Annotated in this window: 46 protein-coding genes, 2 tRNA genes, 3 rRNA genes and 1 pseudogene; 24 read left to right on the top strand and 28 right to left on the bottom strand. The window is 39.4% G+C overall.

The window, feature by feature from the left end:
* Window positions 1-239 precede the first annotated feature (239 nt).
* The gene (tyrS, locus tag F928_RS04315; RefSeq protein ID WP_025469658.1) at window positions 240-1,472 is read right to left on the bottom strand and encodes a tyrosine--tRNA ligase; all 1,233 of its coding nucleotides are present in this window, start codon (window positions 1,470-1,472) and stop codon (window positions 240-242) included.
* 61 nt (window positions 1,473-1,533) lie between these two features.
* On the opposite strand from tyrS, the gene anmK reads away from it, so the two are divergent.
* The gene (gene anmK, locus F928_RS04310; RefSeq protein ID WP_002115501.1) at window positions 1,534-2,661 is read left to right on the top strand and encodes an anhydro-N-acetylmuramic acid kinase; all 1,128 of its coding nucleotides are present in this window, start codon (window positions 1,534-1,536) and stop codon (window positions 2,659-2,661) included.
* A gap of 127 nt (window positions 2,662-2,788) precedes the next feature.
* On the top strand, window positions 2,789-3,631 hold the full coding sequence (locus F928_RS04305) for an alpha/beta fold hydrolase (protein ID WP_002115492.1): 843 nt from the start codon (window positions 2,789-2,791) through the stop codon (window positions 3,629-3,631).
* Window positions 3,632-3,691: 60 nt separating this feature from the next.
* Here the strand turns inward: F928_RS04305 and erpA are convergent, their stop codons facing one another.
* The 4 genes from erpA to F928_RS04285 all read right to left on the bottom strand — a co-directional run bounded on the left by erpA (window position 3,692) and on the right by F928_RS04285 (window position 7,775).
* The gene (gene erpA / locus F928_RS04300; RefSeq protein ID WP_002115421.1) at window positions 3,692-4,027 is read right to left on the bottom strand and encodes an iron-sulfur cluster insertion protein ErpA; all 336 of its coding nucleotides are present in this window, start codon (window positions 4,025-4,027) and stop codon (window positions 3,692-3,694) included.
* A gap of 124 nt (window positions 4,028-4,151) precedes the next feature.
* Window positions 4,152-5,156, bottom strand: coding sequence for a putative solute-binding protein (locus F928_RS04295; RefSeq protein WP_002115460.1), 1,005 nt, complete (start codon window positions 5,154-5,156; stop codon window positions 4,152-4,154).
* 351 nt (window positions 5,157-5,507) lie between these two features.
* Window positions 5,508-6,515, bottom strand: a complete 1,008-nt coding sequence (locus tag F928_RS22310; protein WP_002115480.1) for a putative solute-binding protein — start codon at window positions 6,513-6,515, stop codon at window positions 5,508-5,510.
* Between the two features lie 255 nt (window positions 6,516-6,770).
* On the bottom strand, window positions 6,771-7,775 hold the full coding sequence (locus F928_RS04285) for a putative solute-binding protein (RefSeq protein WP_002115488.1): 1,005 nt from the start codon (window positions 7,773-7,775) through the stop codon (window positions 6,771-6,773).
* A gap of 253 nt (window positions 7,776-8,028) precedes the next feature.
* Between F928_RS04285 and yheS the strand changes: the two genes are divergently transcribed.
* Window positions 8,029-9,957, top strand: coding sequence for an ATP-binding cassette domain-containing protein (gene yheS, locus F928_RS04280; protein ID WP_002115412.1), 1,929 nt, complete (start codon window positions 8,029-8,031; stop codon window positions 9,955-9,957).
* Window positions 9,958-10,007: 50 nt separating this feature from the next.
* Here the strand turns inward: yheS and F928_RS04275 are convergent, their stop codons facing one another.
* From F928_RS04275 to dnaA, 6 genes are all read right to left on the bottom strand, one after another.
* A complete protein-coding gene (locus F928_RS04275; RefSeq protein ID WP_002115447.1) occupies window positions 10,008-10,934 on the bottom strand; it encodes a TolB-like translocation protein in 927 nt (308 codons plus the stop codon).
* A 135-nt stretch (window positions 10,935-11,069) separates the two neighbouring features.
* Entirely contained in the window at window positions 11,070-11,462 is a 393-nt protein-coding gene (gene cybC, locus F928_RS04270; RefSeq protein WP_023187717.1) for a cytochrome b562, read from the bottom strand.
* A gap of 35 nt (window positions 11,463-11,497) precedes the next feature.
* The gene (gene gyrB / locus F928_RS04265; protein WP_002115497.1) at window positions 11,498-13,966 is read right to left on the bottom strand and encodes a DNA topoisomerase (ATP-hydrolyzing) subunit B; all 2,469 of its coding nucleotides are present in this window, start codon (window positions 13,964-13,966) and stop codon (window positions 11,498-11,500) included.
* A gap of 52 nt (window positions 13,967-14,018) precedes the next feature.
* Window positions 14,019-15,101, bottom strand: a complete 1,083-nt coding sequence (recF, locus tag F928_RS04260) for a DNA replication/repair protein RecF (protein WP_002115479.1) — start codon at window positions 15,099-15,101, stop codon at window positions 14,019-14,021.
* A gap of 14 nt (window positions 15,102-15,115) precedes the next feature.
* On the bottom strand, window positions 15,116-16,264 hold the full coding sequence (gene dnaN / locus F928_RS04255) for a DNA polymerase III subunit beta (RefSeq protein WP_002115478.1): 1,149 nt from the start codon (window positions 16,262-16,264) through the stop codon (window positions 15,116-15,118).
* Between the two features lie 97 nt (window positions 16,265-16,361).
* Window positions 16,362-17,771 carry a chromosomal replication initiator protein DnaA gene (dnaA, locus tag F928_RS04250; RefSeq protein WP_002115442.1) on the bottom strand — a complete coding sequence of 470 codons (1,410 nt, stop codon included), beginning with the start codon at window positions 17,769-17,771 and terminating at the stop codon, window positions 16,362-16,364.
* 681 nt (window positions 17,772-18,452) lie between these two features.
* Between dnaA and rpmH the strand changes: the two genes are divergently transcribed.
* From rpmH to mnmE, 5 genes are all read left to right on the top strand, one after another.
* Window positions 18,453-18,587: a 50S ribosomal protein L34 gene (gene rpmH / locus F928_RS04245; RefSeq protein ID WP_000831329.1), complete on the top strand. Its 135-nt coding sequence runs from the start codon at window positions 18,453-18,455 to the stop codon at window positions 18,585-18,587.
* 29 nt (window positions 18,588-18,616) lie between these two features.
* Window positions 18,617-19,009, top strand: coding sequence for a ribonuclease P protein component (rnpA, locus tag F928_RS04240; RefSeq protein ID WP_005063921.1), 393 nt, complete (start codon window positions 18,617-18,619; stop codon window positions 19,007-19,009).
* 10 nt (window positions 19,010-19,019) lie between these two features.
* Window positions 19,020-19,340, top strand: a complete 321-nt coding sequence (gene yidD / locus F928_RS04235; RefSeq protein WP_003656027.1) for a membrane protein insertion efficiency factor YidD — start codon at window positions 19,020-19,022, stop codon at window positions 19,338-19,340.
* Window positions 19,341-19,345: 5 nt separating this feature from the next.
* Window positions 19,346-21,106, top strand: coding sequence for a membrane protein insertase YidC (yidC, locus tag F928_RS04230; RefSeq protein ID WP_002115440.1), 1,761 nt, complete (start codon window positions 19,346-19,348; stop codon window positions 21,104-21,106).
* A 90-nt stretch (window positions 21,107-21,196) separates the two neighbouring features.
* Complete coding sequence (gene mnmE, locus F928_RS04225; protein WP_002115495.1) at window positions 21,197-22,552, top strand: tRNA uridine-5-carboxymethylaminomethyl(34) synthesis GTPase MnmE; 1,356 nt, start codon at window positions 21,197-21,199, stop codon at window positions 22,550-22,552.
* A gap of 48 nt (window positions 22,553-22,600) precedes the next feature.
* Here the strand turns inward: mnmE and F928_RS04220 are convergent, their stop codons facing one another.
* Complete coding sequence (locus tag F928_RS04220; RefSeq protein ID WP_002115414.1) at window positions 22,601-22,864, bottom strand: metal/formaldehyde-sensitive transcriptional repressor; 264 nt, start codon at window positions 22,862-22,864, stop codon at window positions 22,601-22,603.
* Between the two features lie 42 nt (window positions 22,865-22,906).
* On the opposite strand from F928_RS04220, the gene dmeF reads away from it, so the two are divergent.
* Both dmeF and F928_RS04210 read left to right on the top strand, forming a co-directional pair.
* Window positions 22,907-23,896 (top strand): CDF family Co(II)/Ni(II) efflux transporter DmeF, encoded by a 990-nt coding sequence (gene dmeF / locus F928_RS04215; RefSeq protein ID WP_016805950.1) that lies wholly within the window; start codon window positions 22,907-22,909, stop codon window positions 23,894-23,896.
* Between the two features lie 95 nt (window positions 23,897-23,991).
* Window positions 23,992-24,690, top strand: coding sequence for a DsbC family protein (locus F928_RS04210; protein ID WP_002115455.1), 699 nt, complete (start codon window positions 23,992-23,994; stop codon window positions 24,688-24,690).
* A 52-nt stretch (window positions 24,691-24,742) separates the two neighbouring features.
* Here F928_RS04210 and F928_RS04205 read toward each other — a convergent pair whose 3' ends face one another.
* From F928_RS04205 to F928_RS04165, 8 genes are all read right to left on the bottom strand, one after another.
* Window positions 24,743-24,994: a GlsB/YeaQ/YmgE family stress response membrane protein gene (locus F928_RS04205; protein WP_002115476.1), complete on the bottom strand. Its 252-nt coding sequence runs from the start codon at window positions 24,992-24,994 to the stop codon at window positions 24,743-24,745.
* 172 nt (window positions 24,995-25,166) lie between these two features.
* Entirely contained in the window at window positions 25,167-25,694 is a 528-nt protein-coding gene (gene hpt / locus F928_RS04200) for a hypoxanthine phosphoribosyltransferase (RefSeq protein WP_002115408.1), read from the bottom strand.
* 214 nt (window positions 25,695-25,908) lie between these two features.
* Complete coding sequence (guaD, locus tag F928_RS04190) at window positions 25,909-27,234, bottom strand: guanine deaminase (RefSeq protein ID WP_002115505.1); 1,326 nt, start codon at window positions 27,232-27,234, stop codon at window positions 25,909-25,911.
* A gap of 56 nt (window positions 27,235-27,290) precedes the next feature.
* The gene (locus tag F928_RS04185) at window positions 27,291-28,346 is read right to left on the bottom strand and encodes an aromatic ring-hydroxylating oxygenase subunit alpha (RefSeq protein WP_002115438.1); all 1,056 of its coding nucleotides are present in this window, start codon (window positions 28,344-28,346) and stop codon (window positions 27,291-27,293) included.
* A gap of 292 nt (window positions 28,347-28,638) precedes the next feature.
* Window positions 28,639-29,799, bottom strand: a complete 1,161-nt coding sequence (locus tag F928_RS04180; RefSeq protein WP_002115486.1) for a glutathionylspermidine synthase family protein — start codon at window positions 29,797-29,799, stop codon at window positions 28,639-28,641.
* Between the two features lie 21 nt (window positions 29,800-29,820).
* Complete coding sequence (locus F928_RS04175) at window positions 29,821-30,186, bottom strand: hypothetical protein (protein WP_002115435.1); 366 nt, start codon at window positions 30,184-30,186, stop codon at window positions 29,821-29,823.
* A 188-nt stretch (window positions 30,187-30,374) separates the two neighbouring features.
* Window positions 30,375-31,331, bottom strand: coding sequence for a TerC family protein (gene terC / locus F928_RS04170; RefSeq protein WP_002115411.1), 957 nt, complete (start codon window positions 31,329-31,331; stop codon window positions 30,375-30,377).
* 319 nt (window positions 31,332-31,650) lie between these two features.
* Window positions 31,651-32,247: an undecaprenyl-diphosphatase gene (locus F928_RS04165; RefSeq protein ID WP_002115468.1), complete on the bottom strand. Its 597-nt coding sequence runs from the start codon at window positions 32,245-32,247 to the stop codon at window positions 31,651-31,653.
* Between the two features lie 136 nt (window positions 32,248-32,383).
* Here F928_RS04165 and F928_RS04160 point away from each other — a divergent pair, with 136 nt between their 5' ends.
* Entirely contained in the window at window positions 32,384-33,634 is a 1,251-nt protein-coding gene (locus tag F928_RS04160; protein WP_005063918.1) for a low temperature requirement protein A, read from the top strand.
* A gap of 66 nt (window positions 33,635-33,700) precedes the next feature.
* Here F928_RS04160 and mpl read toward each other — a convergent pair whose 3' ends face one another.
* A complete protein-coding gene (mpl, locus tag F928_RS04155) occupies window positions 33,701-35,074 on the bottom strand; it encodes a UDP-N-acetylmuramate:L-alanyl-gamma-D-glutamyl-meso-diaminopimelate ligase (protein WP_002115499.1) in 1,374 nt (457 codons plus the stop codon).
* A 240-nt stretch (window positions 35,075-35,314) separates the two neighbouring features.
* Between mpl and F928_RS04150 the strand changes: the two genes are divergently transcribed.
* The 4 genes from F928_RS04150 to F928_RS04135 all read left to right on the top strand — a co-directional run bounded on the left by F928_RS04150 (window position 35,315) and on the right by F928_RS04135 (window position 39,586).
* A complete protein-coding gene (locus tag F928_RS04150) occupies window positions 35,315-35,677 on the top strand; it encodes a DMT family protein (protein WP_075384089.1) in 363 nt (120 codons plus the stop codon).
* A gap of 283 nt (window positions 35,678-35,960) precedes the next feature.
* Window positions 35,961-36,476, top strand: coding sequence for a 5-(carboxyamino)imidazole ribonucleotide mutase (gene purE, locus F928_RS04145; protein WP_002115451.1), 516 nt, complete (start codon window positions 35,961-35,963; stop codon window positions 36,474-36,476).
* 9 nt (window positions 36,477-36,485) lie between these two features.
* Window positions 36,486-37,607: a 5-(carboxyamino)imidazole ribonucleotide synthase gene (gene purK, locus F928_RS04140; protein ID WP_002115409.1), complete on the top strand. Its 1,122-nt coding sequence runs from the start codon at window positions 36,486-36,488 to the stop codon at window positions 37,605-37,607.
* 686 nt (window positions 37,608-38,293) lie between these two features.
* Entirely contained in the window at window positions 38,294-39,586 is a 1,293-nt protein-coding gene (locus F928_RS04135; RefSeq protein ID WP_005063915.1) for a lytic murein transglycosylase, read from the top strand.
* Window positions 39,587-39,648: 62 nt separating this feature from the next.
* On the opposite strand, the gene F928_RS04130 is transcribed toward F928_RS04135, so the two are convergent.
* The 6 genes and pseudogenes from F928_RS04130 to F928_RS04105 all read right to left on the bottom strand — a co-directional run bounded on the left by F928_RS04130 (window position 39,649) and on the right by F928_RS04105 (window position 46,135).
* On the bottom strand, window positions 39,649-40,023 hold the full coding sequence (locus tag F928_RS04130; protein WP_014207668.1) for a hypothetical protein: 375 nt from the start codon (window positions 40,021-40,023) through the stop codon (window positions 39,649-39,651).
* A 101-nt stretch (window positions 40,024-40,124) separates the two neighbouring features.
* A pseudogene (locus tag F928_RS04125) lies at window positions 40,125-41,135 on the bottom strand (M57 family metalloprotease).
* Window positions 41,136-41,231: 96 nt separating this feature from the next.
* The gene (locus F928_RS04120; RefSeq protein WP_005072548.1) at window positions 41,232-42,137 is read right to left on the bottom strand and encodes a matrixin family metalloprotease; all 906 of its coding nucleotides are present in this window, start codon (window positions 42,135-42,137) and stop codon (window positions 41,232-41,234) included.
* A 328-nt stretch (window positions 42,138-42,465) separates the two neighbouring features.
* A complete protein-coding gene (gene dnaK, locus F928_RS04115) occupies window positions 42,466-44,406 on the bottom strand; it encodes a molecular chaperone DnaK (protein WP_002115449.1) in 1,941 nt (646 codons plus the stop codon).
* A gap of 118 nt (window positions 44,407-44,524) precedes the next feature.
* Window positions 44,525-45,079, bottom strand: coding sequence for a nucleotide exchange factor GrpE (grpE, locus tag F928_RS04110; RefSeq protein WP_002115470.1), 555 nt, complete (start codon window positions 45,077-45,079; stop codon window positions 44,525-44,527).
* A gap of 162 nt (window positions 45,080-45,241) precedes the next feature.
* Window positions 45,242-46,135, bottom strand: a complete 894-nt coding sequence (locus F928_RS04105; protein WP_002115418.1) for a LysR family transcriptional regulator — start codon at window positions 46,133-46,135, stop codon at window positions 45,242-45,244.
* Between the two features lie 107 nt (window positions 46,136-46,242).
* Between F928_RS04105 and F928_RS04100 the strand changes: the two genes are divergently transcribed.
* Both F928_RS04100 and F928_RS04095 read left to right on the top strand, forming a co-directional pair.
* Window positions 46,243-47,109 carry an MBL fold metallo-hydrolase gene (locus tag F928_RS04100; RefSeq protein WP_002115431.1) on the top strand — a complete coding sequence of 289 codons (867 nt, stop codon included), beginning with the start codon at window positions 46,243-46,245 and terminating at the stop codon, window positions 47,107-47,109.
* 392 nt (window positions 47,110-47,501) lie between these two features.
* On the top strand, window positions 47,502-47,732 hold the full coding sequence (locus F928_RS04095; RefSeq protein ID WP_000733015.1) for a hypothetical protein: 231 nt from the start codon (window positions 47,502-47,504) through the stop codon (window positions 47,730-47,732).
* 166 nt (window positions 47,733-47,898) lie between these two features.
* Here the strand turns inward: F928_RS04095 and F928_RS04090 are convergent, their stop codons facing one another.
* Window positions 47,899-48,213 (bottom strand): hypothetical protein, encoded by a 315-nt coding sequence (locus F928_RS04090; RefSeq protein WP_002115473.1) that lies wholly within the window; start codon window positions 48,211-48,213, stop codon window positions 47,899-47,901.
* Between the two features lie 210 nt (window positions 48,214-48,423).
* Here F928_RS04090 and estA point away from each other — a divergent pair, with 210 nt between their 5' ends.
* The 7 genes from estA to rrf all read left to right on the top strand — a co-directional run bounded on the left by estA (window position 48,424) and on the right by rrf (window position 55,951).
* Window positions 48,424-49,494, top strand: a complete 1,071-nt coding sequence (gene estA / locus F928_RS04085; protein WP_002115445.1) for an alpha/beta hydrolase — start codon at window positions 48,424-48,426, stop codon at window positions 49,492-49,494.
* A 160-nt stretch (window positions 49,495-49,654) separates the two neighbouring features.
* Window positions 49,655-50,212, top strand: a complete 558-nt coding sequence (locus tag F928_RS04080; protein ID WP_002115463.1) for a peptidylprolyl isomerase — start codon at window positions 49,655-49,657, stop codon at window positions 50,210-50,212.
* A 389-nt stretch (window positions 50,213-50,601) separates the two neighbouring features.
* A 16S ribosomal RNA gene (locus tag F928_RS04075) occupies window positions 50,602-52,139 on the top strand.
* A 59-nt stretch (window positions 52,140-52,198) separates the two neighbouring features.
* Window positions 52,199-52,275, top strand: a tRNA-Ile gene (locus tag F928_RS04070).
* A gap of 55 nt (window positions 52,276-52,330) precedes the next feature.
* Window positions 52,331-52,406, top strand: a tRNA-Ala gene (locus F928_RS04065).
* 352 nt (window positions 52,407-52,758) lie between these two features.
* Window positions 52,759-55,649: ribosomal RNA gene (locus F928_RS04060) — 23S ribosomal RNA — on the top strand.
* A gap of 187 nt (window positions 55,650-55,836) precedes the next feature.
* Window positions 55,837-55,951 (top strand): 5S ribosomal RNA (rrf, locus tag F928_RS04055).
* Together the 16S, 23S and 5S rRNA genes with 2 tRNA genes alongside form the textbook arrangement of a ribosomal RNA operon.
* Window positions 55,952-55,986: the final 35 nt, after the last annotated feature.

Below are 55,986 nucleotides of genomic sequence, written 5' to 3'. Positions count from 1 at the left end.
TCCAAAGATTCCAAAGATTCCAAAGATTCCAAAGATTCCAAAGATTCCAAAGATTCCAAAGACAGACTAGAGCAAATACTCTATTTATTGATTAATACTTTCTATTCTTTACTTATTCTATTTTTCTACTTATTAAGTTAATTACAAATTGTTCCACGTGGAACGCTTTAATTGATTTTGTGATCCAGAAATAAAAAAAAGCAGGATTACTCCTGCTTTTTTAATCTATAAATTTTTTATTAGTCAGTGAAAATTACACGTGCAATTGCTTTTTTACCTGATTGAATAATAAAGCTTCCGTTTTCTTTTACAGAGAAGCTTGCATCAACAGCATTCCAGTCAACTTTTACCGCACCACGAGCAACCGCATCTTTTGCCGCAGCTGCATTTGGGTTTAGCCCCGCTACACGTAAAATCGTGGCAATAAAGATTTCTCCTCCAAACTCACCAAGTGAAATAGTCACTTCTGGTGTGTCTTCAGGTACTTCACCTTCTGTAATACGGTTACCAGCACTCTTATGGGCATTAGCAGCAGCTTCTGCATCATGGAAGCGTTCAACTAACTCAAGCGCAAGGATACGTTTTACTTCTTGCGGATTACGACCAGCAGCAATTTCATCTAATAGAGCTTTGATCTCATCAAGAGATTTGAAGCTTAATAAATCGAAATAGCGTTCAATTAAAGAGTCTGGCATTGATAAAACTTTTTGGTACATTGCACCTGGTGTATCAAATACACCAATATAGTTACCTAAAGATTTAGACATTTTATTTACGCCATCTAGACCTTCTAGAATCGGCACGGTGATACACACTTGAGATTCTTGGCCATAACGGCTTTGTAAAGTACGACCCATAAGTAAGTTAAAGATCTGGTCTGTACCGCCTAACTCAACGTCAGCTTCAAGCGCAATTGAGTCATAACCTTGAACTAAAGGATATAAAAACTCATGAATTGCAATCGGCTGATGATTGCTATAACGCTTAGTAAAGTCATCACGCTCTAACATACGTGATACGGTTTGCTGACTTGCTAATTGGATAAGGTCAGCAGCAGACTTTTGATTAAACCATTCTGAGTTAAAACGTACTTTTGTTTTATTTGGGTCTAAGATTTTAAAAACTTGTTCTTGATAAGTTTTAGCGTTAGCTTCTACTTGTTCACGTGACAACGGCGGACGAGTTGCGCTTTTGCCAGTTGGGTCACCGATCATCGCTGTATAGTCACCGATCAAGAAGGTAACTTCATGGCCCAAGTCTTGGAAAGTTTTTAGTTTATTAATAAGAACCGTATGTCCTAAATGTAAATCTGGTGCTGTAGGGTCAAAACCAGCTTTAATTTTAAGAGGGCGATTCTCTTTAAGCTTTTTCAGTAAATCTTCTTCTGAAATAATTTCGTGCGTGCCTCGTTGGATGAGAGCAAGCTGTTCTTCGGCGGGCAAGAAATTTGACATCACAAAACCTAAACACATCAGTTATTCAATTTGTGCGATATACTAACATTTTTTCAGCGTCTTGCAGGGGAAGTTGCATATGAGCGCAATCTATATCGGCGTAATGACTGGCACTAGTATGGATGGTGTGGATATTGTAGCGGCTTCATTTGAGCCACTACAGCTTCATGCCACTCTTACAGTTCCATTCGAACCCGAATTACGTGATGAGCTTATGGCATTAACTTTACCTGATGACAATGAAATTGACCGCATGGGTAAAGCTGATGTTGCTCTAGCCAAAATGATTGGTCATGGGATTAATACTCTCATTGAAAAGCACCAATTAGACCGTAGCCAAATAAAAGTAATTGGTTCGCATGGACAAACTATTCGTCATCGTCCAGAACATGGCTTTACGCTACAAATTGGTGATCCAAACATTATTACTGAAATTACTCAAATTCCTGTCGTTTCAGATTTTCGTCGTAGAGATATGGCAGCTGGTGGCCAAGGCGCACCATTAGTTCCGGCTTTCCATCAAGCATTATTTCAACATCCAAGTATTCATCGTGTAATTTTGAATTTGGGTGGTATTGCTAATGTGAGTATGCTGCCCGCCAATAACAGTGACGGCGTATTTGGTTTTGATACAGGTCCTGCAAATATTTTGATGGATGCGTGGTGCCATCGCCATACAGGTCATCCATATGATGAAAATGGTGATTGGGCTGCCTATGGTCACCCTATTCGTTCGTTACTTGACCGTCTTCATGCCCATGAATATTTTTCTAAAGAACCACCTAAGAGCACAGGGCGTGAAGACTTTAATATTGACTGGTTAGATGATCAGTTAATCGATTGGCGAAATGATTTAACTTACGATGAGTTAGAAGATACACCTGAAAACATTCAAGCAACCCTATTAAAACTTACTGTGCGTGCTATTCAAAAAGCAATTTATCGCTCTGAGATGGAAACAGGTGAAATATATGTTTGTGGTGGTGGAGCTTATAACTCTTATTTATTAGAACAGTTACGTTGGCGTTTACGTAAACATAATTGGTCTGTTCAACCTACCGATGTGTTAGGGCTTTCCCCTACTTGGGTCGAGGCTACAGCATTTGCATGGTTAGCAATGCGCTTTGTAGATGGTTTAAGTGGAAATTTGCCAGCAGTAACAGGTGCTTCGGATTTCAGAATCCTAGGTACGATCACGGCGGTATAAAGCTACCTGTGCAATTTAATTGGACAGATTAGACCTCATAGCACATTTACTGACCCGAAATGCTGTTATTAAATTGGACATAAAAATTCATGATAAATGCCAACAAAAATAAGTAAGGCATGTTGTTATGGATCTGACCAAACGTATTCATCAATACACACGTGGGACCTGGACATTCGATGTAATTGATTCAGGCCCTATAGATGGTCCTCTCGTTGTTTTATTGCATGGTTTTCCAGAAACTGCTCATTGTTGGGAGCAGACTTCGGAATTATTGCATGAGCATCAATTTAGAACACTTGCGATTCATCAACGTGGTTATAGTTTAAATGCTAGGCCTCAAAGCCGATTTAAATATTCATTGAGTGAACTTGTAGAAGATGTGACCAGTTTAATTGAACAGCTTGGCCAGCCAGTTTATTTAATTGGGCATGACTGGGGCTCGGCAATTGCTTCAGGCGTTGCTATGAAGTATCCACAATATATTCAACATCTCACTTTAGTTTCTGTACCTCATCAAGCTGCATTTTTAAAAGCTTGTTTAAGCAGTAGACAACTTTTTAAATCTTATTATTTTGCAATTTTTCAGTTACCGATTCTGCCCGAGCTTTTATTTAAAAAACTACCGAAATTAGGCCGTAAGTTTCTAAAGTCATCAGGCATGACTGAACAGCAAATTGAAATATTCGAGAATGAGTTTATAAAAGAAAATAGGCTAACTACGGCGTTGAATTGGTATCGTGGCTTTTTTTGGGACAAACCTCAAAATCCGTTTAAAGCAATAGATGTTCCTACTCTTTTTATTTGGGGTAAACATGATATTGCCGTTACAGAAAAAAGCGCCAAGCTAAACTCACATTATTTTAAAAATAGTTATGAATCAGTTTTTATGGATGCATCGCATTGGATTCCATATCAGAATGCACCTGAACTCGTGCAATATTTTTTAGAATCTGTCCGTAAAAGATAATAATCTGATCAATAAAAAAACCTCTCAAAATAGAGAGGTTTTTTAAATTTTAAAATTCTGTTAAATCGAGAATGAAGAACCACAACCACATGTTGTTGTTGCATTCGGGTTTTGTACGATAAAACGCGAACCTTCAAGACCTTCTACATAGTCAACTACTGAACCAATGAGGTATTGGTAGCTAAGTGAGTCAACCAGCATTTTTACATCGCCATTTACGAATTCTGCATCATCTTCATTTACGCTTTCAGCAAAATTAAAGCCATACGAAAACCCTGAACACCCGCCTCCTGTTACATACACACGTAACATGAGATCGTCATTCCCTTCACTATCACGGAGTTGGCGTACCTTATTGGCAGCATTATCTGTCAAAACTAGAGCTTGGGCATTCATGATGATTGTTCCTCGGATTTTGCTGTGCCTTTCAAAATAAAAAAGACCCTATATTGAGTATAGCATAATCAATATAGGGTCTGTCTTCGAAGTTTAAAGCGAATCTTGAGTATTTTTATCAAGATTATTTGTAATTCTCATCCTGTAAGCTACATTCGAAGTTTTTAGCATCTTGCTTGCAACGGAATTGCCATAGTAGTTTCATCATGCGTTTATCATACACACCGCGTTGTGTAAGGTTAATTCGTGATTCACGCATAAGCTTTTGGTAACCTGGTTTATCGGCTGCTGGGACATCCATCCAGTATTTTTGTGGAATATCAGCTTTCATCTTACCCAAGATGGTAAAAGCACGTGGTAACTGACCCGAAACCCACTCTCTAGATTTCTGTCCAAAACCAGCTGGGAACTTATCAGGGCGGATAATAATATTTCCTGTGACCTGTAAGATTGGGTAATTCACGATCGCACCTTTTGTACCTAAACCTTTTTGTAGTTCTAAAGGCTTAAATGCTGCTGCTGGCGCACCAATAATATCAACTTGATGGTTATTAAATTTCGCACCGAAATTTGTTACGTCAGCACTCACAGCCTGTGCCCCGACCTGCTGAACCATAATTTTTTGTGCTTCATCATAATCAAGCACAGCAATTTTCTTACCTGCAGCTTTCGCTACTGTATTGATGCTGCGATCATTTACTAAAAGGTAAGCATCACCAACCGGAATAACACCTACGACCTCATAGCGACCATTAACCATATATTTACTAAAAGTCGGACTCGCTAAGCCTTGCATCACTTTTACAGCAAGCTTGAGATCAGGAATCGCTCCAATTGCGTCTAATGACCCAGTAAATGAGTTAAATTGGCGACCACGCATCCCTGACACGCTAATACCATCACATTTACCCGCTTTAAAATCTTCAGCAATCACGGCTTCATTCTGGTTTACTTTAAGCTCGATATCAGCTCCCCAGTTTTTTGCGGCAAGTTGATAATCCTTCATCAGCGCATAAACATCGCCATTTTTTCCAACGAAGTCAAAAACACATACTGTTTGTTTAGCCTCGGCTGCAAAAGAAACTGTGGTAAGTCCCATCGCAAGTAATAGCGTTTTGGAAAATTGCATATTCTTTTTCCTTTCCTTGTGGAGTTTTTGTTTTTCGATACCAAGAAATTTCACACCATCAGGTATGAATCGGATAGGCTTCATATAAAAATCATGATGGAATATTTGTATAGACCGTTTTTGCTTTTATGATTTTATTTCCCTGAAAAATAGATAGCGAATGACCTATCTATTAGCAATTATTTTAATCACTCAAGTCCTTGATCCATTATTATACCTTCATGTTTCCTTATGAAGTTTTTATCTAAATTTAGCTTAACGTCTTTCTATTTATCCACAATGGCAGAACTGACAGCGCATATAAAACAAAAAGCCTAGAACTCAGTCTAGGCTTTCTGAAAGAAATTAGGATTATTCACCAGGCATTGAACATTCAAAGTTAGCCTTGTCTACAGAACAACGCGCTTTTTTGAGTACAGACATCATTCCAGCATCGTAAACACCGCGTTTAGTTAAGTCCATACGGCCATCACGCAACATTTTTTGATACTTAAGTTTGTCTTCTGCACTTAAGTTCATTTTGTATTTGCCAGGAATTTGCGCTTCTAAACGGTTGATCATTGCAAAACTCTTAGGTAACTGTTTAACAAACCAGTCACGAGATTTTTGACCAAAACCAGCTGGGAATTTATCAGAACGTAATACTAGATCTGCTGTAACGTGTAATACAGGGAAGTTCCACATTACACCGTTTGCGCCTAAACCTTTATTTAACTCTAATGGTTTGTAAGCATAAGCAGGCGCACCTACCATATCTACCTGACCATTGTTAAATTTAGCAGCAAAGTTTGAGATATCAGAAAGAACTGCTTGAGCACCTACACGTTGCACCATAATTTTTTGTGCATCGTCATAGCCAAGTACAGCGAATTTTTTACCCGCAGCTTTTTCAACAGAGTTGATGTTTTTGTCGCGTACGAAAATGAATGCTGAACCTAGCGGAGAAATACCAGCAACTTCGTATTTTTTACCACCCATATTCGTGGTCATTTTTGCTGCATTACGCGCATCTAATACATAAGTAATTGCACGTTGAGCGATTTGGTTATTTGGAACACCACCGAGTGAGTCGATAGATCCTGCAAATTTATTATATTGGCGTGCACGCATTGCTGTCATTGCTACAGCATCACATTTACCCGCTTTAAAATCATTATCGGCAACAGCCTCGTCCTGACGAGGAACTAAGTTAATTTCAGTACCCCAGCCTTTTGCAGCAAGAGCCCATTCTTCCATCATTTTATATGAGTCGCCTGCTTTTCCTAAGAGGTCGAATACACATACGGTACTCGCTGCTTGCGCTGAAGCAGAAAAACCAACAACAGAAGCGGCAGCCATAGCAAGTACGATTTTTTTCATTTTCTTCATCCTTCCACGGAACAGATTTTTTGTTTGAAGTTTCCTTTCAAACACAGATATTAATCATGTTTTTTAGAAAAAAATAGAGCTTTTACTCAAATATTTTTATCTCATTGAACCATTGTTTGTTGGTTTTAAATTATTTATTAAAAGGAAAAATCGCTAATTTTCCGTAAGTTATTTTTTATATTCACAATTTTCATACCCATATTCAGCTTTGAAATATATGTAGCGTTTTTGTGTTTAAAAAATAAACTACTCTCCATTAAGCGTACATTCAAAATTTGTCCGTTCAACTGTACAGCGGGCACGCTTTAGCACACTCATCATTGTTGCATCGTATACACCTTGTTTTGTTAAGCTGAGGCGACCTTCACGTAAAATTTTTTGATATTTAGTTTTGTCTTCTGCTGAAAAATTAATTTTAATTTTTGAGGGTACACCCATTTCTAGCCGCTTTATCATGGCAAAATTCTGAGGTAATTTTTGTATAAACCAAGTACGTGACTTTATACCGAAATCTGTAGGGAACTTATCACTTCGGGCAATTAAATCACCTGTGACGTTAACTACGGGGAAAGTAAACATTGCCCCTTTTACTCCCACCCCTTTACCAATCTCTAAAGGTTTATAAGCATAGGCTGGTGCCGCAATTGCATCGACTTGGCCACTATTAAACTTTTTCACAAAATCGGTAATTTCTGAAGGAATGGGCTGAGCGCCAACGCTTTCCACCATAATTTTTTGTGCTGCGTCATATTGCAAAATAGCAAACTTAGTCCCACGTACTTTTTCAATTGAATTAAGGTTTTTATCTCTCACAAATAAATAAGCTAATCCAATCTGGACAATACCAACGACCTCGTAATTGGTTCCATTTTGTGCAGCCACCATGCGATGTTTATTACGCTTATCTAAAACATAACTAATAGCTTTTTGAGCAATTGCATTACTGGTTACCCCTCCAATCGCATCAATTGAACCTGCAAATTTATTATAATTTCGCGCCCGCATGGAGGTCATATAAGCGGCGTCACATTTTCCTTCACGCAGTCTACGGTCAACTAAGCCTTCATCTTGAAATGGAATTAAAGTGATATCTGCTTGCCATTCTTTCGCTGCAAGCGCCCACTCTTCCATCATTTTATAGGATTCACCTGACTTTCCTAATAAATCAAACACACAGACACTTTGCCCAGCATGTACTGTCCCCACAGCACAGCAAAATACTGCACCAATTATCCCCAATCTTTTTTTCATTTGACTTTCCTTAGTCTAGTTTTATTAGTAGCTCATTAATCAACCAAATTTCAAACTGTTTTTATTTTAGCCATATTTTTTTAAAAGTATTCTATCTTGTTCAATATTTTGAAAATTTCGGATGAATAGCGAAATTTAGAATGTCTGGATATATCTAATTATTAATACCTGCTCACTAAAATCCGGAAAGTTTTGTTTTCATCGGCAGTTCTCTTTAAAATACAGCATCCTTAATTCACCTCGATACAATAAGATGATTCAATTTGACCAAGTTTCTTTACGCCGCGGTGGACGTGTTTTATTTCAAAAAGCGTCTATGCAATTACACCCAGGTTGGAAGATTGGTCTAACTGGTGTAAATGGCGCGGGTAAATCGACCTTATTTGCTGCACTACTTGGAAGTTTAGGTGCAGATGAAGGTTCACTTACTCGTCCTACAGGCTGGACCGTGGCGCATATGGCCCAAGAAGTGAAAGCCCTAGATATGCCTGCAATTGATTTTGTTCTTTCAGGTGATGAAGAGTTTTGGGATATACAAAATAAGCTTGCTCAACCCGATCAACTGACTGATTTTGAACTGGCTAAATTGCATGGCCGTTTTGATGAAATCCATGGTTATTCAGCGCCCTCTAAAGCTGCGCAGCTCATGGCAGGCCTTGGTTTTCTAGAAAATCAATTACGTTTGAATGTTGAGAGCTTCTCAGGTGGATGGCGTATGCGTTTAAATTTAGCGCGTACACTCATGAGTCGTTCTGATCTACTCTTACTGGATGAACCAACAAACCACTTAGATTTGGATGCAATTCTGTGGTTAGAAGATTGGCTTAAAGCCTATGAAGGCACACTCATTCTAATTTCGCATGACCGCGACTTTTTAGATGCGATTACAGATCATATTCTTCACATTGAAAATCAAGAACTCACACTTTACACCGGAAACTACTCTACATTTGAAACCACACGTAGTGAACGTCTTGCTCAACAACAACAAGCTTTTGAAAAGCAGCAAGAAACACGTGCTCACTTACAAAAGTTTATTGATCGTTTTAAAGCAAAAGCGACTAAAGCTCGTCAAGCACAAAGTCGTATTAAACAACTTGAGCGCATGCAGCAACTTGCACCAGCCCATGTAGATACGCCGTTTACATTTAGTTTTCGTGAACCGACTAAAATGAGTTCACCTTTGCTGACTTTAGATAATGCCAGCATTGGTTATGGTGATAAACAGATAGCCGAAAAAATCAGATTACAAATTACACCAAACTCACGTATTGGTTTACTGGGTATGAACGGCGCAGGTAAGTCAACATTGATTAAGAGCTTGGTTGGTGATTTACCGCTCTTGGCAGGTGAACGTAAAGCTTCCGAGCTTCTTAATATTGGTTACTTTGCCCAGCACCAGATGGATGCTTTAGATGGTCACGCTAGCCCAATGCTACAGCTTGCCCGTATAGCAGATAAACAAATCAGTGAAGCCACCCTACGTTCTTTCTTAGGTAGTTTTGGATTTAGTGGTGAACGCATGGATACACCATGCGAAAGCTTTTCTGGTGGAGAACGCGCTCGTTTAGCCCTAGCACTCATTGTATGGCAGCGTCCAAATGTTTTAATTCTCGATGAACCAACAAACCATTTAGATCTTGATATGCGTCATGCACTGAGCATGGCATTACAAGATTTTGAAGGTGCTGTTGTTCTGGTTTCCCACGAACGTCAACTTATTGCAAGTGTATGTGATGAGCTTCTTTTAGTACACGGCGGTAAATGTACTGAGTTCGAGGGTGATTTACAGGACTATGCTAAATGGCTACGTGAAGCCCGTCAGCAACAAATCAATGCTCAGACTGCTGTCGCACAGAACAACTCTCCCTCTGCCGCTCCAGCGCCTGCTAAAGTTGATAAAGAAGCACAGCGTAAAGAAGCAGCTCGCCGTCGTGAACAGACTCGACCTATTCGTAAAAATATTGAAAAAGTTGAGTCTCAAATTGAAAAGCTACAACCGCAGCTTGCCAAAATTGAAGAATCCTTAGCAGACACATCTTTATATGAGGCTGCACGTAAGGATGATCTACTCAAACTTATGAATGAGCAGACAGAGCTGAAAGCTAAACTTGAGCAACACGAAGAGCAGCTTTTGGAACTCATGATGGAATTAGAAGAAATGGAAGCTTCTTTTGATTAATCCATTTTCTAAAATAAAAAAGCCGATTTCTTAATCGGCTTTTTTATTGATTAGTAAGGCGTATAAAAAGCCCCTAATTCATTTAAATTGGTATTGATCGGTAAAGGCCAAACACTGCTTGATAAGCTGTCAGCAATATATAAATCGTATCCGCCTCGACTCCCTGTTTGTCCTGCAAGAGATACCACCATGTAACGCTGATCTAAAGGAGCTGGATCGGAAGTATCATAATTAGTGTTGTTAAATGGCAAACGTGTAGTTTGTTTATTAGCCATATCATAAATATAGATCTGGTCATGAGGATTTGTTGGGCTATACCAGCGCACATATAAGAACCGACTTCCTTGCCACCATACTGGATAATATGAAGCGATATTGGTCAGTTGTGTATCATAAGCACCCGACTGATCAATACTAAAAATTCTAGAATTATTTCCAGCACCTTTTGCATACAAAATTTGAGTGGTATTCACCATCGGATAAGGCATCGATTCTTCTATATCCCAACCATTTTGAGTCACAGAAGTCATCGTCCGATCCGTCATTTTAATAATTTTTAGATCGCCATTTTGTTTAAAAATAATACGCTGGTTATCTATAAATTTAGGGTCTTCATCGCGCTTATTATTGCCCTGAGTTAGGTTAATGGGTAACTCAGTGCTTCCGACTTTCCAAACATACACATCCCATGCATCGCCATAATGCTGTCCAGAATTCACTCCCATAAACGTTAACCATTTTCCATCTGGAGAGAAATGGCCATTCATCATATGGTCAATTTTCCAATTTGCGCCGAGTAATGTGGTCTGCTGTGTTGTGAAGTTATAAAGATAAAGCTTACTGTCCCATGCCTCATAATCACTATAACGATGAAATACTAATTTTCCATAAAAGGTGGGGGCTATGGCAGCATGCAGTTGAAATAAACAATTAAAAAATATGATTCCAATACATAAGAGTTTTTGTATTTTTTTCATAATTATATTTCCTATTGTTATTAGTAAGTACCGCATAGAGAATATAACTTCGAATAGTTTACTTGTTAAACAAAATACTTTTTTCGGATACAAAAAAGGGCTAATGATGATTAGCCCTTTACCATAAAAAATCAATTACCTAAATTTTTTATGATTTTCATTTCGTATTTTGACTAAATTAATTGCTTCAGTTTTGGCTTGATCTAATTGTCCTTGCTCAACTAAAACAGTTACTTTATCAATTTCGGCAACAAGCTGATCTAAACCAGCTTGGTACTCTTTTACCTTTACATTTTCTGATGGCAAACCTTCGAGTTTATGCGGCAAATATTGCTTAGAAGAAACTGCTGCTTCACGCATTACAACAAGCTGTTTTTTCGCGTTATCAGCATCTTTCGCTTCAGCAAATGCTTTAGTACTCTTCGCTAAAGTTTTCATATTCGTTTCTAGGTCTGCCGCCCAAACAGCAGAACTTCCTAAAAACACACATGAAATTAATAGGCTAGCTAATAATTTCTGACTCATCATTCTCTCCCTAGACTGATTTAGAATCATGTTATGAATTAAGCATCAATATCCGCATTTAAAGCATTCTCTTCGATGAATGCACGACGTGGTTCAACATCATCACCCATTAAGCAAGAGAACATACGATCGGCTTCAATCGCATCATCAATTGTCACCTGCAACATATTACGGTTTTCAGGGTCCATTGTTGTTTCCCACAGCTGTTCAGCATTCATCTCTCCAAGACCTTTATAGCGTTGGATCATCATACCGCGGCGTGAATCTTGCAAAATATGTTGCCAAACTTGATGGAAGTTAGCCACTTGAATACGGCGATCACCTTTTTGTAAAAAAGCACCGTCTTCAAGTAAAGTGAACCAACTCTTCGAGTTTTTGAGTAAACGTGCATATTCAGCTGAATTCAATAAAGCTGCATCAAGCAAATACGCATGCGGCAGATTATGAACATAGACAGTAATACGCGGCCAATAATGCGCAGATTTTTCACCTTGAGCATTTTCACGCTCAAATGCCTCTAAAGAGATTTCTGGACGTAAACTTGGCTGTAATCTGGTAATGATATCGCGTACCTGATCTGCCCATTGTTGTACATAAGCTTCATCATGGTTTTGATCACTCTTGAATGCTTCTACTTCAAGTAAAGCATCCAATAAGCTAGCTGGATAACGTAAAGTTAAGCGCTGTAAGCTCTTTTGTGAAACTTGATAGTCTTGAATCACTTTCGCCAGTGCTTCACCAGTAATTGCAGGTGCTTCAGCATTGGTATGTAGAGATAGCTCATCAATTGCATTTGAGATGAGATAAGTTTCCAATGCATCATTATCTTTGATGTATTGTTCTTGCTTACCTTTCTTCAATTTATACAAAGGTGGCTGAGCAATATAAATATGCCCACGCTCAACCAATTCTGGCATTTGACGGAAGAAGAACGTTAACAACAAGGTACGGATGTGCGAACCATCGACGTCGGCATCGGTCATGATAATGATTTTATGATAGCGAAGCTTATCAGGGTTATATTCTTCACGACCAATACCACAGCCAAGTGCAGTGATTAAAGTACCCACTTCCTGACTAGAAATCATTTTGTCAAAGCGTGCACGTTCAACGTTCAGGATTTTACCTTTCAACGGTAAAATAGCCTGCATTTTACGATTACGACCTTGTTTAGCACTACCACCAGCAGAGTCACCCTCGACTAGATATAATTCAGAAAGTGCTGGGTCTTTTTCCTGACAGTCAGCCAATTTACCTGGTAAACCTGCAATATCAAGTGCACTCTTACGACGTGTCATTTCACGCGCCTTACGTGCAGCATCACGTGCACGCGCAGCATCAATAATTTTACCGGCAATCGATTTTGCAGCTTGCGGATTTTCAAGTAAGTAAGCAGAGAACTCTTTGTTCATTGCTTGCTCAACCGCTGGTTTTACTTCACTCGATACTAGTTTTTCTTTAGTTTGAGAAGAGAATTTCGGATCAGGTACTTTTACCGAAATAATCGCGGTTAAACCTTCACGTGCATCATCGCCTGTCACATTGACTTTTTCTTTCTTGAGAATATTTTCATTTTCAAGATATTGGTTAAGACCACGCGTTAAAGCTGCACGGAAACCTGCTAAATGAGTACCGCCATCCTTTTGAGGAATATTGTTGGTAAAACAACGCACGTTTTCTTGATAACTTTCATTCCACTGTAATGCAACTTCTACACCAATACCGTTTTCTGTATCAGCAGTGAAATGGAAAATCTCGTTTAGATGAGTTTTACCTTCGTTAATGTATTTTACAAACTCAGATAAACCACCTTCGTAGTCATATACGTGCTCAAGGTTAATACGTTCATCACGTAAAACAATACGCACGCCCGCGTTTAAAAATGAAAGCTCTCGTAAACGACGCGCTAAAATTTCAACGTTAAAAATGGTTTGACTAAAAGTTAATTCACTTGGCCAAAAACGTACAGTTGTACCACTGCTATCCGTTTCACCAATCACACGTAATGGATATTGCGGATCACCGTGGTGATACTCTTGTTCGTGCACTTGGCCAGCGCGATTAATAATTAAATGCAATTTACTTGAAAGCGCATTTACAACTGAAACGCCTACGCCGTGCAAACCACCTGAAACTTTATAGCTGTTATCGTCAAACTTACCGCCTGCGTGCAAGATCGTAAGAATTACTTCCGCTGCAGACACCCCTTCTTCAGGGTGGATATCTGTTGGAATACCACGGCCATTATCAGAAACACTTACCGATTCATCTTCGTGAATCGTGACAATAATTTCGTCACAATGCCCAGCTAAAGCTTCATCGATTGCGTTATCGACAACCTCGAATACCATATGGTGTAAACCGGTACCGTCGTCTGTATCCCCAATATACATACCCGGACGTTTACGAACTGCATCTAATCCACGTAATACTTTAATACTAGAGGAATCATAAGCCTTTTCATTGGTTTGTTCTGTTTGAGAGGCTGATTGAGACTCTGAACTCATGGTTTCTCCCTAGCAAATATAGGTTTATTCAAAGATGGGTAACATCAAAAAATTATGGTGAAGCAAGACTAACTTGACCGGATTCAACATTGAATAATTGATATGAAATAGACAGATCATGTAAGTGTTTTTTTACCGATGCATGATCTAAAGTTGTCATAAAAACCTGGCTACCAAGTTGGCTTAATCGTTCAATTAAACGTTGTTGTGCGGTTAAGTCTAATTCTGCTGTCAGATCATCTAATAATACCACAGTTTCCTTATTACTCGCATGTAACATTGCAATTTGTGACAGTTTTAAGGCAATAATCAAGAGTTTTTTCTGACCTCTTGATAAAACTACATCAGCATGTCCAAACGGGGTTTTTAAGCGCAAATCTGCACGATGTGGGCCATATTCGGTATAGCGTCGTTCGATGTCTTTTTGGTGTTGATTCAGCAAGTCTTGCATGAGTCCCTGCTCTGTATGAAAACCGGGACTATATTCCAGTTCAATCTCTAGATCAGGTAGCAATTGACTTAAATCATTTTGAAAAAAGACATTCCATTGTTCCACAATACTTAAACGCTGAGAGTGTAAAATTTCACCATAATCACTCAACATTTTATTCCACGGCTCTAAATCCGCTAGAGAAATATTCCGTCTGGTTTTAAGTAAAGTATTACGCTGCTTTAATGCACGAGAATAATATTGCCAAGCAAAATAAAACTCAGGTTCCACGTGGAACATCAGCCAATCTAAAAGCTGGCGCCGAGGTTTCGCCCCATGGTCAATAATATCGGTACTTTGTGGATCAATATGCTGCAAAGGAAGCAGTTTAGCGAGTTGTCCTTGTGTAGCCACTGTATCGCCATTGACCTTCATCAACTGCTCACCAGAGGCCAACTTTTGCATGCCAATTTTTTCAGTTGCAGATTGCGCAAAAACAATCGCATCTTCAGCAGAGTATTGAATATAATTTTTAGGTATGTGGGTGCGGAACGACCGCCCTGTTGCAAGCAAATGGATTGCTTCCAGTATTGAAGTTTTTCCTGAACCGTTAGCGCCATAAAATACATTAAACGGTTGCAACCCTTGGAGTGCAACCGTTTTTAAATTACGCACACGTTCAATATTTAAACGCGTAAGATGCATATTAGATAGCCAGATTATACACGCATCGGCATAACGACATAGGTTTGATCAGGATGTGCCGGATCTTGAACCAATACAGATTGGTTTGCCTCAGTCATGCTCATATTTACATCATCACCATCAAGCACACCTAAAACATCCAGCAAATATTGCGCATTAAATGACATTTCAAGCGGTATGTTTTGATATTGAATCGCTAAATCTTCAATCGCTTCGTCTTGTTCAGGGTTATTTGCACGTAGCTGTAAAGAATCTTGATTAAAATTCAAGAAAACACCACGTAATTTCTCATTACTCAAAATTGCGACACGTTGTAATGATTGTTTGAACACATCATGGCTAATTAACACATGTTTATCGCCACCACGTGGAATTACACGACGATAATCAGGGAATTTTCCATCAATCAACTTTGTAGTAAAGCGAACAGTGATATCGCCCTGCTCTTTGTCACGGCTTGGCGTATTAATTGTGACATTTAACAATTCGCGACCAATCAGCAACGTTAATTGTTCATCTTCAATGCTAAGTAAACGCTGTAATTCACCAACAGCTTTACGAGGCACAATTGCTTGGACCAATTGAGATGATGTAGAAGAAGCAGTAATTTCACAAAGTGCTAAACGGTGACCATCTGTTGTTACTGCACGTAATTGATTTTCATCAATTTCTAATAAAGTACCCGTTAAATAGAAACGTACATCTTGTACGGCCATAGCAAAAGCCGTTTTTTCAAATAAACGCTTTAACTCACGTTGAGTGACCTGTACTTGTGTACCTTGACTATTTTCAGTGGTCAATAATGGATAATCTTCTGCCGGTAAAGTACCTAATACAAAACGGCTATTACCAGATTTTAAAATACATCTTTGATCTTCTGTAATTTGTAAGTCAATCAATGCAGCTGTAGGCAATGATTTACAAATTTCCATCAACTTACGAGCAGGAACAGTTGTTTCACCTGCTTCAATGCATGCCCCTTCTGTTAAAACAGTACTGGCAACCAGCTCGACTTCTAAATCAGAACCGGTAATGGTGAGTGCCTGAGCATTAGTCTGAATTTTGACGTTTGAAAGGATATTCAATGTATGACGACGTTCTACCGCACCGACAACATGCGATAAAACATTGAGTAAGCTTTCTTTAGCGATTTTCAAACGCACGATTCATTCCTCTAGCAACTTGGAGCAAATATTTCATTTTTTAGCTGTGTACTATGCTGCACTTACGTAGACTTTGCAACAACGTCTTATCATTTCATTAACTCTGGAGTAGACGTAATAGATTTTTATAATCTTCGTCAAAAATCGGATCTTCTTCACGTAGACTTACTACTTTTTCGCAAGCATGCATGACTGTACTGTGGTCACGTCCACCAAAAGCCATTCCAATTTCGGGAAAACTATCACCAGTCAACTCACGAGCAAGTCCCATTGCTAACTGACGTGGTCGCGCATAGATTCGAGTCCGCTTTGGTCCTACCAATTCTTTTAAAGGAATACGGAAATATTCACTAACCACACGTTGGATATTTTCTACACTAATTGTACGTGCACGGATTGCCAACACATCTTTTAAAGACTCGCGGACAACATCAAGGTCAATTGGTGCACCTTTAAAACGAGAAATTGCGACGACTTTATTGAGTGCGCCTTCAAGTTCACGTACGTTGGCAACTACTTGTTGTGCAATAAATAATGCACAATTTCGAGGTAAATCAACGCCGCTATTTTCGGCTTTTTTCAATAGAATTTCGATACGAGTTTCAATATCTGGCGGTTCAACGCCTACAGAAAGTCCCCAAGAAAAGCGTGAAACCAAACGTGGATCCAACTCGGTCAATTCTTTTGGATAACGATCTGAAGTTAAAATAATCTGTTTAGATTCATCAAGTAATGCATTGAATGTATAGAAAAATTCAACCAAGCTTGCTTCTTTACCAGCTAAAAGATGAATATCATCGACCAACAATAAATCTAAAGAACGGCAATTTTTCTTAAATTCTTCAACTTTGCCTTTTTGCAAAGAACTTACAAAATCCTGAACGAAGCTCTCAGAGGTCATATACATCACCCGTGCATTAGGCTTGGCTTGCAATAAAGCATTACCAACTGCCTGCATCAAGTGAGTCTTACCCAATCCTGTCGGACCATATAAGAATAAAGGGTTATGCTGTGAAGCACCTAATTGTGTTAATACCTTTCTACATGTTTCAGCAGCCATCTGGTTCGAACGGCCTTCAACAAATAAAGAAAAAGTAAATTGGGGGTTTAATAGTTTCTTTTTCGGTGTTTTTGGGTTCACTACACTATTAGTAGTAGGTGAACTGGAAATAGAATCTGGTTCTTTTTTTACTTTAATACTTTGTTGGGGCGCAGTTTGCAAAGCAGCAGTTGTAGTTGCTGGCTGCTCACCTGATGACAAAATACTACCAGGACGAGAATCAACTAAAATCTCAACCTGACGTACTCGTCCTTCTGATAACTGTTCGGCCAATATAGAAATTAATTCTAGATGGTTCTCTTGAATGTAACGCGTCCAATAAGGATTAGGTGCATAAAGACGCAGTGTCCCTTCTACTTCTTCAGCAACTAATGGGCGAATCCACATCGCAAAGACGTTATCAGAGAGCTCTTGTCGCAAGCGAGTTAAGCAGTCTGTCCAAAGCATGTGTATCCCCTATTTCTGCGTTTTTAAATTCAAATAATCTAAAGATTAACCCTTCCTGATGAGAAGGGGTCGCCATTCTAACCAAGTTATCCACATCTGTCATGGCGATTTCAGTTGATTTTGTCTAAAAAGAAATCTCTTGTGAATAAATTTAAATTCAAAATGGTTTGTGTATAACTTTTTGCACAAGCTGTGGATAAATTAACACATAAACTTATCCACAATCCATAAATATAGTAAAAACAGAGTTATCAACAACTCAAATATATGTTTTTTAAATTTAAAAGTGCAAAATCCACAGAAAAAGTTACCCCTAATAAGAATAAATTTAAATTTCTAAATTTGAATTTATTTAATAGGGTGGTGATCTTTTGTGGATAACTGCAAAATATGAATTTAAATTCAAATACAGCAAATCCAAACCAAGATGGTATCTTGTTTTGTTGATAAATATGTATATAAGGTGTGTATATATTAAAAGTTCTAATAAAAATAGACAATTACTTTGTGTATAACTTTTAAAGCTATATATTGCACTGAATTATGACTGTGATAAAAAGAAGAGAAGAGATTAAAAATTTGGGTTAAATACAAAACTTTCTTGGTTTTTCATTGACAGCGTAAACATTGCACAATAAAATCGCGGACCTTTATAGAAAGATCATTTTTGGGAGTTTCAATATGAAACGTACTTTCCAACCATCTGAATTAAAGCGTAAACGCGTTCATGGTTTCCGTGCTCGTATGGCAACTAAAGCTGGTCGTCAAGTATTAGCTCGTCGTCGTGCAAAAGGTCGTCATAGCTTAACTGTTTAATACTGTTACGCTGACCAGACTTGGGTGTGATGACACTTTACAGTTTTAGCACAGACGTGCGAATACGCTGTGCTGCAGATTATAAAAGTGTATTTGATGGTGCGCTTTTTAAAGTGCATCAACCCCATTTTTTATTTCTTGCAAAATTAACCGAACAGCCTAAAAGCCGTTTGGGTATTGTTGTTGCTAAGAAAAAAGTGCGCCGAGCGCATGAAAGAAATCGAATAAAACGTCTTGCTCGTGAGAGCTTTCGTCTACATCAGCCGAATTTTGGATCAGACATAGATGTTGTGGTGATGCCGAAAGTTGGTATAGAAACGATTACGAATGCTGAGCTATATCAACAATTAGACTTTGCTTGGCAAAAATTACAGCGCTTAGCAAAAAAACATTCTAAAGTTGGCACAACCTCGCAGAATTAAGAGATAGCCAATGGTCCGTTTTCTACGTTGGTTGATTCGACTGTATCAAATTGCGATTAGTCCGCTTCTTGGACCCCGTTGTCGTTATATCCCGACTTGTTCCCAATATGCGATAGAAGCATTGCAAACTCATGGTGCGATAAAAGGCGTTTGGTTATCTTCTAAACGGATTTGTCGTTGTCATCCGTGGGGAGGATCTGGATATGATCCGGTACCGCCAAAAGCAATTCGTTTTATTTCGTTTCATCAAATAGATTCTCAAACGCATCATGTTGCTGTACCCTTTCGTGATCGTTTACTGAAGCAAAATCTCTCTAACCATTTGGGGTAATAGATATGCAACAATGGGCCAGGTTTGCAATTCTCGGGGCCATGTTTGTCACCGCATATTTGCTCATTTTGGCTTGGCAAAAAGATTATGGAAATGCTGCAACTGCTCCGCAACAACAAGCGGCAGCTGTAAGTTCGCATGAAGTATCTGCTGATTTGCCAAATGCTAAAAATGCAACAGTGGCTTCCGATGTGCCACAAGCAAATATTGCGCAGTCACAAACCACAGATGCAACTGCACCTGTGAATCAACAGCTTATTTCAGTACAAACTGACCTTTACCATATTTGGATTAATCCAAAAGGTGGTGATATTGTTCGTATTGAATTACTCTCACACGACAAAAGCAAAGACAGCGATCAACCTTTTGTTATGCTTGAAAATGATGCCAAGCGTACATATGTTGCTCAATCTGGCTTAATTGGTTTGAATGGACCAGATAGTAGTCGTGGTGGTCGTCCATTATATGCTGTTGAAAAGACATCATATACTTTGGCTGATGCTAAAGGTGTACAGGACCAAAAGGGTCAATCTGAAAAAGTTTTAAACGTTCCGATGGTATTTAAAACACCTGAAGGCGTTGAAATTATTAAAACTTTTACCTTTACTCAAGGTCAATATCCAATTGTTGTAAAACATCAAGTAATTAACCGTAGCCAACAAAGCTGGCAAGGTCAGATGTTTGGACAATTAAAGCGCGATAATTCTGAAGATCCAGGTAAATCTTCTCAAGGTATTTTCACTCTAGGAACTTTCTTAGGTGGAGCTTGGGGAACGCCTGATGCACATTACAACAAGCTTAAATTTGCTAATTTCTCAGAAGAAAAAGTAAATACTGAAGCGAAAGGTGGATGGGTTGCGATTGTTCAGCATTATTTTGTAAGTGCTTGGATTCCTGGAAACCTTAAGCTGACTCAAGCTAATGGTCAGCCTTATGTAGCTAAGCTTGAATCTCGTCAATCTGCTGATCACATGAATATCATTGGTTTTACCTCACCAGTGATTAATGTTCCAGCAGGCACTTCAATGGAAGTGGATGCAAAACTTTATTCAGGTCCGAAAGTACAATCTGAATTAAAAGATTTAGCTGTTGGTTTAAATCAGACTGTTGATTATGGTTGGTTATGGCCGATTGCTAAACTCTTGTTCTTAGGTCTTCAATTCTTCCATAGCATTGTGGGCAACTGGGGATGGTCAATCATCTTGCTTACCATTATGGTGAAGATGATCTTGTGGCCTTTATCTTCAAAAAGTTATCGTTCTATGGCGAAAATGCGTGTGATTGCACCAGAAATGCAACGCATGAAAGAAGAGTTCGGTGAAGACCGTATGCGCTTCTCGCAAGAAATGATGGCTTTATACAAGCGTGAACAAGTAAATCCACTTTCAGGTTGTTTACCATTGTTGCTACAAATGCCAATTTTCCTTGCTTTGTACTGGGTACTCATGGAAAGTGTGGAATTACGTCACGCACCATGGTTAGGTTGGATTCAAGACTTGTCAGCAATGGATCCTTGGTTCATCTTGCCGTTAATCATGGGTGCTACCATGTTTGCACAGCAAATGTTGAACCCGCAACCGGCTGATCCAATGCAGGCAAAAGTGTTCCGCATTATGCCGATTATGTTCACGGTATTTATGTTGTTCTTCCCTGCCGGTCTCGTACTGTACTGGATTGTGAACAACAGTATTACTATTTTACAGCAGTCGTTTATTAATAAGAGCGTTGAGAAAAGTCGTATCAATAAGACTGAATCAGCTTCTTAATCGTTGAACTTTTGCTGAATAAATCCGCTTAAGATGGTAATCTTAGGCGGATTTTTCTTTGGCTGGATTTTAGGTTTTTAGGTGAATAATATGCAAAGTCAAACCACGATTGCCGCAATTGCAACGCCACCTGGGCGTGGTGGTGTGGGCGTGATTCGCCTATCTGGACCTAAGGCTTATGAAATTGCTCAAAACCTGACACAAAAAAACTTGCCTGAAGCGCGTATGGCGGGTTTCCGTAAATTTTATGATGCTGATGGCAGCATTATGGATGAAGGGATTGTTCTATGCTTTCCCAATCCTCACTCGTTTACAGGTGAAGATGTTGTAGAGCTACAAGGCCACGGCGGTCCAGTCATCCAAAATGCCTTGCTTGGGCGTCTATTTGAGCTTGGTGCAATTGCTGCAAAAGCCGGCGAATTTTCCATGCGTGCTTTTGAAAATGGCAAGATGGACTTGGTACAAGCGGAAGCGATTGCCGACTTGATTGATGCGACTTCGCAAGCTGCGGCACGCTCTGCGGTTCGCTCTTTACAAGGCGCTTTTTCAACAAAAATTAATACTGTTTTAGAAAAACTGATTCATTTACGCTTGCATGTTGAAGCAGCAATTGATTTTCCTGAAGAAGAAATCGATTTCTTGGCAGATGGCAAAATTTTAGCTTTACTTGAAGATGTTCAGCAGTCGGTACATGCTGTTCAAACCTCTGCACGACAAGGGCAATTACTCCGTGAAGGTTTGCAAGTCGTTATTGCGGGTAAACCAAATGCGGGTAAGTCGAGCTTGTTAAATGCACTTGCTGGTGTTGAGCGTGCAATTGTGACAGATATTGCTGGTACAACTCGTGATGTTTTACATGAAAAAATTAGCTTAAATGGTCTACCAATCACCTTAACAGATACTGCGGGTCTTCGTGAAACAGGTGACATCGTTGAAAAAGAAGGGATTCGTCGTGCAATCAAAGAAATTGAACAAGCTGATTTGTTATTGCTGGTTTATGATTTAAACCAAGGTGATGACCCATTAAAACTCGCTCAAGAGTATTTTGCGGAACATATTGAACCGCGTCGTTTAATGTTAATTGGTAATAAATGCGATTTAACTGGTCAATTAGCTGAAATAAGTGATTTTCAAGGTTTCCGTCATATAACTGTTTCTGCAAAACAAGAGATGGGCGTACAAGGCCTCGTAGACGCGATTACAGCGCATGCAGGCTTCCACCCTGAGGAAGACACCTTTATTGCAAGAACACGTCATTTAGACGCAATGAAGCGCACGCAGCTCTATCTTTCAGAAGCACGTGAGCAACTTGTTGAGTTTAACGCAGGTGAACTGGTTGCTGAGTCACTACGTCTTGCCCAAAATGCTTTAGGTGAAATTACTGGTGACTTTAGTGCCGATGACTTATTAGGCAAGATTTTTGGTTCATTCTGTATTGGAAAATAATTACAAAATTCTGAATGATGCACATCGCTGTGTCATTCAGTCACCTCGTTAACCGTATCTTTTTAGAACCTTTAAAAACTCATCTAGCTCATTTTGATCAACTTGTGCGTCTTTGAGCACGTGATGATGTAAATGCTGTTCCATTAATTCACTCATCAAACCGTTTATTGCCCCTTTAATTGCAGCAACTTGTTGTAGTATTTCTATGCATGAAATATCTGGCTGTTCAACAGCATGCTCAATGCTGTTGATTTGTCCTTTTAGTCGTTTTACACGATTAAGTATTTTTTTATCCTGACCAATGTGACTCATCTGTGTTCTCTTGTATAATTCAATATACTGGTAGGGAGTATATTGGGTTTAAATATTATGCAGGATCATAGTGTATCACGTCATCATCAACATCAGTTTGATGAAGGAAATCCACTTGCACAAAAACGTATTTTGATTGCAACGATTTTAACGGCATCAATGATGGTGTTAGAAATATTCGGTGGATGGTTTTTCAATTCAATGGCACTACTGGCTGATGGTTGGCATATGAGTTCCCATATGTTGGCTCTCGGTTTAGCTTATTTTGCCTATCGCGCGGCTCGTCATTACTCCAAAGATCGTCGGTTTAGTTTCGGAACGTGGAAAATCGAGATTTTAGCGGGTTATAGCAGTGCAATTTTGTTGATGGTTGTCGCCATTTTTATGGCGTTTCAGTCGATACAACGTTTATTTAGTCCAGTTGAAATTTTTTATAATGAAGCGATTCCGATTGCAATTTTAGGTTTGGTCATTAACTTGATTTGCGCATGGTTACTTCACGATGATGGGCACCATCACCATCACCATCACCATCACCATCACCATCACCATCATGAGCATGGACATCACCACCACGATTTAAACCAAAAAGCTGCTTTTTTACATGTAGTTGCAGATGCTGTCACCTCCGTTTTTGCAATTATTGCGCTTTGTGCGGGTAAATATTTCGGTTGGGATTTTTTAGATGCGCTTTTAGGGATTTTAGGTGCTATTTTGGTTGCAAAATGGTCTCTTGGGTTAATGAAAGAGACAGGAAAAACCCTTTTAGATGCAGAAATGGACCATCCTGTGGTTGAAGAAATTCGTGAAGTGATTGCTGAATTTCCTAAAAATATTGAAATTACGGATATTCATGTCTGGAAAGTCGCGAAAGGTAAGTTTTCTTGTATTTTGGCACTCGAAACTGATGATATTTCTTTAACTGCAGATCAGATTCGTCATGCTTTATCCATTCATGATGAAATTGTGCATATATCGGTAGAAATTAATACTCTAAAACCTATTTATGTTCCACGTGAAACATTGGCATAAATGAGTGGAAGTTTGGTTATAACTCGGTAATCAGTTCTGTTTTAAAAAGCTGAACTGATTAAAATGATCTCCTCTCCTACCTATGAGTCAGTTTTATGCTTAAAAAATTAGGAATATTGGCGTTATTTAGCCTAACTGCAAGTGTGAGTTTCGCTAATGTAGATACTGTTAGGGAAAATATTAAAAAACAATATCCTAATTTGAAAATTAGCAATATTCAGAAAACTGAAATGCCCGGGCTATATAGCGCTAATCTTGATCAGCAAATCATTTATGTTGGTGAAGATGGGCAACATATGTTTGTAGGCTCTATGATTCGGTTAAAAGACCAGAAGAACTTAACTAAAGATCTAGTTTTAGGACAAAACTCAATTGATTGGAAACAACTGCCTTTAAAAGATGCGATTAAAACAGTCAAAGGTAATGGCCAACATGTTTTAGCAGTATTTTCTGATCCAAATTGTCCTTATTGTAAGCAGCTTGAACCTGAACTCGATAAGCTTAAAAATGTGACTATTTATACGTTCATCTATCCTTTAAAACCTCAGTCTATTGTGGTTTCTAGACAAGTTTGGTGTGCACCAAATCAATCTTACTCATGGAAAAAACTGATTCAGCAAGGTGTTAAACCAACAGTTACAAGCTGTGCAAACCCAATTGACCGTAATTTGGAATTAGGAAAAAAACTCGGCTTTAACGGCACCCCTACCCTAATTTTTGCGAATGGTTTCAAACTGGTTGGCGCACGCTCTGCTGAAGAAATTCAGGCCGTATGGAAAGAGTTAGGTCTTTAAAATAAATTAAAAAAAGCACCATAAGGTGCTTTTCTTATAAATGAATTAAGGTTTAGCTTTTTCGTGCAATCAAGTTGTAGATAAAAAGAATAACGATGGCACCAATCACGGATGCGATAAAGCCTGCAGCTGAGTTTTCGCCGTAAAGTCCAAGTAAACGACCACCATAAGTAGCTAGAAGTGAACCTGCAATACCAATCAAGGTCGTTACGATGAAACCTGCTTTATCATCCCCAGGATGCAAAGCACGAGCGATTAAGCCAGCAAAGAAACCAACTACAATAGCAACAATAAGTGACCACATATTTGTTCTCCAGTTGTTTTTTTGATGAAGTTAATGATTTTGCTTCATATTCTATCGTGCGGTAGAGCTGTCTATTTTGTCTGTAGCAGATTGCGAATTTTTGTGTCTTTTTTGTTCAAAGCTAAGGCTTTATATAAAAAAATAGCACCTTGCGGTGCTATTTCTCTGAAATTTATAAACCAATTTCACCAATAAATGGCAAGTGGCGATATTTCTGGTCGTAGTCTAAGCCGTAACCCACAATGAATCTGTCTTCAACTTCAAAACCTAAAAATTTCACTTCAAGATCAATTTCACGGCGAGATGGTTTACTCACTAATGTGCAGAGTTGAATTGAATTTGGCTCGCGAGTTTGCAACATTTCAACGACTTTGCTTAAGGTATTGCCTGAGTCGATAATGTCTTCAACAACCAATACATCTTTACCGCGAATTTCACCGTCAAGATCTTTTAAGATTTTGACATCTCGACTTGAAGTCGTACCGCCGCCGTAGCTAGACACTGTCATGAAGTCGAGTTCATGCGGTTTAGTAATTGTACGGCACAAGTCTGCCATGAAAATAACAGAACCACGAAGTAGTCCAATAAGAACTAATTCTTTATCACTATTTGCATAGTGAGCGTTAATTTGCTCGCCGAGCTCTTTGACTTTTGCTTGAATTTCTTCGGTTGAAATCATGATGCTCATTGCAACAGTCATGGCAGATTCCTACAAGATATAAAAGAAAAAATAAAAAAGGTGTTGACCTGCAACACCTCGAAAATCTGAGTTAATGGTAAAATTTTAAAGCAAAATGACGTTTCATGCACCCTTTGATGGCTGTGAAATTTTATCATTTTGCGGATTATGTCGATCACGCTTTAATGCAAGAGCACATATTCCAAATAATAACAAAAACTTAACAATGCCTTTTTTATTTGGCTGTTTCTTTTTGATAAGCACGGTTTCCATAAATATAAGTCGCCTCAATATTACGGTCATCACCTAAAGTGAATAATGCAAACAGTGAGTCTTCAACAGATTTGGATTTAGACTGGCGAAGTTCCTGTAATGCTGTTGGCTTGAGATTCAGTACCACAAAGTCTGCTTCTTTACCGACATTGAAGTTGCCTAACTGATCTTGTAAATCAAGCGCTTTTGCTCCACCTAAAGTTGCATGATAGAGCGCTTCATAAGCTGAAAGTTTATCACCTTGTAACTGCTGAACCTTATAAGCTTCGTTAACGGTTTGCAGCAAACTAAATGATGTACCAGCACCGATATCTGTCCCTAAGCCTACTTTCACTTGTTTTTCCCAAGTTTTTTTCAGTGGAAATAAACCACTGCCTAAGAACAGGTTTGACGTTGGGCAAAATGCAATAGCCGATTGTGTATCATGCATACATTGCCATTCTTGATCTTCTAAGTGAACGCAATGAGCAAATACAGAACGTTTACCAGTCAGGCCATAATGTTGATAAACATCTAAATAGCCTGCTTGTTCTGGAAATAAAGATTTCACCCAAGCGATTTCATCTTTGTTTTCACTTAAATGGGTATGTAAATAAACATCTGGAAATTCTTGTTTTAACTGCCCTGCTCTTTCTAACTGTTCAGGTGTAGACGTTGGTGCAAAACGTGGAGTAATCGCATAGAGAGCACGGCCCTTACCATGCCATTTCTCAATCAGTGCTTTGGTGTCGCTGTAAGCTGTTTCTGGCGTATCACAAAGCGCTTCAGGTGCATGGCGGTCCATGAGTACCTTACCAGCAATTAAACGCATCTGAACGTGTTCTGCGGTTTCAAATAAGGCATCAACAGACTCGGGGTGAACTGTACAGAAAACGAGGGCCGTGGTTGTACCGTGTTTCAGTAGCTCTTGAACAAAGAACTGAGCAATTTCACTTGCATATGCTTTATCCTGAAACTGGATTTCAGTTGGGAAAGTATAAGTATTGAGCCAACTTAAAAGTTGTTCACCATATGCTCCAACCATTTCGGTTTGGGGAAAGTGAATATGGGTATCAATAAAGCCGGGTACAATCAATTGTTCTGGATAATGTTGAATCTTAACCCCAGCAGGTAGATGCTGTTGAGCGTCTTCCCATGCACCAAACCATTTGATTTTTCCATGTTCACTAACCAATACACCATCTTCCAAATAACGCACTTGATTTGGAATATCAGTTGGCTCAGAGACAGTTTGCTGGATATCTAAAAAACGACCACGCACAACGGTGGTATTTGCGATCAATGACATGGAAAGCCTTTATATTTTCACTTTTTTCGATTGATTGTACCCCAGTTAGCTAATATTTAAACGGTATAACGTTTACTTAGTCCCCATTCAGCCAAAATCCGTCGATAGGTTGTTGATGAACGGTCTGCTTCAAAATGTGCTTCCATCATTAAATCAAGCGGCAGTTCTTCTGGCTTTTGTGATTCGACCATGTCTTGATCTTCGGCAAAAATTTGGGCATTAAATGCATATACCTTTTCTAAATCGCCTGTTTGGTCAAAGTTACGGGTGAGTGGAACAAATAAACGGGTTTTATTGCTTGAAATAGGGCAACAGGCATTCAAGATTTTTAAGACCCCGCCTTCTGGAAAATCGACCGTGAGCACGGCTGAAAAAGGTGGATAGACATCAAAGGTACGCTTCCATGAAAAGCCTTCTGGTTCGAGATGTTTTAGTTCATGCGGATAGTTACTGACGTTGCTGATATAGACCGTTTTTAAGCCATAGTTGGTACGTTCAGTGTGATATTTAGGGACGATGGGATTATCCCGATTCGCAAAGGCATTGTGATGTACCCACGCAAAATGAGCGACATCGATAAATCCTTCAAGTTGACGTCCACTAGAACCACCAATATCGACGAAAGGCGGTAAAATCGCTTGATGCTCTGCGTGGTCCCAAGTATCTAATATAGGAATATTGGCTTTAGCAATATCACGACCATGAATACTGGTCCAAATGAGACCATATCTTTGTACAACTGGAAATTTGGTCAGAGAAAAACGATCAGAAATTTTAGTCAGTTCGGGCTGAGCTGGTATTTGGGTGCATTTCCCTTCGCTGTTATAGCGTAGGCCATGATAAGGGCACACAATCTCCTCACCATCCACCCAACCTTTGGTTAAAGGCACCCCACGATGTGGACAAATATCTCGAACCAAATGAATTTCCCCACTTTCTGTTTTATATAACGCCATATTGACGTCTAGTAGCGTGACTCGTTGAGGTACAGTAGAGACATCTTGAGTACGTGCGACGGGATACCAGTGGGTAGATAAAATTTCCCAATCTTTTGCTTCAAAACTGCTGTTACACGGCATGGCAAGGGGCGTTAAAGTTGGAATCGCATTCATGGCATCACTCCTTAAAAAAATCAGGGCTCTCGCGAGCCCTTAAAATCTAGGCTTTTTTCTTTTTAAGAGATGCAAAGAGCTTGCCAATATTGATTTTTAATTAAAGAAATAAGAATAAAACTATTAAATTACATAAGATTAAGTTATTATTTTTTTGAATTTTTGTTCTAATTTAGCTTTAAAAACCAAAAATTATTATTCGCTATATATTTAAAATGCACTGATTGACTACGTGGAAGGCACAATAAAAAAGCACCTAAAAAGTGCTTTTTAAAATACCTCTAGGCATTTATTACTCGACAAAATAATGTGCTGCAAAGTGAGCATCATTACCGATAATGTCATAACAATCTTCACGAATAGACATGCCGGCGCATTGATGTCCAACCATCCATAAACCGAGTGTAGGTAGTTGTCCTGAAAATAATGGGGTATCTACCCATTTCTGTGCGACATAACCGTATTTGTCATAGTCATCAAAATAAAAGCTACCAGAAGCCGTACCTTGGTCATGGCCGTCTTGTAAAACTCGAATATTGGCCCCTTCCCTTGCCAAAATCGGCTTTTTCACCCATTTGCCAGACAAAGCTTGTTGCGGGTCATAGGTATGGGTTTCAATCAACAATGGATGGTTTGGGTAACGCTTCCAAAGCTCAACCAAAATTGCTTTATTTGAAAGTAACATTTTCCAGCAGGGTTCAATCCACTGTGTTTGTGGGTGGATATATTGAGAAAATGCTTCTTCCCAGATCCATTCCCATGGGTAGAGCTTAAATATGTTTTGAATGGGCTGATTATGGAGATCAACAAAATCTTGCCCGTTCCAACCTATGTTTTCCATAGAAAGCTCGGAAACCTGTAGATGAGCTTGATAAGCGGTATCCATCAAGTACTCGAGATTTCCCCAGTCCTCCCTTCCAGCCTCCTGACAGGCAGCAAAATGCACATGGCTACCACGCGGTAAAATTGTCTTCCAGCGTTTAATCAGGTCTTCATGAATGCTATTGAATTGATCTCGGTTTGCAATGCCTGAGACTTGTTCTATCCATAGCCACTGCGCGACAGAGGCTTCGAGTAAGCCAGTCGGCGTGTCGGCGTTATATTCCAGCATTTTGATATTTCGCCCATCGTAAGCGAAATCAAAACGGCCATACAGCATAGGGGCATTTTGTTTCCATGAATGTTCAATATGGTTTATAGCTGTTTCTGGAATTTGAAAATAAGCAGGATAGTCGCCCCGTTGAATGAGGTCTCCTACTACCGATAAACACATCTGATGCAGTTCATTTGCCGCATCTTCCAGTTGTTCAACCTGTTTAAGGGTAAACTCATAAGCAACTCCTTCAGACCAGTAAATTGAGCCATCAAGAGAAGGTAAATTAAAATAATCAAAACCAATATTTTGATGCTCCACTTGCCAGTCTGGTCTTGGAGTAAATATTTTTCTTTTCATATTAAGTGAATGCCTAAAGACTTAGCCGCCGAAAGAAAAACCGCTACGGCCAAAACCACCACGAATTGGGGATGAAAAAGACGAACTTTTCGCTGTGCTTGAAATAATTGGTCGGCCTACACTCAAATTGCTGTAAGGATGTAAGGTATTGCCGCGAAAAGAAACTTCCCGATTATTTCGATAATACGCAGGACCTAAATAGCGACTACCAATATAGCTAGAACCATGTCCACTGGAGCTATTTTCTTGTTTACATGTTTCATTATTCCAGTCGCGAGCACAGTCATATTGGTTGTTATATACGTCTTGTACTAAAGGACCATCATTATGGCTACATGCCGTGAGTAATAGAGGGACAATGACAAGATTAATTTTTTTAGAACGCATGAGACTCCACACATTTTAATAAGTATGTTCGGCATAAAATACCGAATAGCTGTTATCTATTATGTTTCTGATTAGGAAAGATAAATTTTAAGTTGGCATATAATATTAATCTGTTTTTTTAAAGTACAGTCTATTTTTAAAATTTAGATAACAAGGCATCTCACGTGTAGATGCCTTGTTGTGATGAATTAAGACTGCAATTGCTTTTTGCTGTGTCGTAGAGAAAGGTAAGCAGTGATTGCTAACACTATTACGATAAAGCTTAACGAGATCCAGATTGGCATGTGGAATACATCAAGCAACAACATTTTCGCACCAATGAACAATAAGATGATGCCTAAGCCGTATGGTAAGTAATGCAATTTAGTCGCAGCGCCAGCAAGCAAAAAGAACATTGCGCGTAAACCTAAAATTGCCATTAAGTTCGCCGTTAAAACAATAAACGGGTCGCTAGTTACCGCGAAAATAGCAGGAATAGAATCTACTGCGAAAATCACGTCTGAAGCTTCAACCAAAATCAAAACTAGAAATAACGGCGTTGCCCACAATAAACCGTTTTGACGTACAAAGAATTTGTCACCTTCAAGCTGTGGTGTAATACGCATATGGTTACGTAACCATTTTAAGAGCTTGATATCTTCAATATTGGTTTCTTCATCTTGGCCTTTTAAGAACTTAAAGCCTGTATATACCAAGAACGCACCGAAGATATAAAGTACCCAAGAAAATTCTTGAACGAACCATGCACCAATAAAAATAAAGAGGGTACGTAGTACGATTGCACCTAATACGCCGTAGAGCAAAATTTTACGTTGTAGTGCAGCTGGAATAGCAAACGCTGCGAAAATCATTAACCAGACGAAAACGTTGTCAATTGCGAGGGACTTTTCGAGTAAGTAACCCGCAAAGTATTCCATAGTTTTTTGGTTTGCTAAGGTCACCCCAACTGTTTGTTGTAGGTAAAGCCATAAACCACCACCAAATAGGGCTGCGACGCTTACCCACGCCACACTCCAGTAAGCAGCTTGCTTAATTGAGACATCCTGACCTTGCTTTTGTTTAAAGCCTAAAAAGTCAATCAGGAGCATGACAATGACAATGCCAAAGAATGCTATGTACAGCCATAAATTGCCGATCGATTCCATAAATCCTCCATACATCCGGCAATTGGGCATAAAAAAACCTCGACCAGTTGCCAGATGAATTAAACATCTGTATCAACATGATCAAGGTCTTGCCTACACCATGAATTTCACGATGCTCAGATACCGACTTTTTAATAAAAGCGTATTGACGATATCTGACACATAACATTGCTGTTATGTTTGGAGGAGGCTACTCCCCTTGTCAAACTAAATTCTTTTTTGGATAAAACATATCCAAGTCCACATAGAATGGCAGATTTTTTTGTATTACGCAACTGAACTTAATGTCGTGGTTTGAATGCAAAAAAAGATCTATAGGTTATTTAATCAAACCGCGGTCTAAAAGTGGTTTGCAGATAATCTGATAAATATGAATACAGAATGCCGTCAAACTTGTACCGTAAGCATTCCAGAAGTAATAACCTGATGTATTGACTAGTAGTGCGACAATAAAAGCCCCTAACATGTCTAAAGGGAAATGCACACCTAAATAAATACGTGACCACGCCACTACAAATGATAAAAATAAAAGGATAATTCCAATTATTTTGCGCTGAGCAAACAAATAAGATAAAGCAATGGTGCTGAAAATCAGCATATGATTACTTGGAAAAGATGCTGTTGGCGCATGTTCAATAAAAGTCGTACCCACACCCATGACAAACGGTCTTGAGTGATGGTAAAACAGAGAAATAACGTAACCGACTAAAAGTGATACGCAGGTTAAAAAGACAGATTTAATGACCCTATTTTTTAAATCTTGATCGCCATAAAACCATAAAAATGTAAGGATGAATAAGAGAATATAGAGGAGATCATTAGCAAAAAAGATAGCAAGACGAATGATAAATTGACTCGCATCCTGAGCCCCATTAATCACATGGAATAAGCTAAGGTTGAGTGTTTCTAAAGACATTCATATTCCAAACAAGAACAAAAAACGTGGGCTATGATAAAGAATTAAGCCTGTTATCTTGATAAAGAATTGTCACAAAAATGAAATATAGTTTGTTTGTGAGTAAAGATTAAACAGCAGGTCTAGATATTTTTTAATGCGTGTTCTGGGCGTTAATATTAAAGTGTTAACGTGTTGGCACTTTATTCGAGAACGTTATTTTATGACTACTCAAGAAAAACAGATAAAATTAAGCTTGAGGCCCCTATCCCCAAGAGATCCTGATCAGCAGCATAGAGCAGCGACTCCACTCGAATTATTGTTCGATTTAATTTTTGTGGTCGCGATTGCAACAGCGGGTCAACAGTTACATCATGCAATTATTGAAAATCACCTCTGGCATGCATTACCAAGCTACCTGATGGTATTTTTTGCGCTGTGGTGGGCATGGATGAATTTTTCATGGTTTGCCTCGGCTTACGATAACGATGATGCATTGTACCGATGCCTTACCTTTGTACAGATTGTAGGTTCATTGGTGATGGCGGCAGGTATCCCTGATGTATTTCGTAGTCAGGATTTTGATGTAATCATTATCGGTTATGTGATCATGCGCATGGCCTTGGTGACTCAGTGGCTCAGAGCAGCAAAACATGATCCTGAAAGGCGTGTTACGGCTTATCGCTATGCAATAGGTATAGTCTTAGTACAAATTGGCTGGCTTGTGGCTAACTTTGCTCATGTACTTTCAATACCTCTATTTTTATTTCTGGTTGTCGTGGAGTTATTTGTTCCAATTTATGCAGAAAAATATTCTCCAACACCGTGGCATCCTCATCATATTGTAGAACGTTATGCCCTACTCACAATTATTGTGTTGGGTGAGTCGATTGTCGGCAGTTTTAATGCCATACGTGATGCTTTAGCCGCTCAATCAATGAATATCCCTGCCATTTTCTTAATGGTCGGTGGATTGATGTTGATGTTCGCAATGTGGTGGGCTTATTTTGACCGTAGCGAACAGCACCATCATGTTAAAGGTGTGCGCCCATTTGTTTGGGGATACGGTCATTATTTTGTTTTTGTCAGTATTGCTGCGGTAGGTGCTGCGCTTGCTGCTGCCGTGGATGTTACAACCCATCATGCGCATATTTCTGATTTATATATGGGAATAGTTGTTGCGGTGAGTGTGGTGCTTTATACCACCTGTATTTGGATACTTTATGAGTTCCAATGCTTATCTGGAATCACGAAATGGTTTTATCCAATCACAGCGCTCATTATTTTATGTATTCCGTTTATTTGTAATAACGTGGGATATAGCGTTTTTGCGATGGGCATTGTCTATAGTTTACGTTTAATGGTTTCTAATAAATTTATGGCCAATATAGAGCCAGAAAAGCTTTAAAAGTCACTGATAAAAAATGGGTTTCAATTTGAAACCCATTTTTTATTGAATCATCTAAAGCGAAATTTAAGCAGCTTTTGCTTTTAATGCGCTCATTAATTTTTGATGTAAGCCACCGAAGCCACCATTAGACATAATCACAACGGCATCGCCCTCACCTGCTTCATTGACAATACGCTCAATAATTTCATCAAGTGAACGGCTCACTTGAGCATGGTTAGAAGCAGCTTCAATCACAGGTTGTAAATCCCAATCTAAGCCTTCTGGCTGATACCAGATCACTTCGTCTGCTAAGCGTGCTGAATGTGCCAAGCCATCTTTGTGACTGCCCATACGCATCGTGTTTGAACGTGGTTCAATAATGGCCCATAAACGGCGTTCACCTAAGCGTTTGCGTGCGCCATCTAAAGTTGTGTCAATTGCTGTTGGATGGTGCGCGAAGTCGTCATAAACCTCAATGCCATTGACTGTGCCGAGTAACTCCATACGACGTTTCACACCGCCAAAGTTAGATAAAGCTTCACAAGCCGTTTCAAGCGTAACACCCACATGCTGAGCGGCTGCAATGGTTGCCAAAGCATTCGCCACACTATGTTGCCCTGTCATGCTCCATTTCACTTCGCCAACGACATTGCCATTTTCGAGTACTTTAAAATGGCTGCCATCAATTGAAATGAGTTCGGCAGAGAGAGCAGCTTTTTCATTCGCTTCTAGACTTGTACGAATTACTGGTGTCCAGCAACCCATTTCAAGCACTTCATCAATATGCGTTTCAGTAATTGGCGCAATAATACGGCCTTCACTTGGAATAGTACGCACAAGATGATGGAACTGCTTTTGAATCGCTGCTAGGTCATCAAAAATATCGGCATGGTCAAATTCAAGGTTATTTAAAATCGCCGTTTTTGGGTGATAATGAACAAACTTAGAACGTTTATCAAAGAAAGCAGAGTCATATTCATCGGCTTCAACACAGAAGTATTTACCACCGCCTAAACGAGCACTTTCACTAAAACCAAGTGGAACACCACCAATTAAAAAGCCCGGATTTAAACCAGCTTGATCAAGTACCCAAGCCAACATGGTCGTAGTTGTTGTTTTCCCGTGAGTACCTGCTACACCAAGTACATGTTTACCTTGTAAAACATGATCAGCAAGGAATTGTGGACCAGAAATATATGGTAGGCCTTCGTTCAGCATATATTCGACTGCATCAATACCACGTTTCATGGCATTGCCGACAATAACCAAGTCCGGATGAGGCTGTAAATGACTACGGTCATAGCCTTGCATGAGTGTAATGCCTGCATTTTCTAACTGGGTAGACATCGGTGGGTAAACGTTTAAATCGGAACCAGTTACCTTATGTCCTAAATCACGAGCCAAAAGTGCTAAAGAGCCCATAAAAGTGCCACAAATACCCAAGATATGCAGATGCATTGCTCGCCTTCTCCACTGCTTTTGTACACAACATTAAAATGAATTGCTGTGTGTGCATTATTGATAAATTTGCCAGCAACGATAGCAAGGCTAAACTCGAAAAGATAGTCAAAAATCGTTGTTGTTCTATGTGTTTGAGGCCCTGATAAAACTACAGCTTTATTTTTTAGATTTAAGCTGAATTACAGTTTTATCTTTTATAATGTTTTGTATCGTTAAAATACTTAAATCATCGTGATGATGAAGGATGTGCCTTTGAGCCCAACGGTTTTAGCTTTTACGCTATTAATTATTTCTAACTGCTTTATGACACTTGCATGGTATGGGCATCTTAAATTTTTGCACCATGCTCCACTTTGGCAAGCGATTCTATTCGGTTGGATTATTGCCTTACTTGAATACAGTTTTATGATCCCAGCCACTCGTATGTTAAGCGCGCAAGGCTGGTTACTCGGTGAAATGAAGATCACTCAGGAAGTGGTTACATTGGTCGTGTTTGTACCTTTTATGATTTTCTTGTTTAAGCAACCCTTTAAACTCGATTACTTATGGGCGATGTTATGCCTATTTGGTTGTGTTTATTTCGTATTTAGAAGCCAATAATCCATGATAGCTTGTATTGAATAATTGATTCTATACAAGCTATTAATTTTTCAAATACCTGCTTATCTTTCAGATATCTAATTAATTAATATTAATAAAAATTGAGAATGTGTCACTGTTAAAGCATGACATTTTTTGATGATATTAAAAATATTCGCAGAGCTAGTCAGTTAAATTTTCGTGAGATGAAAAATCAGTCTATAATAATGGGCTTCCGAACCATTTAAAACTTGGCTCTCGTCGAGATTTATCTTCTTTTACTTTTGTCTCTGGAACATTAGCAATGAATGCGGCCGCAGCACAAGACGCTCAACCTCTCGTTGGAATTATTATGGGTTCTCAATCTGATTGGGCAACTCTCGAAAACACAGCCAATATGCTTAAACAGCTTGGTGTCCCATTTGAAGCGGAAGTAGTATCTGCTCATCGTACTCCAGATCGTTTATTTGAATATGCAGAAACTGCACGTGATCGCGGTATTCAAGTGATTATTGCTGGTGCAGGCGGTGCAGCGCATTTACCTGGAATGTGTGCCGCAAAAACTGATTTACCTGTTTTAGGTGTGCCAGTTAAATCATCAATTTTAAATGGCGTAGACTCTTTGCTTTCAATTGTACAAATGCCAGCAGGTATTGCGGTTGGTACTTTAGCAATTGGTCCAGCTGGTGCAACGAATGCGGCAATTATGGCTGCACAAATCTTAGGTTTAACTCGTCCTGAAATCGCAAAAAATGTTGCTGATTTCCGTGCTGCGCAAACTGATAAAGTTGCAAGCAAAAATATTCCGGGTCAGGTGTAAGAGGCTGAGATGGATAAAACTATCGGTATTTTTGGTGGTGGGCAACTGGGCCGTATGATGGCTCAAGCAGCGTTACCATTAAATATTCAATGTACTTTTTTTGAAGCAAATACAGATTGTCCTGCAGGTGTTTTAGGCCAGGTCTTTTCTAGCCAAGATGAGCAAGGTTTAAAGCAGTTTATTGAAAGTGCTGATGTTTTCAGTCTTGAATTTGAAAATACGCCAGTTGAAGATGTGGATGTTTTAACACAAACCAAAACATTGCATCCTCCCCGTGTTGCTTTAGCAACTGCGCAAAATCGTTTGTCAGAAAAAGCATTGTTTGATGAGCTTACAATTCCTGTTGCTCCGTATCGTGCTGTAGATAGCTTAGAAAGCTTGAAAAAGGCTGTGGCTGAGCTTGGTTTACCGATCGTGCTTAAGACTGCAACTGGCGGATATGATGGCAAAGGTCAGTTTGTACTTCGTTCAGAAGACCAGATTGATACTGCTTGGGCTGAACTTGGTCCTGCAAAAAGTCTAGTTGCCGAAAGCTTTGTTAAATTCTCTCGCGAAGTTTCAATCATTGCGGTGCGTGGCCAAAATGGTGAAGTAAAAACTTGGCCATTGGCTGAAAACCATCATCATAATGGTATTTTATCGCATTCAATTGTTCCTGCACCGAATAGTGAAGCTTTGCAACCCGTTGCTCAAGACTACATTACTCGTTTGTTGAATCACCTTAACTATGTTGGTGTGTTGACTCTCGAGCTATTTGTAACAGAACAAGGTTTGTGTGCAAATGAGATGGCACCGCGTGTGCATAACTCAGGCCACTGGTCAATTGAAGGCGCAGTTTGTTCTCAGTTTGAAAACCATATTCGAGCTGTTGCAGGATTACCACTAGGCTCAACAGAAGTTGTTCGCCCAACGGTTATGATCAATATTATTGGTCAACATCCTAAAACTGAGGATGTACTTGCCTTAAATGGTGCTCATCTGCATCTTTATAACAAGTCAGAACGTGCTGGCCGCAAATTAGGTCATATCACTTTAATGCCTGTGGATAGTAATGAATTGACGAATTTATGCCGTCAATTGGCGGAAATTTTGCCAGAACCACTCGCTTTAACAGCAGATATGACCCTCTAAAAGTATTTTTAATTCTCTAAAAAGCGATCTTCGGATCGCTTTTTTTATCTTTTAAATTTAAAAAATAATAGAACATGCATATTTTAGGGTTGTGGATAACTTTAATTGGAACTTTTGAATTTAAAAAAGCTACTGTAATTTGAATTTAAAACCACAAAAGGCAGCCTTGGTTGTTTTTGAATTTAAAATTAGTTATCCACAAAAGTGTTTTTAAATTTAAATGAGAGAGTTAGGTGTACCTTTTTAAATTCAAAAATAGAAGTCTATTAGTATGAGGTTTTGAATTTAAAAATTTTAGCTGATCTTTAAATTTAAAAAATACGGTTTTGTGGTGATTGGCTACAGCCTGTAATAAATAATAAGGAGATATAGAATAGGATTAAGAAATAGAAGTGCTTTTTGCTCTGTTGTGGATAAAGTTATCCACAATAAAGAGAGGTTTGTAGTTTAAATTTAAAGAGGTACTTTTGAATTTAAACTTGGGTATTGGTTTTGAATTCAAAAGTAATGATTTGGATCTAGAGAATTTTAAATTCAAAAATAAAGTAGAAAATTTGAATTTAAAACATGGGAAATGAATTTAAAGTAGAGATTATGAATTCAAATTTACGTTTTCTCTCTGAAATTTTGGACTCATAATGGTATGGTACTTACAAATTTAAATTTAAAAATCGAACTAGGATAATATGCGACGTTTTTCTTGTATTGTTGGCTCTGTATTTTTAGCGATGTCTGAGGCTCAAGCAGAGCTCGTAATTAATGGTTCTACAATATCTAGCAGTGCTATTGTTCCAGTAGTGACGAGCGAAGATTATACGCCTAATAATAATTTCCAAAGCTGTTTGGCAAATTTACGTTCTCAAGCAATTGCTGCTGGAGTATCTGGTACAACTTATGATCGTTATACCCAAAACTTGACCCCAGATTATTCAGTTATTGATAAATTAAACTATCAACCAGAATTTTCGACACCAATTTGGGATTATCTTTCTGGTCTAGTTGATGAAGAGCGCGTTGAGCTTGGTAAACAAAAACTGGCGCAACATCGAGATGTTTTAAACCGTGCTTCTCAAACCTACGGTGTGCCGCCGGAAACAATTGTAGCAGTGTGGGGTGTTGAAAGTAATTTTGGTGATATTTCTGGAAAATATCCTTTATTACAAGCACTCGGGACTTTAAGTTGTGAAGGACGTCGACAAAGTTATTTCCGCACTGAGTTTTTTGCCACTATGCGTATTTTACAACGTGGTGATTTAACCGAAGACCAACTGAAAGGTTCATGGGCTGGGGCATTTGGTCATACTCAATTTATGCCATCTACTTATGAACGATTAGCTGTTGATTTTGATGGAGATGGTCGTCGAGATTTAGTGTCGAGTACAGCTGATGCACTTGCTTCAACTGCTAATTTCTTAAATAAAGCAGGTTGGCAAACAGGAATGCCGTGGGGTTTTGAAGTCAAAGTTCCCCAAGGTATGTCAATTGATGGAGAAGGGCGACGTTCAAAGAAAGCTTTAAGTAGCTGGAGTGCACGAGGGGTAACCCGAATTGATGGTTCTCCACTTGTTCAAGGGGCTTTATCTGGCAATACTTCAGCGGGTTTAATGGCACCTGCAGGTGTAAATGGTCCAGTATTTTTAGTATTTAAGAATTTTGATGCTATCTATAGTTATAACGCTGCGGAAAGCTATGGACTTGCGATTGCACATTTATCTGATCGTTTAAAAGGTGCTGGCCCATTTGTTGCGTCTTGGCCAACTGATGATCCGGGAACTTCACGTGCAGAACGTCGTGAAATCCAACAGTTTTTGATTAATCGTGGCTATGATATTGGTGCAGTTGACGGTCTTATTGGAGATAAAACCCGCGTAGCTATTCGTCAGGAGCAGACTCGTTTAAGTTTAAATCCAACAGGACGGGCAGGGCAGCAAATTTTACGTGCATTCCGTCAAGAACAAGCTCAGAAAATGATGCAATAAACTAGAAATAATAAAAAAGGTCTGCTCATGCAGACCTTTTTATAGGTACTTATATAAGATGATTACTCTAATTTAACTGCTTCCAAAATATCAAAAATAACTGACGTAACATCTTGGCTTAAATCACGATCATTAAAGATTTCATACGCAGTGATCGTGACATCAGTATCACTTGGTAATTGCTTTTGCTCTTCTTCAATTAAATGTTCAATCGGTAACAGAGTCTGTTTTACTTCAAGATGGAGAATATCTTTATATTCGATATTTTCATCCTCAAGCTCGATTTCATGCTCATTGAAAAAGGGGATTAAAATAGAATGGAGGTATGGTTTAATTTCAATAATATCAAACAGTTCAATATCTCGTGTCTGTTCAATTGTGCTGATATGATCATTTACTTCAATCAGGATATGATAATAACTCATCTTGATCTCCATTCTATTTTCGTTAGCTCTTATGACCACAATAACATGACTTTGATATCAATTTCGATGTATCTACATAGAAATAGATACATCATTTTATATCAAGCTTTTAATTATTGAGGTAAAGCACTCAATAGATCGCGGTCAGCATCCGTAAGTCCAGTGATTTTTTTGTCACCATCTTTACGTACTGAGTACATCAATGCATTTGGTTGATCACTATGTTTTAAACCAAGTGCATGTCCTAACTCATGAGCAATTGTTAAGCGTAAATCATCAATAGACTTAAACTCATAAATCACAATTTGTTTGCCGTTGTAGATACCTTTTTTAAAGACATCCGCTTGAGCATTTTGCTTAAATTGGTTCAATGAATTATTAAACTCATTGTTAATCTGATTAAAATGAGTCACTTTGACATTTAAATCTTTAGCTTGCTCATTATATGCAGCAATTTCTTTCTTTAAAGCAACAGTTTGTTTTTGCAAATCTTTCTGAGTTTTAGCCAAAGATTTAGCGCTGTATTCAGGTGCTAATTTGCCTTGGTTAAGTTGCATCATTAGTTGGTCAAGATTTTTCAATTTTCCATTCAAAATCTGCTTCTTATTTTCAAGGTCGGCTTGAGTTTGACCAAGGGTTTGCTTCAATTGCTTAATTTGTTGCTGTTCATCAATTACACGTTGCTGTTCTTGTTGGAACTGAGCTGCAATTTTTTGACGCTGTTCAGAACGGCTTTGACTATTATCGTAAACTAAACGAATTTCTAACTTTGCATTTGGATCATAAGTAAAATAATCCTGTCCAGTACCTTGCTTCCAAATGTCCGCAGCTTGTTGACTAATTTGAATTAATTGGTCTTGGCTTAAACCAAAACGTGGATCAATATCAGCAATTTTGTAAGTCAAATGTTGACCTGCTTTTTGCTGAATTTGAGTATGAGTTGGAGTGGCAAGATTAGCATTAGCCTGAAAATTAGAAAAAGCAAAGGCTACGCCTAATAACAAAGATGTTAAACGCATAATCGAAGGGGGGAGATTTTAAAAAAAACGTATTATAAGAATATAAAATGAAAAATCAATCAAAAAACGTACAAAATAGGAAAATAAATGAGACTTTAGTCTCATTATTTTTTACCAAATGCCAAATTATTTTTTAGGAAAAATTTAATATATTGGGTTTTATTTAGTTTTTTTTAATCAGTTAACTTTAACGATTTTTCCTTAATTTGGTCTATAAATTGAACCTAATAAATCTAAATCTGAATCTGTCAATTTAAAGTTATGAATATCTTGCTCTTTTAAATAGGGATACATTAAAGATTTAGGATCAGTCGTATGTTTTAGCCCTAAAGCATGCCCAAGTTCATGAGCAAGGGTCAAGCGTAAGTCATTTAAAGAAGCATAACCGTAAATCTGAATTTGGTTTTGACTGAATAAACCTTTATGGAAGGGTTGAATACTCGTTTTCTGCTTTAGTTTGAATTGTGTTTTTAAAGCGCTTAAATCACTTTGCTCTCGATTTAGCTCTTTAATTTTTAAGTTAAGTGATTGAATTTTAAAATTTAGACTATTGGATTCATTTTGTAACTCTTCCGATTTTTGCTCTAGTTGTTTTTGCCATTCTTTTAAATTATTGGCATTAGAGTATTGATGTTCTCCTTGATTAAAGCGCGTTACATCTTGTTGATATTGTTCAAACTCAACTTTTAGACTGACCTTTTTCTTGTTTAAATCACTTGATAGTTGAGTAACTTGCTGTTTGTTTAGAACAATTTCTTCATTTTTAATGCGCCAAGCTTCCTGCTTTTGCAAAAGTGCATCCAAATTGTTTTGTTGTTCATCCTTAAGCATTTGATGATCATCATAGATTAAGTTAATTGACAATTGAGCCTGTGAATCATAAATAAAATAGGTCTTTCCAGTTTCTTTTTGCCAGATTTCAGCAGCTTGCCGACTTACCTCAACTAGTTGTTCTTTAGTAAGTTGAAACCGCGGATCAATAAAAGCAATTCGGTATTTTAAAGGCTGATGAGATGAATGAATTGGCAGATTGCTTTGAGCAAAAAGTGTTGTTTGTAAGCCCATGCATAAGCATAAGCTCAATCCCCACCATAGAAATTTTTTCATGGCAAAATAAAAAATATAAATAAATCTTATTGTTAGCTACTTAATTTAATTCGTCAAAACGATAAAAATCTCAATAGATTAGGTGAGGTTTGTGATATTGGTCGAAAAATTAAAAAAGATGTTCTCAGACTTGGCAATAATTAAATAATTAATGTAGTAAATAACAGTGATTTTTTAGCAAAAAAATATTATTTAAAATTAAATATTTAGTTTTTATCATTGATCTTTCTGACAGAAGCATTTGAATAATATCATTAAAAAACTTATTGTTACTTTTTGTAAACAATAAAAAACCGCGCTTTCGCGCGGTCTTTTTTAAAGCGACAAATTATTTTTTGTCATCTTTTACTTCTGTGAATTCAGCATCTACAACGCCATCATCTGCTTTTTGTTGACCCGCATCGCCACCTTGGAATGCATTTGGATCAAAGCCTTCAGCGCCACCAGCTTGTTGTGCTTGTTCATAAGCACGTTGAGTGATAGGCATCAAGATGTTTTGTAAAGCTTCAGTTTTCGCTTTGATATCTTCAACATCGTTTTCTTTAGTTGCTGCTTCAAGTTCAGAAACTGCAGTGCTCACAGCAGTTTTTTCATCTTCAGTAACTTTATCACCAAGATCTTTAACTGCTTTATTCGAGCTTGAAATTAATGCATCAGCTTCGTTACGAGCTTTTGCAAGTTCTTCAAACTTACGATCTTCTTCAGCATTCGCTTCCGCATCTTTAATCATTGCTTCGATTTCAGCATCAGACAAACCTGAGTTCGCTTTAATCTGGATCGATTGCTCTTTACCAGTGCTCTTATCTTTAGCAGATACTTTCAAGATACCATCAGCGTTGATGTCGAAAGATACTTCAATTTGTGGTACACCACGTGGAGCAGGTGGGATGTCGCCTAATTGGAAGTTACCCAACAATTTGTTTTGTTGAGCCATCTTACGTTCACCTTGGTAAACAGAAATGTCTACAGCAGGCTGGTTGTCAGCAGCAGTAGAGAACACTTGTGATTTCTTCGCAGGAATCGTCGTGTTTTTCTCAATGATTGGTGTTAATACACCACCCATTGTCTCAATACCTAAAGTTAATGGTGTTACGTCTAATAAAAGAACGTCAGTTTTGTCACCAGACAATACAGCACCTTGAATCGCAGCACCGATTGCAACTGCTTCATCAGGGTTCACGTCTTTACGTGGCTCTTTACCAAAGAATTCTTGTACTTTTTGTTGTACAAGTGGCATACGAGACTGACCACCAACCAAGATCACGTCAGAGATGTCTGAAGTCGAAAGACCAGCATCTTTAAGTGCGATTTTACAAGGCTCAATAGTGCGAGCAACTAAATCAGCAACTAAACCTTCAAGTTTCGCACGTGTTACATTGATCACTAAGTGTTTAGGACCAGTTGCATCAGCAGTGATGTATGGAAGGTTGATTTCAGTTGCATTTGATGAAGAAAGCTCGATTTTTGCTTTTTCAGCAGCTTCTTTCAAACGTTGTAACGCAAGTGGATCATTTTTCAAGTTCACACTTTGTTCTTTCTTAAATTCTTCAACTAAGAATTCAATTAAGGCGTTATCAAAGTCTTCACCACCAAGGAAAGTATCACCGTTTGTTGATAACACTTCGATTTGTTGGTCGCCATCAAGGTCTGCGATTTCAATGATTGATACGTCAAAAGTACCACCACCTAAGTCGTAAACTGCAACTTTACGGTCGCCTTCTTTTTTGTCCATACCGAACGCAAGTGCAGCAGCAGTTGGTTCGTTAATGATACGTTTAACGTCTAAACCAGCGATTTTACCCGCATCTTTAGTTGCTTGACGTTGAGCATCGTTAAAGTAAGCAGGAACAGTAATAACTGCTTCAGTAACTGTTTCACCTAAATAGTCTTCTGCAGTTTTCTTCATCTTTTTCAAGATTTCAGCAGAAACCTGTTGAGGCGCTAATTTTTTATCGTTTACTTCAACCCAAGCATCGCCATTGTCTGCTTTGATGATTTTATAAGGTACAAGACCGATATCTTTTTGTACCGCTTGATCTTCATAACGACGACCGATTAAACGCTTGATAGCGAATAATGTATTTTTCGGGTTAGTTACTGCCTGACGCTTAGCACTTTGACCTACTAAGATCTCGCCATCTTTATAAGCAATGATCGATGGAGTTGTACGTGCGCCTTCAGCGTTTTCGATTACTTTTACTTTATCGCCTTCAAGTACAGCAACGCATGAGTTGGTAGTACCTAAGTCAATACCAATAATTTTTGCCATGTGACGTTTTCCTCAAAAATTCTTTTGCAATGTTTTTGCTTGTTATCCGATATGAGAGTGAATCTATTTTTTTCAAGCGTTTTAGCGAAAAAAAATCTAAAAACTCTCAAAAAATTATTTATTGACCAACCATAACCATAGCAGGGCGCAATAAGCGACCATTTAACGTATAGCCCTTTTGTAAAACGCTACCGATTTCATTCGCTTTAGCATTTGGGTCAATACCTACAGCTTGATGTAAATCCGCATTGAAGCCATTTTTCGTATCAGCTTCTACAACACCAAATTTTTCAAGTGTGGTTAACAGCGACTTCAAGGTCAGTTTAATACCTTCAAGTACTGGTGTTTCTTCATCACCAGCCGCTTGAATTGCACGTTCTAAATTATCAACAGAATCTAGTAACTCTTTTGCAAATTTTTCAAGCACAGTCTCTTTATGCTTGTCAGACTCACGTTGAATACGCTCTACACTTTTTTGTGCTTCGTAAACTGCATTCGCAGTACGTGCTTTTTCAAGTTTTAGGCTTTCTTCTAATTTGGTGATTTGCGCTTGTAAAGATTCAACGGTAACGTCGTTTGCTTGCTCTACACCTTCAGCCTGAGTTTGCTCATTAGATTGCTCTGCTTGCTCGTGTTGAATGTCTTGAGCTTGCTCATTTTGCTCATTAGCCATTGATGATCTCCGTTTAAATGGGTTTTTAAACATGTACAGTCCTTTTGGCATCAGCATTTACTGGGTAAAACCTGAACTGCCATGCATATGCTGTAATTCATTAATAGGGATGAAGTATGGGCATTGCCTAAAAATTCAAGCGTACACGGCAATTTAAAACTTTTAATTTTGCGGTTTTAAGTAAAAATTTAAATTTTCGATCATAAAAGCAATAAATTCCTGAGTTATTTTGGGCAAATGTTGTCTTGAAGCATATACCACCGACAAACTTAATTCGGGAGCCGAAAAGTTTTTAAATAAAGGCACCAATCGTTTTTCTTTTAAATCTTTATTAACTAATAAGGTCGGTAACATTGCCACACCTTGAGCATGTACACACATGTCATAAACAGCATTTACATCATTACTTTTAAAGGTAACGTTTAAAGGATAATTCTGCGGTTGCTGTTCATTATCAAAAAGTGTCCAAAATTGATGTTGGCTATGGTGAGCTAAACATTCATGTTGAATAAGTTGCCTTGGATGGGAGAGGGGGCTGTGTTGCTTTAAATAATCAGGATGAGCGCAGAAAATGGACTCGATTTGACAAACAGGTCGTGCAATTAATCCATCTGCAACTTTTTGCGTTATACGTAAGGCTAAATCGACCTGTGCATCAATTAAGTCCATTGTATTTTCAGTCAGATATACATCAAATTGAATATGCGGATGTTGCTGTTTAAATTGGCGAATACATTCTCCAACCCCTAATTGAAATAAAAATAAACCACAGGTCAAGCGAATCGTACCGTTATGTTGTTCGGGTGCGGCTAACTCTTGTAAAAGTTGCTGTTGTTGTAAAATATTCTCGCAGTAGAGTAGGGCTTTTTCACCTGCTGGAGTGAGAGATATTTTTCGGGTATTTCTTTGAAATAGCCGAGTTGAGAAGGTGTGCTCTAGGTGCTCAAGATAGCGAGAAACCATGGCACGGGAATAATTTAGATGTTCGGCGGCTTTGGTTAAATTGCCATGTTGAGCAATAGAAACAAAGACGTGTATGGCTTTTAATGTGTCCATATACTTTATCATTGTTACAATATATGCAACAGTTTATCTTAATTTAGTGCATTTACCTTACAAGAATTGCAATTTAAAGTATTTCTCATGAATTTGGAGAATACATAATGAAATTTTTTAAATTAACTGCTTCAGTCCTAGCAACTGCTACCGCTTTAACAGTAACTTCCTCAGCTTTTGCGCAAGATTTGAAAATCCAAAGTTTCTTGGCTAAACCCGAACATTTTGGTGTGACTTCTACTTTAATTGAAGGCGATAAAGAAGTTCTGTTGGTAAATGCGCAATTCTCAAAATCTGAAGCATTACGTATTGCTGCGGATATTTTGGATAGTGGTAAAACATTAAAGACAATTTTCGTAAGTTATGGCGATCCGGACTATTACTTTGGCTTAGATGTATTTAAACAATACTTCCCAAATGTACAAATCATTGCAACACCAGAAACTGTTAAACATATCCAAGATACTCAAGCGCTTAAAGTGAAATATTGGGGTCCACAAATGGGTGCAAATGCGCCTAGTCAAATTATTGTGCCTAAAGCTTATACTGCTAAAACTTTAAAGTTAGAAAATGAGTCGATCGAAATTAAAGGTAAGAAAGAACTCACTTATTTATGGATTCCTTCTTCTAAAGCAGTAGTAGGTGGTATTCCTGTCTCTTCAGGTATTCATTTATGGATGGCAGATACCCCAAAAGTTAAAGATCGCAATGAAGTGATTCAAGCTTTAGAAAGTATTAAATCACTCCAACCTCAAACAGTTGTTCCAGCTCATATGGTTGAGGGAGCTCCACAAGGTTTGGATGCGGTTAACTTCTCTATCGACTATCTCAAGAGCTATGAGAAAGCGGTCAAAGTAAGTAAAAATGCGAGTGAGCTAAGTCAGCTCATGCAGAAACAATATCCAACATTGAAGAGTGTGGATAGCCTAGAGCTGGGCGCAAAAGTTGTAAAAGGCGAGATGCAATGGCCATAATTTAAGATGAAGCGCTAAAAAAATTCAAAAAAGCCGTGGTCTATACCCGGCTTTTTTCGATGAGATAAGGCATTTTTAAGTAAAAAGTCTCTGTAACATTCTACGCATCTTATATAGCGTTTCTATAAAGAGAAAATTTTTGAGTAGAGTAAAAGGCTAAGATAAAAATTAGAAATTGATAAAATTAAACAAAAGCTTAAGTTGTAGCTTCTATATAAAAGGTAGAGGTGAGGCTAAGGAAGAGATTTTAATAAAAAATTGCACAATTTGTACTTCTATTACCACAAAAGACAACCAATGATACGCACGCCAGAAAAAAAAATTGTGAATTATAGGCAGCGCGAAGATGAACTTTGCATTTAAATGTTTGTCGTAATGAAAGGAAAGCGATTATGAAAAAATTAGGTCTTATCTCTGTAGTACTTGCTGGTGTTGCTTTTACAGCTGTTGGTTGTGCATCTGAAGCTGGCTTAAACGCATCAGGTTCTGCTCAAACTAGCGCTAGCCCATCTGGCGTACAAGCTGGTGTAGGTGTAGACGCTGGTGTTTCTGGTCAAGCACAACCAGGTCAAGTTGATGCTGGTGCTTCTGGTTCTGTTTCAGGTTCTGCGACAGCTCAGTAATTCTTAGCGATAAGAACAGTTAAAAAATTATAGAGTCATATATTTAAGATGCCGATTTATGTATGAAGTGAGCTGCTACTCATTACTCTATAATTAAGAGAATTTAAAATTCTCAAAAAAGCCCCAAAAGACTTATCTCTTTGGGGCTTTTTATATAGTAATGAGATTAGTCATCATGACGATAATTTCGGTGTTCATGATCACTTTTCTTCTCCCATTCACGGTGTCTTTTTTCCCACTCACGACGATTTTTGTCCTGTTCACGAGCATCTTTACGTTGTTGTTCGTATATTCTCTTACGCTCTTCCCAGCGTTTTCGTTCCCAGTCACTATAGCGACGTCCATCATTGCGGTCATAGCGATCATCATCATGATCATGGTAACCATAACTACCGCGGTAATAAGGATCATCTGTATAAGCAACACAACCTACAGTTAAAAGACTGGTTGCTAATAAAGTAACAACTAGTTTTGCTGACATAGCACAATCTCCTTTTGTCTGTTAACAATAATTGGCAAAAAAGTCCTGTTTTAAACGACAGATTTGTTAATGACATTTGCTATAAATCAGATTAGCGTAGATTGGGTTTTACCTTTGTATCTTGATTACATGAGTTGTATGCGAATATAGTCAAACAACAAAGAATTCTGTAGAAAATATGAAGGATAAGAGGAATTCATGGAGATAGGCATGACAGCATTTAATCAAAAAATTCAAACATTGCTAGATAAGGGCCAAGGGCCTGCTGCTCGAGCTCTTGATAAGTTACCTCGATTAGCTCAAGAATCACTTGCCAAAATCCTTGGATATGCCTACCAATACCCAGAGCTCGACTCGTTTACTAAATGTATGATGGCCGTACAAATTAAACAGGGACGTATTGGTTTCATTGGTTCAGATCCTATTGAATCTAGACGGCAGTTTGATACACAAATGTTGGCTATACGCCAGAAATCAACTGAAATTGATTCAGTAGAAGACATTCGTTTGCCGCTTCAAAGTGGAACTATTTTCGCAAGACACTATCATCCTTCACCGAATAAAAAATTACCTCTGATTGTTTTCTATCACGGGGGAGGGTTCGTTGTAGGTGGTTTAGATACTCATGATGAGGTTTGTCGTATATTGGCAAAATATGCAAAAGTACAAGTACTCAGTATTGATTATCCACTTGCACCTGAGGTCTCACCTCAACATTTAATCCAATCATGTGAAGATGCATTAGCTTGGGTATATCAAAATCGCAGACAACTAAAAATATTAAAAAATCGTATTGCTGTAGCAGGGGATAGTGCAGGCGGCAATATCAGTACGGTTGTGGCTCAACGATCAGTAAACAAACCTTATGCTCCACAAGCACAGCTTCTCATTTACCCTACAGTTGATTTTAAAAGCCGACATCCTTCTTTCTATGCCTATAATGAAGGATTGGTTTTAACAGATAATGATATCAATTATGTTACCCAATATTATGCAACTCAGCATAATGTAGAATTAGACGATCCGATTATTTCTCCAACCTATGGTAATTTGAAAAAGAACCCGCCAGCTTTCGTGATTACGGCTGGTCATGACGTATTGCATGATGAAGCGAAAATTTATAGCTATAAGCTAAGACAAAATGGCGTCAAAATGCATTATGAAGAATATCCAGATCAAACCCATGGTTTTATAAATTTGACACCTATTTCTAAAAAGGCAAAAAGATATACTATCGAGATCAGTAAGAACTTCAGAAAGTTCTGGGATAAAAATAGTTAAACAAAAGCTTAGTCCATGTTTCACGTGGAACGTGGACTAATACTCAAATCTAAAATATAAAGTACTAAATAAAAGATAATAAATACTCACTAGAATTCTTTTATATAGATGATTAAATTTATCCTTCATCATTAAGTTTTGCATTTTATTGTAGGAAGATATGAAAAAATTATTAATGTTATGTTGTTTGGGTATAAGCAGCCATTCAGTCTGGGCTGACACTTTAGTTGAAATGCAAACAAATTTAGGCAACATTGAAATACAACTTTATGATGATAAAGCACCAAAGAGTGTGAAGAATTTTAAAGACTATATAAAGTCAGGCTTTTATAAGGATACGATATTTCACCGTGTAATTCCTGGTTTTATGGTGCAGGGCGGTGGACTTACTGCAAATATGCAGGAAAAGACTACGCGAGCACCTATCAAAAATGAAGCTGGAAATGGAATTGCTAACACACGAGGAACGCTGGCAATGGCTCGTACTGCAAATCCTGACTCAGCTACTAGTCAGTTTTTTATTAACGTTGCAGATAATAATTTTTTAAATCGTTCTGCTGGTAATCCGGGTTACGCAGTTTTTGGAAAAGTAATTAAAGGAATGGATGTGGTTGACCGTATTGTTCAGGTCCCTACATCTAACTATGGTATGCATCAAAACGTACCAAAACAGTCTATAAAGATAGTAGATATAAAGTTTAAAACTCTTCAAAAATAAATTAACTATATAAATCATATATTTGCTTATTTTTGAGGTTTTTTCTGGCTGAAAAAGAACCGGTCGAACGTGTATATTTATAAAAGTGCTTGCGTACCAGTTTTTTTTCCCTATAATGCACTCATCCCGACGCGATACACGAGAATATCTTAGCTTACAGGGTTAAGATGAAAGCTTATATTGCGTTGAATTCTGTCTCTGACGAAGAGCAGAAAAATCATTAAGAGAATTGAAGAACAACTTGTGTGGATTTTTACTGATTGATTAATCGAAATAATTTTCATTGATTGATTGGTTTAAATTACTCGAAGTTTATTTGAGCGAAATTTAAGTCAGTAATTGATGAGCCAGAATTGGCACCTTGTCTTTAATAAGGTGCAAAATGATTTTAACTGAAGAGTTTGATCATGGCTCAGATTGAACGCTGGCGGCAGGCTTAACACATGCAAGTCGAGCGGAGAGAGGTAGCTTGCTACTGATCTTAGCGGCGGACGGGTGAGTAATGCTTAGGAATCTGCCTATTAGTGGGGGACAACATTTCGAAAGGAATGCTAATACCGCATACGTCCTACGGGAGAAAGCAGGGGATCTTCGGACCTTGCGCTAATAGATGAGCCTAAGTCGGATTAGCTAGTTGGTGGGGTAAAGGCCTACCAAGGCGACGATCTGTAGCGGGTCTGAGAGGATGATCCGCCACACTGGGACTGAGACACGGCCCAGACTCCTACGGGAGGCAGCAGTGGGGAATATTGGACAATGGGCGCAAGCCTGATCCAGCCATGCCGCGTGTGTGAAGAAGGCCTTATGGTTGTAAAGCACTTTAAGCGAGGAGGAGGCTACTTTAGTTAATACCTAGAGATAGTGGACGTTACTCGCAGAATAAGCACCGGCTAACTCTGTGCCAGCAGCCGCGGTAATACAGAGGGTGCAAGCGTTAATCGGATTTACTGGGCGTAAAGCGCGCGTAGGCGGCTAATTAAGTCAAATGTGAAATCCCCGAGCTTAACTTGGGAATTGCATTCGATACTGGTTAGCTAGAGTGTGGGAGAGGATGGTAGAATTCCAGGTGTAGCGGTGAAATGCGTAGAGATCTGGAGGAATACCGATGGCGAAGGCAGCCATCTGGCCTAACACTGACGCTGAGGTGCGAAAGCATGGGGAGCAAACAGGATTAGATACCCTGGTAGTCCATGCCGTAAACGATGTCTACTAGCCGTTGGGGCCTTTGAGGCTTTAGTGGCGCAGCTAACGCGATAAGTAGACCGCCTGGGGAGTACGGTCGCAAGACTAAAACTCAAATGAATTGACGGGGGCCCGCACAAGCGGTGGAGCATGTGGTTTAATTCGATGCAACGCGAAGAACCTTACCTGGCCTTGACATAGTAAGAACTTTCCAGAGATGGATTGGTGCCTTCGGGAACTTACATACAGGTGCTGCATGGCTGTCGTCAGCTCGTGTCGTGAGATGTTGGGTTAAGTCCCGCAACGAGCGCAACCCTTTTCCTTATTTGCCAGCGAGTAATGTCGGGAACTTTAAGGATACTGCCAGTGACAAACTGGAGGAAGGCGGGGACGACGTCAAGTCATCATGGCCCTTACGGCCAGGGCTACACACGTGCTACAATGGTCGGTACAAAGGGTTGCTACCTAGCGATAGGATGCTAATCTCAAAAAGCCGATCGTAGTCCGGATTGGAGTCTGCAACTCGACTCCATGAAGTCGGAATCGCTAGTAATCGCGGATCAGAATGCCGCGGTGAATACGTTCCCGGGCCTTGTACACACCGCCCGTCACACCATGGGAGTTTGTTGCACCAGAAGTAGCTAGCCTAACTGCAAAGAGGGCGGTTACCACGGTGTGGCCGATGACTGGGGTGAAGTCGTAACAAGGTAGCCGTAGGGGAACCTGCGGCTGGATCACCTCCTTAACGAAAGATTGACGATTGGTAAGAATCCACAACAAGTTGTTCTTCATAGATGTATCTGAGGGTCTGTAGCTCAGTTGGTTAGAGCACACGCTTGATAAGCGTGGGGTCACAAGTTCAAGTCTTGTCAGACCCACCATGACTTTGACTGGTTGAAGTTATAGATAAAAGATACATGACTGATGATGTAAGCTGGGGACTTAGCTTAGTTGGTAGAGCGCCTGCTTTGCACGCAGGAGGTCAGGAGTTCGACTCTCCTAGTCTCCACCAGAACTTAAGAGAAGTTCGGATTACAGAAATTAGTAAATAGAGATTTAGATCTTGGTTTATTAACTTCTGTGATTTAAGTATCACGGTATTAAGCATGACCTGACGAAGGCGTGTTTATTCATTAACAGATTGGCAAAATTGAGTCTGAAATAAATTGTTCACTCAAGAGTTTGGATTAAGCAATTAATCTAGATGAATTGAGAACTAGCAAATTAACTGAATCAAGCGTTTTGGTATATGAATTTAGATTGAAGCTGTACAGTGTTTAAGTACACAGACAACAGATAGTAGCGATGAAGAATCGCACGGACAACACTCACTTGTAGGTGTTGACGACTGTTTGGGGTTGTATAGTCAAGTAATTAAGTGCATGTGGTGGATGCCTTGGCAGTCAGAGGCGATGAAAGACGTGATAGCCTGCGAAAAGCTCCGGGGAGGCGGCAAATATCCTTTGATCCGGAGATTTCTGAATGGGGGAACCCACCTACTTTAAGGTAGGTATTGCAACATGAATACATAGTGTTGCAAGGCGAACGAGGGGAAGTGAAACATCTCAGTACCCTTAGGAAAAGAAATCAATTGAGATTCCCTCAGTAGCGGCGAGCGAACGGGGATCAGCCCATTAAGTTATGTGTGTTTTAGTGGAACGCTCTGGGAAGTGCGAACGTAGAGGGGGATATTCCCGTACACGAAAGGGCACACATAATGATGACGAGTAGGGCGAGGCACGTGAAACCTTGTCTGAATATGGGGGGACCATCCTCCAAGGCTAAATACTCCTGACTGACCGATAGTGAACCAGTACCGTGAGGGAAAGGCGAAAAGAACCCCTGTGAGGGGAGTGAAATAGATCCTGAAACCGCATGCATACAAGCAGTGGGAGCACCTTCGTGGTGTGACTGCGTACCTTTTGTATAATGGGTCAGCGACTTATATTCAGTAGCGAGGTTAACCGTATAGGGGAGCCGTAGAGAAATCGAGTCTTAATAGGGCGTTTAGTTGCTGGGTATAGACCCGAAACCAGGCGATCTATCCATGAGCAGGTTGAAGGTTGGGTAACACTAACTGGAGGACCGAACCCACTGTCGTTGAAAAGCCAGGGGATGACTTGTGGATAGGGGGGAAAGGCTAATCAAGCCTGGTGATAGCTGGTTCTCCCCGAAAGCTATTTAGGTAGCGCCTCGGACGAATACCATAGGGGGTAGAGCACTGTTTCGGCTAGGGGGTCATCCCGACTTACCAAACCGATGCAAACTCCGAATACCTATGAGTACTATCCGGGAGACAGACTGCGGGTGCTAACGTCCGTAGTCAAGAGGAAAACAATCCAGACCGCCAGCTAAGGCCCCAAAATCATAGTTAAGTGGGAAACGATGTGGGAAGGCATAGACAGCTAGGAGGTTGGCTTAGAAGCAGCCACCCTTTAAAGAAAGCGTAATAGCTCACTAGTCGAGTCGGCCTGCGCGGAAGATGTAACGGGGCTAAAACTATGTGCCGAAGCTGCGGATTTGACATTAGTCAAGTGGTAGGGGAGCGTTCTGTAAGCCGATGAAGGTGTATTGAGAAGTATGCTGGAGGTATCAGAAGTGCGAATGCTGACGTGAGTAACGACAAAACGGGTGAAAAACCCGTTCGCCGAAAGACCAAGGGTTCCAGTCCAACGTTAATCGGGGCTGGGTGAGTCGACCCCTAAGGCGAGGCCGAAAGGCGTAGTCGATGGGAAATTGGTTAATATTCCAATACTTCTGTGTAATGCGATGAGAGGACGGAGAAGGTTAAGTCAGCCTGGCGTTGGTTGTCCAGGTGGAAGGATGTAGGTATGTATCTTAGGCAAATCCGGGGTACTCTATACTGAGATCCGATAGCAAGCTGTACTTGTACAGTGAAGTGGCTGATACCATGCTTCCAGGAAAAGTCTCTAAGCTTCAGTTACACAGGAATCGTACCCGAAACCGACACAGGTGGTCAGGTCGAGTAGACCAAGGCGCTTGAGAGAACTCTGCTGAAGGAACTAGGCAAAATGGTACCGTAACTTCGGGAGAAGGTACGCTGTTGTTGGTGATGGAACTTGCTTCCTGAGCTGACGACAGCCGCAGAAACCAGGCCGCTGCAACTGTTTATTAAAAACATAGCACTCTGCAAACACGAAAGTGGACGTATAGGGTGTGATGCCTGCCCGGTGCTGGAAGGTTAATTGATGGGGTTAGCGTAAGCGAAGCTCTTGATCGAAGCCCCAGTAAACGGCGGCCGTAACTATAACGGTCCTAAGGTAGCGAAATTCCTTGTCGGGTAAGTTCCGACCTGCACGAATGGCATAATGATGGCGGCGCTGTCTCCAGCAGAGGCTCAGTGAAATCGAAATCGCTGTGAAGATGCAGTGTACCCGCGGCTAGACGGAAAGACCCCGTGAACCTTTACTGCAGCTTGACACTGAACTTTGACCTTACTTGTGTAGGATAGGTGGGAGGCTTTGAAGTTGGAACGCTAGTTCCAATGGAGCCGTCCTTGAAATACCACCCTGGTAATGTTGAGGTTCTAACTCTGTCCCGTTATCCGGGACGAGGACCGTGTCTGGTGGGTAGTTTGACTGGGGCGGTCTCCTCCTAAAGAGTAACGGAGGAGTACGAAGGTGCGCTCAGCGTGGTCGGAAATCACGCGTAGAGTATAAAGGCAAAAGCGCGCTTAACTGCGAGACCCACAAGTCGAGCAGGTACGAAAGTAGGTCTTAGTGATCCGGTGGTTCTGTATGGAAGGGCCATCGCTCAACGGATAAAAGGTACTCTGGGGATAACAGGCTGATACCGCCCAAGAGTTCATATCGACGGCGGTGTTTGGCACCTCGATGTCGGCTCATCTCATCCTGGGGCTGAAGCAGGTCCCAAGGGTATGGCTGTTCGCCATTTAAAGAGGTACGCGAGCTGGGTTTAGAACGTCGTGAGACAGTTCGGTCCCTATCTACCGTGGGCGCTGGAAATTTGAGAGGATCTGCTCCTAGTACGAGAGGACCAGAGTGGACGAACCTCTGGTGTACCGGTTGTGACGCCAGTCGCATCGCCGGGTAGCTATGTTCGGAAGGGATAACCGCTGAAAGCATCTAAGCGGGAAGCCTACCTCAAGATAAGATTTCCCTAGGAATTTATTCCTCTAAAGAGCCGTTCGAGACTAGGACGTTGATAGGTTGGATGTGGAAGCATAGTGATATGTGAAGCTGACCAATACTAATTGCTCGTGAGGCTTGACTATACAACACCCAAGCAGTTGTATATAAAGCATCAATCGATTCATAAACATGCAAAGCAACTTGATTTAGTTAAACAACTAGCTAAAATGAACAACGAAAAATCAGACCAATCAGCCCATCTGTAAAGATTTGGAAAACGCAACGTATCACACAGTGAATAAAACGAAGCAAGTATCCATAAACAGTTGTGCTGGCGACCATAGCAAGAGTGAACCACCTGATCCCTTCCCGAACTCAGAAGTGAAACCTCTTAGCGCTGATGGTAGTGTGGGGTTACCCATGTGAGAGTAAGTCATCGCCAGCTCATTATTCTAAACACCCCCATTCTAATGAATGGGG

Source organism: Acinetobacter pittii ATCC 19004 = CIP 70.29 (assembly GCF_000369045.1).
Lineage (GTDB): Bacteria > Pseudomonadota > Gammaproteobacteria > Pseudomonadales > Moraxellaceae > Acinetobacter > Acinetobacter pittii.
The sequence above is the reverse complement of the archived record's forward strand: the minus strand, read 5'-3'. Positions and strand labels throughout refer to the sequence as shown.

Coding starts and splice junctions, on each gene's coding strand:
- F928_RS04185 (WP_002115438.1), bottom strand. CDS start 28,346: ATGAATGCGATTCCAACTTTAACGCCCCTTGCCATGCCGTGTAACAGC.
- F928_RS04210 (WP_002115455.1), top strand. CDS start 23,992: ATGCTTAAAAAATTAGGAATATTGGCGTTATTTAGCCTAACTGCAAGT.
- F928_RS04130 (WP_014207668.1), bottom strand. CDS start 40,023: ATGGAGATCAAGATGAGTTATTATCATATCCTGATTGAAGTAAATGAT.
- purK (WP_002115409.1), top strand. CDS start 36,486: ATGGATAAAACTATCGGTATTTTTGGTGGTGGGCAACTGGGCCGTATG.
- F928_RS04205 (WP_002115476.1), bottom strand. CDS start 24,994: ATGTGGTCACTTATTGTTGCTATTGTAGTTGGTTTCTTTGCTGGCTTA.
- F928_RS04305 (WP_002115492.1), top strand. CDS start 2,789: ATGGATCTGACCAAACGTATTCATCAATACACACGTGGGACCTGGACA.
- F928_RS04295 (WP_002115460.1), bottom strand. CDS start 5,156: ATGCAATTTTCCAAAACGCTATTACTTGCGATGGGACTTACCACAGTT.
- dnaK (WP_002115449.1), bottom strand. CDS start 44,406: ATGGCAAAAATTATTGGTATTGACTTAGGTACTACCAACTCATGCGTT.
- terC (WP_002115411.1), bottom strand. CDS start 31,331: ATGGAATCGATCGGCAATTTATGGCTGTACATAGCATTCTTTGGCATT.
- F928_RS04160 (WP_005063918.1), top strand. CDS start 32,384: ATGCGTGTTCTGGGCGTTAATATTAAAGTGTTAACGTGTTGGCACTTT.
- F928_RS04220 (WP_002115414.1), bottom strand. CDS start 22,864: ATGAGTCACATTGGTCAGGATAAAAAAATACTTAATCGTGTAAAACGA.
- yheS (WP_002115412.1), top strand. CDS start 8,029: ATGATTCAATTTGACCAAGTTTCTTTACGCCGCGGTGGACGTGTTTTA.
- mnmE (WP_002115495.1), top strand. CDS start 21,197: ATGCAAAGTCAAACCACGATTGCCGCAATTGCAACGCCACCTGGGCGT.
- tyrS (WP_025469658.1), bottom strand. CDS start 1,472: ATGTGTTTAGGTTTTGTGATGTCAAATTTCTTGCCCGCCGAAGAACAG.
- mpl (WP_002115499.1), bottom strand. CDS start 35,074: ATGCATCTGCATATCTTGGGTATTTGTGGCACTTTTATGGGCTCTTTA.
- yidD (WP_003656027.1), top strand. CDS start 19,020: ATGGTCCGTTTTCTACGTTGGTTGATTCGACTGTATCAAATTGCGATT.
- F928_RS04175 (WP_002115435.1), bottom strand. CDS start 30,186: ATGCGTTCTAAAAAAATTAATCTTGTCATTGTCCCTCTATTACTCACG.
- purE (WP_002115451.1), top strand. CDS start 35,961: ATGAATGCGGCCGCAGCACAAGACGCTCAACCTCTCGTTGGAATTATT.
- F928_RS22310 (WP_002115480.1), bottom strand. CDS start 6,515: ATGAAAAAAATCGTACTTGCTATGGCTGCCGCTTCTGTTGTTGGTTTT.
- F928_RS04105 (WP_002115418.1), bottom strand. CDS start 46,135: ATGGACACATTAAAAGCCATACACGTCTTTGTTTCTATTGCTCAACAT.
- F928_RS04165 (WP_002115468.1), bottom strand. CDS start 32,247: ATGTCTTTAGAAACACTCAACCTTAGCTTATTCCATGTGATTAATGGG.
- F928_RS04100 (WP_002115431.1), top strand. CDS start 46,243: ATGAAATTTTTTAAATTAACTGCTTCAGTCCTAGCAACTGCTACCGCT.
- hpt (WP_002115408.1), bottom strand. CDS start 25,694: ATGACTGTTGCAATGAGCATCATGATTTCAACCGAAGAAATTCAAGCA.
- rnpA (WP_005063921.1), top strand. CDS start 18,617: ATGACACTTTACAGTTTTAGCACAGACGTGCGAATACGCTGTGCTGCA.
- erpA (WP_002115421.1), bottom strand. CDS start 4,027: ATGAATGCCCAAGCTCTAGTTTTGACAGATAATGCTGCCAATAAGGTA.
- F928_RS04135 (WP_005063915.1), top strand. CDS start 38,294: ATGCGACGTTTTTCTTGTATTGTTGGCTCTGTATTTTTAGCGATGTCT.
- F928_RS04095 (WP_000733015.1), top strand. CDS start 47,502: ATGAAAAAATTAGGTCTTATCTCTGTAGTACTTGCTGGTGTTGCTTTT.
- anmK (WP_002115501.1), top strand. CDS start 1,534: ATGAGCGCAATCTATATCGGCGTAATGACTGGCACTAGTATGGATGGT.
- F928_RS04180 (WP_002115486.1), bottom strand. CDS start 29,799: ATGAAAAGAAAAATATTTACTCCAAGACCAGACTGGCAAGTGGAGCAT.
- F928_RS04090 (WP_002115473.1), bottom strand. CDS start 48,213: ATGTCAGCAAAACTAGTTGTTACTTTATTAGCAACCAGTCTTTTAACT.
- F928_RS04150 (WP_075384089.1), top strand. CDS start 35,315: ATGAAGGATGTGCCTTTGAGCCCAACGGTTTTAGCTTTTACGCTATTA.
- gyrB (WP_002115497.1), bottom strand. CDS start 13,966: ATGAGTTCAGAGTCTCAATCAGCCTCTCAAACAGAACAAACCAATGAA.
- F928_RS04275 (WP_002115447.1), bottom strand. CDS start 10,934: ATGAAAAAAATACAAAAACTCTTATGTATTGGAATCATATTTTTTAAT.
- recF (WP_002115479.1), bottom strand. CDS start 15,101: ATGCATCTTACGCGTTTAAATATTGAACGTGTGCGTAATTTAAAAACG.
- estA (WP_002115445.1), top strand. CDS start 48,424: ATGACAGCATTTAATCAAAAAATTCAAACATTGCTAGATAAGGGCCAA.
- F928_RS04120 (WP_005072548.1), bottom strand. CDS start 42,137: ATGAAAAAATTTCTATGGTGGGGATTGAGCTTATGCTTATGCATGGGC.
- grpE (WP_002115470.1), bottom strand. CDS start 45,079: ATGGCTAATGAGCAAAATGAGCAAGCTCAAGACATTCAACACGAGCAA.
- yidC (WP_002115440.1), top strand. CDS start 19,346: ATGCAACAATGGGCCAGGTTTGCAATTCTCGGGGCCATGTTTGTCACC.
- F928_RS04285 (WP_002115488.1), bottom strand. CDS start 7,775: ATGAAAAAAAGATTGGGGATAATTGGTGCAGTATTTTGCTGTGCTGTG.
- cybC (WP_023187717.1), bottom strand. CDS start 11,462: ATGATGAGTCAGAAATTATTAGCTAGCCTATTAATTTCATGTGTGTTT.
- F928_RS04080 (WP_002115463.1), top strand. CDS start 49,655: ATGAAAAAATTATTAATGTTATGTTGTTTGGGTATAAGCAGCCATTCA.
- guaD (WP_002115505.1), bottom strand. CDS start 27,234: ATGTCATTGATCGCAAATACCACCGTTGTGCGTGGTCGTTTTTTAGAT.
- rpmH (WP_000831329.1), top strand. CDS start 18,453: ATGAAACGTACTTTCCAACCATCTGAATTAAAGCGTAAACGCGTTCAT.
- dnaA (WP_002115442.1), bottom strand. CDS start 17,771: ATGCTTTGGACAGACTGCTTAACTCGCTTGCGACAAGAGCTCTCTGAT.